Consider the following 57,671-nt stretch of genomic DNA (forward strand, 5'->3'; position numbering starts at 1 on the left):
CCGAGAGAAAGCCCCTGGGCTTATCCGGAGACGCTTTTGGAGTTTGAGTACGGGCCGGACGATTTAAAGGCCAAGGTTTATCACAGTCGATTTAAGTTTCAGAAGCGCTACTTCAGGATCGCCAAAGGCCTGGCTGGACATCACGTTGCACTACGTCCGAACACTGAAAGTGACGGGCTGTTTGATGTCTATTTCTGCCATCACTTTTTGCGAACGATCGACGTGAAGCAGCCTGATTACGGTTCATAATGTGTCAACCATGTCCCCGTACATGTGTCCACCATGTGTCCGGTCCGTACAGGATGGGTTAAGGTAGTGAGTATTGCGGTGGTTGTGAGGGCCCCATCGCGGGCAAGCCCGGCTCCCACAGTTGACCGAGTGGTCTTGGGCAACAGTGTCCAAATGTGGGAGCCGGGCTTGCCCGCGATAGCGATGGTTCAGCCACTACAAAAGCCAAAGGCAGTCAGCGCCCCCGGTCCCGCCGCAACACCTTCTTCACCCGCGCCACCAACGCCCGGGCTTCAAACGGCTTGAGCAAATAATCATCCTCGTGCAATTCCAGCCCACGCAGCCGATCTTCAATCCCGTCGGGCGTGGTCAGAAACAACATCGGCGTCTCGCCTTTCAACCGAATCGCCTGTTGCAGCTTCCAGGCATTCAGCCCCGGCAGCATCACATCCAGGATCACCAGATCGTATTCAGTGCTTTCCACAAAGCGCAGGGCCGCCATGCCATTGGCCGCCACCTCCACCGTGTAGCTGGCCTCCTCAAGACTGCGGCCCATCGCCTCGGCCGCCTCTGACTCGTGTTCCACTAGCAGGACGCGCATAACACACCTCGAATAATCGTGAACGCAGGCTAACACCCTCAGGCGTGCGCCGCCTCGCGCAAACGTTGCGGGTCGAGGATTTCGATCTCGCCATAGCCCAGGCGCACAATGCCCTGGCCTTGCAGGTCCTTGAGCAACGCATTGGTGGTCTGGCGTGAAAGGCTCAGCATCGCGGCCAGGTCTTCCTGGGGCAGTTGCAACACCTGTCGCGCCTGTTCGATGTCGCCGTAGCCTTCGGCGATCATCAGCAGGCGGTGCGCCACCCGCACCGAAGCCGGCATCAGGCTCAGTTGCTCGATGTTGATAAAGGTCAGGCGCAACTTCTGGCTCATCAACAGGGCCATGTCGCGCCAATAACGCGGTGCCTCTTCAAGTATCTGCAGCAACGCCGGCTGCGGCACCTGCAACAGCGTGCAAGGCCCGACGGCGCAGGCGTCATGGGTGCGGGGCAGCCCGTCGAACAGGGAAATCTCGCCGAACCAGTACGGCAATTCCGCCAGGCTCAACACGGCTTCCTTGCCCTGCTCATTTACCGCGCTGATGCGCAGGGAGCCTTCCAGCACCGCGTACAACCCGCACGGTGGGTCGCCGCGCTTGAACAGGTACTGCCCCGCTGTCAGCTGCCGCAGCCGGGCGCTGGCCAGCAAGCTATTCTGTAAATCAGCAGGCAGATGGCTGTACCAGTGACCGGTGGCCAGCCGCGGGTGCCATTTCTCTGCATCCATGAGAACTCCGAAGATTGTCGGCCAGCTGACAGTGTGTCGCAGGCCTACAGGGCATGATCAAACATCCTACAGGAGGAACAACAATGAAAAGCCTCGTCGACCATCTCAGTCAATACGCTGCCTACCACCGTGACCCGCGCAATATCGCCAGCCACTTTATCGGCATCCCGCTGATTGTGGTGGCGGTGGCCGTGCTGCTGTCACGCCCCGAATGGACGGTGGCCGGGCTCTGGCTCTCGCCGGCCGTGGTGGTGGCGCTGCTCTCGGCGTGGTTCTACCTGCGCCTGGAACTGGCCCTCGGTGTGCTGATGACGGTGCTGATGGGCCTGTCGGTGTGGGCCGGGCATGTACTGGCAGCGCAAAGCACGCTGGTGTGGCTGAGCAGCGGCATCGGCATGTTCGTGGTGGGCTGGGTGATCCAGTTTGTCGGGCATTACTACGAGGGCAAAAAACCGGCGTTTGTCGATGACGTGTCCGGGCTGATCGTAGGGCCGTTGTTTGTGGTGGCGGAGTTGGCGTTTCTGGTGGGGCTGCGGCATGACCTGAAGCAGCAGATTGAAGAGCGCTCGGGGCCGGTGGCCGTGCGGCACAAGAACGCCACGGCCTGAGCAACACTGGAGATCCAAATGTGGGAGCGGGCTTGCTGTGGTGAGGGGGCTTGTCCCCCGCCGAGTTCACCGCAGATTGATGGGGCTGCTCCGCAGCCCAGCGCGGGGCAAGCCCGCTCACTACATAGCCTCACATTGGGTTTTGCGGCGCTTTCAGGCTTTTTGCCAGACCTTGGGCTTGAAGAACAGCGTCTCGCCCCGCGCCAAACCGGTCAGGCTGTCATGGTCTTTCACCACTTCAGCTTCGATCAGTTCGCTCTGGCCTTCGACCTTCAGGGTTACCCGGGTGGTCGCGCCAAGCGGGCGAATATCACGCACTTCAGCCGCGTGGTGATCTTCCAGCTCATGGCGCGACAGCGACACTTCATGCGGGCGGAACAGCACGTGCTTGTCTTCACCCAAGTGCAGGCGGTTGGAGTCACCGAGGAAGTGATAAACGAAATCGCTGGCCGGGTTTTCGTAGACTTCGCCCGGTGAGCCGATCTGCTCGATCACGCCCTTGTTCATCACCACGATGCGGTCCGCCACTTCCATGGCTTCTTCCTGGTCGTGGGTCACGAACACCGAGGTCAGGTTGATGTCTTCGTGCAGGCGCGCCAGCCAGCGGCGCAGCTCTTTACGGACCTTGGCATCCAGGGCGCCGAACGGTTCATCCAGCAGCAGCACTTTAGGTTCTACCGCCAACGCGCGAGCCAGGGCGATACGCTGGCGCTGGCCGCCGGAGAGTTGTTCCGGGTAGCGATCGGACAACCAGTCGAGTTGCACCATGTTCAGCAGCTCGTGGACTTTTACCGCGATCTGGCTTTCGGTCGGGCGCTGGTTTTTCGGTTTCATGCGCAGGCCGAACGCGACGTTGTCGAACACGGTCATGTGGCGGAACAGCGCGTAGTGCTGGAACACGAAGCCGACATTGCGATCACGCACGTCGTGGCCGGAAACGTCTTCACCGTGGAACACGATGCTGCCGTTATCCGGGGTTTCCAGGCCGGCGATGATGCGCAGCAAGGTGGTCTTGCCGCAGCCGGACGGGCCCAGCAACGCCACCAGCTCGCCACTCTGGATGTCCAGATTGATGCTGTTCAGGGCCTTGAAGGCGTTGAAGTTCTTGCTGACATTACGGACTTCGATCGACATGACTTATTCCTCACCAGCGCTTTTGCGCAGGCGGTTGATACGGTTCTCGCTCCACTGCTTGAGCAGCAGGATGAAGAGCGCCAGGATCAGCAACAGGCTCGCGACGGCAAACGCGGCGACGTGGTTGTATTCGTTGTAGAGGATCTCGACGTGCAGCGGCAAGGTGTTGGTCACGCCGCGAATGTGGCCGGACACCACCGACACCGCGCCGAACTCACCCATCGCCCGCGCCGTACACAGCACCACGCCGTAGATCAGGCCCCACTTGATGTTCGGCACGGTGACATGCCAGAACATCTGCCAGCCGTTGGCGCCCAGCAGGCGCGCGGCCTCTTCTTCCTGGGTGCCTTGTTCCTGCATCAACGGGATCAGCTCACGGGCCACGAACGGCACAGTGACGAAGATCGTCGCCAGCACGATGCCCGGCAAGGCGAACACGATCTGGATGTCATGGTCTTGCAGCCAGGGGCCAAAGAAGCCCTGGGCGCCGAACATCAACACGTAAACCAGACCGGCGATCACCGGCGATACCGAGAACGGCAGGTCGATCAGCGTCACCAGGATACTTTTGCCACGGAACGAGTACTTGCTCACGCACCAGGCGGCGCTGACGCCGAACACCACGTTGAGCGGCACCGAGATCACCACGGCGATCACCGTGAGTTTCAACGCCGACAGCGCGTCCGGCTCGAGAATCGCGGTGAAGAACGCCCCCAGGCCATTTTTCAGGCCCTGGGACACCACGATAAACAGCGGCAGCAGCAGAAACAGCGCGAAGATCAACCAGCCGAGGCTGATCAGGATGCGTCGGGACACCGCGCTGCCGCGACGGGCAGCGTTGGCCGAGGACGCGGCGGAAATAGACGATTGGGACATGTTCCGCGCCTCCTTATGGGTGTTCGATGCGCCGCTGCAGCAAGTTGATCAGCAGCAGCAGGACAAAGGAAACCACCAGCATCATCACGCCGATGGCCGTGGCGCCGGTGTAGTCGTATTGGTCGAGCTTGACCATGATCAGCAACGGCAGAATCTCGGTTTTCATCGGCATGTTGCCGGCGATGAAGATCACCGAACCGTACTCACCCACGCCTCGGGCGAACGCCAATGCGAAGCCGGTCAACCAGGCAGGCAACAGCGCCGGCACCAGGATGTAGCGGAACACTTGCAGTGGCTTGGCACCCAGGCAGGCGGCGGCTTCTTCGATTTCCCGAGGGATATCGGCCAGCACCGGCTGCACGGTACGCACCACGAATGGCAGCGTGACGAAGGTCAGCGCCAGGGTAATACCCAAGGGGGTGTAGGCGATCTTGAAACCCAGGTCGGCGGCGAACTGACCGACCAGACCTGTCGGCGTGTACAGCGCAGTGAGCGCAATACCGGCGACGGCGGTGGGCAAGGCAAACGGCAGGTCGATCATCGCATCGATGATCTTGCGACCCGGGAAGGTATAACGCACCAGTACCCAGGCCAGCAGGGTGCCGATAACGCCGTTGATGATCGCTGCGCAAAACGCGGTGCCGAAGCTCAGTTTCAACGCCGCCAGCACGCGTGGTGCGGTGATGATGTTCCAGAACTGATCCCAGGTGAGTTGAGCGGCATGTACAAACATCGCCGCCAGCGGGATGAGTACGATCAGGCTGAGGTACACCACGGTGTAGCCCAGCGTCAGCCCGAAGCCGGGTATGACGGGGGAGATACGACGCGACATAAGAGTCCTTGGTTAGCGGGTAGATACCACTGTAGGAGCGAGCGTCTGTGGGAGCTGGCTTGCCTGCGATGCCGGCACCTCGGTGTATCAGTTACACCGAGGTGATGCTATCGCGGGCAAGCCCGGCTCCCACAGAAAGCTGGCTCCTACAGTTTGATTTTGCTTACTGCGCCGAGTAAATCTGGTCGAACACGCCACCGTCATTGAAGAATTTCGGTTGGGCAGTTTTCCAGCCGCCGAAGTCTTTGTCGATAGTCACCAGGTCCAGTTTCGGGAACTGCTGGGCGTATTTGGCGGCGACTTTCTCATCGCGTGGGCGGTAGAAGTTCTTCGCCGCAATCTCCTGGCCAGCCGGGCTGTACAGGTGCTTGAGGTAGGCGGTAGCGATTTCGGTGTTGCCCTTTTTCTCGGCGTTCTTGTCGACCACGGCCACGGGAGGCTCGGCGAGGATCGACAGCGAAGGCACAACGATGTCGAACTTGTCGGCGCCGCCGTCTTCTTTCAGGGCCAGGAAGGCTTCGTTTTCCCAGGCCAGCAACACGTCACCCTGACCGTTGTTGACGAAGGTAATGGTCGAACCGCGAGCGCCGGTGTCGAGGATCGGCACGTGCTTGAACAGCTCTTTCACGTATTCCTGGGCCTTGGCTTCGCTGCCACCGGCTTTCAGGCCGTAGGCCCACGCGGCGAGGAAGTTCCAGCGGGCGCCGCCGGAGGTTTTCGGGTTCGGGGTAATCACGGAAACGTCTTTCTTGATCAGGTCGCCCCAATCCTTGATGCCTTTAGGGTTGCCCTTGCGCACCAGGAACACGATGGTCGAGGTGTACGGGGTGCTGGCGTCCGGCAGGCGGGTTTGCCAGTTTTCCGGCAGGGTCTTGCCCAGTTTTGCGATTTCGTCGATGTCGCCGGCCAGGGCCAGGGTCACGACGTCGGCACGCAGGCCGTCGATCACCGCGCGGCCTTGCTTGCCCGAGCCACCGTGGGACTGCTGGATCTTGACGTTGTCGCCCGGGTGCTCTTTCTTCCAGAAGCTGGTGAATTCAGCGTTGTAGTCCTGGTAGAGCTCGCGGGTCGGGTCGTAAGACACGTTGAGCAGTTCGTAATCCTTGGCAACAGCGGAACCGGCAAACACGGCACTGGCCAGTGCTGCCAGGGCATAACGGCGAATCGACGACATAGAAGGCTCCTGAAATTCTTGGGTGTTGGCTTTTTTCTTATAGTTGCGGGTCTTGCAATCGAATCGCCGATCTTGCTCAGCTCGGTTTGTTGCCCGGGTTCTGCAAACGGAATTTCTCTTTGCGTTCGATTTGTACTACCTGGGCGTTGTGCACAGTGATTTCCACCGCACCAAACCGCAGGTCGCGCAGGGCGCTCTGGATCTCGCGCAAAATGGCTGCTTCGTCCTGGCCGTCAACGCTACGTAGAGATGCGCTCATGGTCGTGCTCCTGAAATGAGAAGTGCCTCGCAGTGGCGGCACTGCTTGCGGCGTGAGGGCGATAGTAGATAAGCGCGGATATTCTTAAAAATACTATTTAAGAATGTTTATATAACCAGAAAGAATTTTCTGATGGGACGTGGGGTTGCGCGGGGTTTGGGGGCTGAAAATACCGAAGCAAGAACGAGTGCTGTATTTGTGGCGAGGGAGCTTGCTCCCGCTGGACTGCGTAGCAGTCCCATTTTTGGGGGGCGCTGCGCACCCCAGCGGGAGCAAGCTCCCTCGCCACAAAACCCACATGATGTTCAGCGAATGATCGGCGCCCTCGCCCAATCCAGCTCACTGGCCGGCATCGGCCGACCAAACCAGTACCCCTGGCCCAGGTCACACCGCTGCTCCAACAGAAACCGCGCCTGCTCGACCTGCTCGATACCCTCGGCGTGCACCTGCATGCCCATGCTCTGCGCCAACGCGATCACCACCCGCACGATCGCCGCGTCGTCTTCATCCCACGGCAACCCGGCGACAAAGCCCTGATCAATCTTGAGCTTCTGCACCGGCAACCGCTTGAGCCGCAGCAGCGATGAGTAACCGGTGCCAAAGTCGTCAATGGCCAGGCGCAAGCCCAACTCCCGCAGGCGGTGCATTTGTTCAAGGGCGACTTCCGGGTCTTCCATTACCGCGCTTTCGGTGACTTCCAATTCCAGGAATGCCGGATCCAGCCCCGTATCGTGCAGCACCTTGGCCACTTGCTCATACAGCTCGCGCCGGGCAAACAGGCGGCTGGACACGTTCACCGCGAGAAACGTAAGCGGTGCGCCGCCGGCCAGCCACTGGCACATCTGGCGGCAGGCCTGGTCCATGACCCAGGCGTCGATATCGGCAATCAGCCCGGTACGCTCGGCAATCGGGATGAATTCCCCCGGCGGCACCAGCCCGCGCTCCGGGTGCTGCCAGCGCACCAGGGCTTCGACGCCGATCAGGCGGCTGTTCTCCAGGTCGTGCACCGGTTGGTAGTAAACCCGCAGCTCTTGCTGGTCCAGGGCGCGGCGCAGTTCGCCGGCCATTTCGACACGGTGCTGGGCGTGGGCGGTGAGTTCTTCGGTGTACAAGGCGTAGCCTTCGCGGCCGGCGCTCTTGGCCTTGAACAGCGCCGAATCGGCGTTGCGCAGCAGTTGCTCGGCGCTCAGGGCATCGCTGGGGAACAGGCTGATGCCAATGCTGGCGCTGATAAACAGCTGATGGCCGTCGAAGATGAACGGTTCTTTCATCCCATCGAGAATACGTTGCGCCAGGGCGGCCGCCTGGACCACCTGTGGACAACTTTCCGCCAGCACCGCGAACTCGTCGCCCCCCAGGCGCGCCAGGGTCACGCCGGGGCCGAACAGGCCTTGCAGGCGCTCGCCGACGGCCTTGAGCAACTGGTCGCCGACGTTGTGGCCAAGGCTGTCGTTGATGATCTTGAAGTGGTCCAGGTCCAGCAACAGCAAGGCGCAACCGCGTTTATGGATCTGCGCCGAGGCCAGGGCCTGTTCGGCGCGGTCGGTGAACAGCAGGCGGTTGGGCAGGTCGGTCAGCGGGTCGTGGTGGGCGAGGTGCGCCAGTTCGTGCTCGGAGTGCTTGATGGCACTGATGTCGGAGAACACCGCGACGTAGTGGCTGATGTTGCCCTGCTCATCGCGGATGACGCGGATGGTCTGCCACTGTGGATAAATTTCGCCGCTTTTACGGCGGTTCCAGATTTCGCCGCTCCATTCGCCGTCACGCTCCAGGGTCTGGAACATCTGTTGATAGAAGCTCGCGGAGTGGCGCCCGGACTTGAACAGGCTCGGCTGGCGGCCCAACACGTCTTCGCCCTGGTAGCCGGTGATTTCAATGAAGGCACGGTTGACGTGCACGATCAGCCCCTGCGCATCGGTAACCAGCACGCCTTCGCGGGTGCAATCGAACACAGCGGCGGCCTGGCGCAGCCGCTCGCGGTTTTCCTTGAGGGGCTGCTGGATCAGGTTTGCCCGGGCAAAACGGGCGCAAAGCAGATAAATCACCAGGGCGCTGAGGCCAATCCAGATATAGCCCCGCAGCGCCAGCCAATGGATCACTTGCGCCGGTTCGTCGGAAAGTTTGATCAACAGATGCTGGCTGAGCTGTATCCACACAATGGAAACCAGCAGGTACAACAGCCCCGCACGCAGGGCACCTCGGTATGAAAACAGCATATGGTCAGTAATCCTTACTAAAAAACCAGAATCGCCCTACAAAGGGTCAGGATTATAGAATAGGAAACACCTTGTAAGTCTTATCTGAAACGGTGACTGGTTTTATCCGCAAAGGGAGTGATAATGCGGATGCTGTTTTTTTCTTTATCTGAGGGCCATACAGCCTATGTGGTACAACGGTTTTCTTGACTTGTCGGCCTGGCAACTGGTGGCAGTCACTCTGTTGATGACCCACGTGACCATTGTCGGGGTCACGGTCTATCTGCACCGCTATTCAGCCCACCGCTCCCTGGAGCTCAATGCTGGCCTGAAACACTTCTTCCGCTTCTGGCTGTGGCTCACCACGGCGCAGAACACCCGCGAGTGGACCGCTATCCACCGTAAACACCACGCCAAGTGCGAAACCGTCGACGATCCCCACAGCCCGGTGATCAAAGGCCTGTCCACCGTCCTGCGCAAAGGTGCCGAGCTGTACCGCGCCGAGGCCGAAAACCCCGAGACCCTGCGTATCTACGGCAAGAACTGCCCGGAAGACTGGATCGAACGCAAGCTCTACACCCCGTACCCGCTGCTGGGCGTGGCAATCATGGGCGTGATCGACCTGCTGCTGTTCGGCACCATCGGCATCACCATCTGGGCCATCCAGATGATGTGGATTCCGTTCTGGGCCGCCGGCGTGATCAACGGCCTGGGCCATGCCATCGGCTACCGCAATTTCGAATGCCGCGACGCGGCGACCAACCTGATTCCCTGGGGCATCATCGTTGGCGGCGAAGAGCTGCATAACAACCACCACACCTACCCCAACTCCGCCAAGCTGTCGGTGAAGAAGTGGGAATTCGATCTGGGCTGGGCCTGGATCAAAGTGTTCAGCTTCCTGCGCCTGGCCAAGGTGCAACGGGTCGCGCCGATCGCCCACCGGGTCGAAGGCAAGGGCCACCTGGACATGGACACCGCCATGGCGATCCTCAACAACCGTTTCCAGATCATGGCCCAGTACCGCAAGTTGGTGATTGGCCCGCTGGTCAAGCAGGAACTGGAGAAGGTCGATCACTCGGTGCGCCACCAGTTCCATCGCGCCAAGCGCCTGCTGTCGCGGGAAACCAGCCTGCTGGATGACCGTCACCACGTGCGCATCCAAAGCATGCTGGAACACAGCCAGGCCCTGAAAGTGATCTACGAAAAGCGCCTGGCGCTGCAACAGATCTGGCTGAAAACCAGCACCAACGGGCATGACATGCTGGCGGCGATCAAGGAATGGGTACACGAGGCCGAGGCCAGCGGGATTCAATCCCTGCGAGACTTTGCCCACCAGTTGAAAACCTATTCGCTGCGGCCTGCCGCGGTCTGACACGGCTGTAGCGAGCCGATTTTTTGTGGCGAGGGAGCTCCCTCGCCACAGCAGCTCCCTCGCCACAGCAAGCCACTCACCCCAACAGGCTCGCTCCTACAGGTTTCTGGCGCCATTTCTTGGTCGCCTCAAATCGACGCTGATAACGGAACTTCGCTGCAAATTCCCCCTCTCAAACAACACTTCGCCATCCCGGCGGCCCTTGTTGTGACCGCTGCCCAACCCCGCGGCATGCCCAGAGAGAGTTGTGCCGATGGTCCCCGAACAGACCTTCACCGACCCACCCGTCCTCGACCAGCCACGACCGGCCGCTGCCGCTACGTTGCTGGCGCTGATGCATGCCCAGGGCGAAGTGGAGCGCTTGAGTGAACGCGAGCAACTGCTGAGTTCGCTGCTGGTCAGCGTGAACGCCGTGCTCTGGGCCATCGAGTGGGACACCCGCCGCGTGCTGTATGTCAGCCCGGCCTATGAGCGGGTTTTCGGACGTACGGCAGGCATGTTGCTCGCCGACTATCAGGAATGGCGCAACAGCATTCACCCCGAAGACCTCGACTACGCCGAATACAGCCTGGCCCAGGTGCTGCACAGCGGCGCCGTGGAAGACCGCGAGTACCGCATCATCACCGCTGACGGGCAGATCCGCTGGCTCAGCGACAAGTGCTACATCAACCAGCAGGCCGAACCCGGCCAGCCGGTGATCGTAGTGGGCATGGCCGAAGACATCACTGACAAGAAGCACCTGGAACTGGAGCTGCACCGCCTGGCCACCACCGACGTGCTGACCCGCAGCAGCAACCGCCGGCACTTCTTCGAGTGCGCCCACCACGAGTTCGAACGCGCCTGCCTGCAGGGCACGCCCCTGGCGTTCCTGCTGCTGGACATCGATGACTTCAAGGTGGTCAACGACACCTACGGCCACCTGGAGGGCGATCAGGTGCTGCAGCGTATCGCCGAGAGCGGTCGGGGGGTTCTGCGCCGTGGCGACCTGTTCGGGCGCATTGGCGGCGAAGAATTCGCCGCCGTGCTGCCCGGCTGTGCCCCGGAGATGGCAATGCAGGTGGCCGAACGCCTGGGGCACGAGATTGCGCAACTGAGTTTCAGCCATGACGGTGAGAGCTTCGCGGTCACGGTCAGCCAGGGCCTGGCCAGCCTGACCGCCGAGGACGCCAACGTAGACAGCCTGTTCGCCCGTGCCGACGCCGCGATGTATGAGGCCAAGCGCCAGGGCAAAAACCGCGTGCTCACGGGCTGACGCTACACGATTCCCTGTGGAAGCTGGCTTGCCTGCGATAGCATCACCTCGGTGCAACTGACACACCGAGGTGCCTGCATCGCGGGCAAGCCCGGCTCCTACAAAAGCCAGCTCCCACACTGGCCCGCATCGCCTGCTAGGTTTTGCGCATACGCGCCAATTCCGGCAAACCCACCTTGAGCAAGCGTGCGGTCTTGCCTTTGGCCAGCGCCTCGACGCCTTCATGCTCGGTCAGCCGTGCGAGTTGCGCCGCCAGGTTCATCACCAGCGCTTCCCGGGAATACACCCCGCCTTCCAGCGAATAAATCGCCGCGATCAACTGGCGCAACTCCAGCGGCAAGCGCCAACGGGTGCGCAACGCCGAGCCGTAGGCCGCACCGAAGGTGTAAAGGGACTCGCCTATCGCTTCGTCATCCAGTTCGCCGCCGCCCTGCAACCAGTCTTGCAGGCACCGCAGCAAGGCCAGGTCGCCGAGGCGATGGAGGATGCCGGCGCTGTAGCAGCGCTCGTGATCCAGGTCGAGCATGCGCGCCAGGCTGCGGGCGTAGTCGGCGGTGCGTTGGGACAGTTGCCAGTGACGCTCGGCGTAATCCACAAGGCTTGGGTCGCTCAGCACCACGTTGTGCTTGAGGGCGAGCCCCAGGATCAGGTTCATGCTCTGCCCGGCCGCCAGCTTGTGCAGGGCCATGGACAGGGTTTGCACCGGCGAACCGTGATGGCCGGCGCTGTTGGCGGCAGCGATCAGCACGGCAGTGATCTGCGGGTCCATGCGCACCTGCTCTTCCAGGCGCTTGAGGTCCAGGCCTTCCGGCTCCAGGCTGTGCTGCACTGCGGCCTGCACGTCGACCCGCAGCGGCGCGCCATCGGAGGCTTCGCGGCGCCGTTCCAGAAACACCGGCAAGGTCATGCCCGGCGCCAGGGCCGGGACTTCGCAGTACACCGTCTCGCCTTCATTCAGCAGCAGGTCTTGCAGGCGCTGGGTCAGGCCTTCCATGTTCAGGGGTTTGGTCAGGTACGCCGTCGGCGCCAGGGGCAAGGCTTCGCGCACGCTGGCGCTGTCGTTGCGGGTGCTCAGCAGGATAAACGGCAGCAGCGGCGAACGCCGTTGCTGGCGCACGCTGCGCAACAGGCTCAGGCCATCGACGCCGGGCAGTTCCCAGTCGGCGATGATCAGGTCATAGGGTTTCTCTCGCAGCAGCTCGGCGGCCCGCTGGCCATCGGCACACACATCCAGCCGTGCGTCACAGCGCACATTCAGCAACACCTGCTTGAGCAAATCCCGGGACCAGGGTTCGGCCTCGGCAATCAACACACGGGGTACAGCCGGTAAATCAACAGCAGTCATCCAGCACGCTCCATCGGCAATACCAGCACCTTAGACAAAGGAGCCGCCTGCGTACAATGAACAACGGCTGAATACCGTTCATCGGGCAAAAAAAACCCGCCTAAGCGGGTTTTTTTGTCGATCAGGTCAACTTTTGATCACAGCTCGGAGAAGCACTCTTCGATGATCGCCAAGCCTTTGTCCAGTTGCTCGTCCGGCGAGGTCAGTGGAACCAGCACGCGCAACACGTTGCCGTAGGTGCCGCAGGACAGCAGGATCAAGCCCTTGTCGCGAGCCTTGGCCACCACGGAAGCAACGGCAGCGGCGTTCGGCTTGTGGCTGTCGCCACCTTCAAACAGCTCGACCGCAATCATCGCGCCCAGGGCACGCACTTCGCCGATCACCGGGTACTTGGCCTGGATAGCTTTCAGGCCGGTGACCAGGCGCTCGCCGACAGCCTTGCAGCGGTCCAGCAGGTGCTCTTCTTCGAACACTTCCATCACGGCCAGGGCCGCGGCGCAAGCAATCGGGCTACCGGCGTAGGTGCCGCCCAGGCCGCCTGGAGCAATGGCGTCCATGTATTCAGCCTTGCCGCACACACCGGCCAGCGGGAAGCCGCCTGCGATGGATTTGGCGAAGGTGGTCAGGTCGGCAGCAACGCCCATCTGTTCCATGGCGAAGAAGGTACCGGTGCGGCCGGCGCCGGTTTGCACTTCGTCGGCGATCAGCAGGATGCCGTGCTTGTCGCACAGTTCACGCAGGCGCTTCATGAAGGATTTAGGCGCGACGTAGAAACCGCCTTCGCCCTGCACCGGCTCGATGATGATGGCAGCGATATCACGCGGCTCGGCATCGTTCTTGAAGATGCGTTCGATGCTGGCGATGGAGTCGTCGTCGCTCACACCGTGCAGTTCGTTCGGGAACAGCGCGCGGAACACACCGCCTGGCATCAGGCCCATGCCGGCCGAGTACGGCACGACTTTGCCGGTCAGGCCCAGGGTCATCATGGTGCGACCGTGGTACGCGCCAGTGAACGCGATCACGCCGGCACGGCCAGTGGCGGCACGCGCAATTTTCACGGCGTTTTCTACCGCTTCGGAACCGGTGGTGACCAGCAGGGTTTTCTTGGCGAAATCACCCGGGACCTTGGCGTTAACTTTTTCGCACAGCTCAACGTACGGCTCGTAGGCCAGTACCTGGAAGCAGGTGTGAGTCAGCTTGTTCAGTTGCTCGGTCACGGCCGCGATGATTTTCGGGTGCACGTGGCCGGTGTTCAGCACGGCGATACCGCCGGCGAAGTCGATGAACTCACGACCTTCAACGTCGGTCACGGTGGCGTTCTTCGCCGACTCGGCGAAGATCGGGTGAATCTGGCCAACACCGCGGGGTACAGCGGCTTCGCGGCGTTTCATCAGGGATGCGTTGGTCTTGCTCATAAAGTCCTCATTCGCCACTCATCGGGTGGCGTGGTCCAAGGAATACGTGGCGGGGAGGCAACTACGGCAGCATGCGATGATCGACTGCCACAGCTTTCCCGGCCACTACGAATAACGGGGTGAAACACGCAAAGGGACAGCGCTCTCGTGCCCTTTGCGTTTGTAGCAATGCCTTGCCGGGCTTAGATGCCCAGGCAGAGGTATTTGATTTCCAGGTAATCCTCGATCCCGTACTTGGAGCCTTCACGGCCCAGGCCCGAAGCCTTGATGCCGCCGAACGGCGCCACTTCGTTGGAGATCAACCCGGTGTTGACGCCGACCATGCCGTATTCCAGGGCTTCCGCCACACGGAACACACGGCCCAGGTCACGGGCATAGAAGTAGGAAGCCAGGCCGAACTCGGTGTCGTTGGACATCGCGATCACTTCGGCTTCGTCTTTGAAGCGGAACAGCGGCGCCAATGGGCCGAAGGTTTCTTCCTTGGCCACGGCGGCGTCTTTCGGCACGTTGACCAGGATAGTCGGCTCGAAGAAGTTGCCATCGATGACCTTACCGCCGGCCAGCAGGGTGGCGCCTTTGCTCAGGGCATCAGCAATGTGCTCCTGAACCTTGGCCACGGCCTTCTCGTCGATCAGCGGGCCAGTGGTGGTGCCTTCTTCCAGACCGTTGCCGATCTTCAGCTTGGCCACGGCCACTTTCAGTTTCTCGGCGAACGCGTCGTACACCGAATCCTGAATGTACAGGCGGTTGGCGCAGACGCAGGTCTGGCCGTTGTTGCGGTACTTGGAAATGATCGCGCCTTCGACGGCCTTATCCAGGTCCGCGTCGTCGAACACGATAAACGGCGCGTTGCCGCCCAGTTCCAGGGAGACTTTCTTGATGTCCTTGGCGCATTCGGCCATCAGCTGGCGACCGATTTCAGTGGAGCCGGTGAAGGACAATTTACGCACGATCGGGTTGCTGGTCAGCTCGCTGCCGATATCGCCGGCGCTGCCGGAGACCACGCTGAACACGCCTTTCGGAATGCCGGCACGCTGGGCCAGCTCAGCCAGGGCGAACGCGGAGAACGGGGTTTGCGACGCAGGCTTGAGCACCATGGTGCAACCGGCGGCCAGGGCCGGGCCGGCTTTACGGGTGATCATCGCGGCCGGGAAGTTCCACGGCGTGATGGCGGCGGTAACGCCGATCGGCTGCTTGATCACGATCAGGCGCTTGTCCGGCTGGTGGCCGGGGATGACGTCACCGTAGACGCGCTTGGCTTCTTCGGCGAACCACTCGATGAACGAGGCAGCGTAGACGATTTCGCCCTTGGCTTCGGCCAGTGGCTTGCCCTGTTCCAGGGTCATCAGGCGGGCCAGGTCGTCCTGGTTCTCGATGATCAGTTCGAACCAGCGACGCAGCTTGTTGGCGCGGTCCTTGGCGGTGAGTGCACGCCAGGCCGGCAGGGCCTTGTCAGCGGCTTCAATGGCGCGACGGGTTTCGGCGGCGCCCATTTTTGGCACGGTACCGAGGATTTCGCCGGTAGCGGGGTTGTTGACCTTGATCGTTTGACCGTTGTCCGCATCGACCCAAGCGCCATCAATGAAGGCTTGCTGGCGGAACAACTGGGTGTCTTTGAGCTGCATGTCGGCTTTCCTTAACAGCACCGCGCACGCGCGGAGCGAATTAGAGTTGTTGAAAGGCGCCTTGAGGGCTGCCGTCAGGGAAATCATTCACTGGGCTGAAGCACGTAAATAGCGCACGAAAGGACAAATGTGCGGTTCAGCACCCAGACAAGAGCGTTTGAAATCTCAAACGAATCCTAGGATCAATGGGGGTACAGGGCAATAGTCTGTTCGAAAAAAAGAACGAAAACGGCGCATTTGCTCCATTTTTCTGATCAGCGTATTTCAGGCGAGTTCCACCTCAATCCGTCGAAACGCCCGGCACAGGGCATCAGCGACGCGTAATCCTACGGTAGGGCGGCCAAAAAGCGGCATGGACGCCCAAGGTCGACATGGGTATGATGTCGCCCGCACAAGCATCCGTAGCTCAGCTGGATAGAGTACTGCCCTCCGAAGGCAGGGGTCGTGGGTTCGAATCCCGCCGGGTGCACCAGCTACAGACGAAAAAGCCCCAGGTCGAAAGACCTGGGGCTTTTTTTGTGGGCGCCGATTCAGGGTTTCTGCAACGCCTCCAACCGCGCCGGCAAATCCTCCTTGGGAAAGCGCTTATGCAACTCCAGCAGTTTCTCATCCGCCGCCTTGGCCTCTCCCGCCTGCCGCAACCGCAGGATTTCCTGCAGCCCTTGCTCCAGCGGCGGCAGCACAACAGCCGCGCGTTTGCTCATCTTCGCCACCGACTCATCCGCCAGCACACCGGCGACTTCGGCCTGCACCTGCGGCGCACTGTCGGCCTGCGGAGCCACTGAGAATCGAGCCATCGGCGCCGCTGCCGGGGCCGGACGGGCCAGCTCTTGCGGGGCGGCCGCGTAAGTCCCTGTGGATAACTCCGGCGGCGGCACCGGCGAACGCATCACCACACCAATCATCAGTGCCACACCGGCCACGGTGGCAAACGCCATCTGCCAGCGCGGCCGTTGGCAGGCCTGTAACCAGCGCTGCCAAAGATTGGGCTGGCGCACCGGGGCTTCGCGGTGGGCGGTGGCCAGGATGAAGGCGTCCAGGGAAGCCGGCGGCTCGCCGCGGGTGTGTTGACGGAAATGCTCGATCAGCACGTCGTCGTTTGAATCCGGGGTCTGTCGGGAGTCAGTCATGCGGGTACCTCCTCGGCCAGCAGTCGGCGCAGTTTCTGCTGGGCGTAACGCAAGCGGCTTTTTACCGTTTCCAGTGGGGCGCCGGTGAGCGCGGCAATTTGTGGCACTTCCAGGTCGCCGTGCAGGCGCAGCAGGAACACTTCGCGCTGGTCTTCGGGCAAGCCTTGCAGTGCGGTGTCCAGGCGGGCCTGATCGCGGCTCAGGCTCAGCAGTTGCTCGGGCCCGGCGCTGTCGTCGGGCTGGCCGTGCAGCTGCTCATCGTAGCTGTCGTGCAGCGGGTTGTGGACGCCGTGCTTGCGCCAGTGGTCGATCAGGCGGTTGCGGGCAATCTGGAACAGCCAGGTACGAAAACTCGCCCGGCCCTGTGGCTCGCTGGTGCTGCGGATCAGGCTGAGCCAGGTGTCCTGGAACACTTCCTCGGCCAGCTCGGCCTTGTTGCTCAAGGACACGAGGAAACGGTAAAGGCCCTGTCGATGCCGCGCATACAGGGCCTCGAACGCCGCACCATCACCGCTGCGGTAGCGGGACAGCAGGGCTTCGTCGCTGGGTGAATCCATCAGGTGGCGCACTCCTTTGAGGTGGATCAGTGTTTGGCCGGGGCCTGGAGGCTCTGGGCCAATTTAACCAGTTGCACAAACTCGCCGCGCAACCCGAAGGGGTCGTCACCCCGGGCGGAGCGGGCCAGTGCGGCCGTGTCCTTGAAGCTCATGCTGCCAGTGTAGCGGCCATCACCCTTGAGTTGCTGGGCGAAGGCGGCCACGGCGGCAGAGAAGCGCAGGTCGTCGCTGGGTTTGGCGTTCTGCTCGTTGCTGATCGGGTGTTCGATCAGTCGGCTACTGCCACCTTCAGCCGGCTTGTAGCGTACTCGCAGCATGGCCAATTCGGAGGTTTTACCGTCAGCGTTGGGTGGCGATGCGTAGCGCAGTGGCTCCAGCCAGCCCTGTGCGCCCTTCGGGACAATTTCATACAACGCGGTCACCGTGTGCCCTGCACCGATCTCTCCGGCATCGACCTTGTCGTTGTTGAAATCCTCTCGCTTCAAAGCGCGGTTTTCATAGCCCAGCAGTCGGTATTCGCTGACCTGTGCCGGGTTGAATTCCACTTGCAGTTTCACATCCCGGGCCACCACCGCGAGGGTCGAGCTGAGTTGGTCCACCAGCACCTTGCGGGCTTCGCGCAGGTTGTCGATGTAGGCGTAGTTACCGTCACCGGCGTCGGCCAGTTGTTCCATCAGCTGTTCGTTGTAGTTATCCACACCAAAGCCGAGGGTGGTCAGGGACACGCCGCTTTTGCGCTGGTCCACGGCCATTTGCTTCAGGCTGTCGAAGTCACTGACACCCACATTGAAGTCGCCGTCGGTGGCCAGCAGGATGCGGTTGATGCCTTTGTCGATAAACCCTTCGCGGGCCATTTGGTAGGCCATTGCGATACCCGAGGCGCCGGCGGTGGAGCCGCCGGCGGTCAACTGGTCGATGGCGTTGCGGATCGTGGTTTTGTCCCGACCCGACGTAGGCTTGAGCACCACCCGCGATTCACCGGCGTAGACCACCAGCGACACGCGGTCCTGGTCACGCAGTTGGTCCACCAGCAATTTCAGGGTGCTCTTGACCAGCGGCAGGCCTTCGCGCCGGTTCATCGAGCCGGACACGTCCACCAGGAACACCAGGTTGGCCGGTGCCAGGTCCGCCACGGCGCGGTCCGAGGCCTTGATGCCGATGCGCAGCAATCGGGTGTGGGGGTTCCACGGGGACGGTGCCACTTCGGTGGTCACGCCAAAGGGCGTGCCGTCGGTGGGCAGCGCGTAGTCGTAGGGGAAGTAATTGACCATCTCCTCCAGTCGCACGGCACCTTCGGGCGGCAGACTGCCTTGATTGAGGAAACGTCGCACGTTGGCATAGCTGCCGGTATCGACGTCGACGCTGAAGGTGGAGACCGGCGTTTCGGCAACGCTGCGGATCGGGTTGTCCGGGAGGTTCTGATATTGCTCCCGCGGCTCGGCCTGGTATTGCATGGCGATCGAGTCGTTCATGACCAACCGCGCGGCCATCGGTGCAGGCGCAACCATCCGTTTGACCATGGCCCCCTGAGCTTGGGCGGGTTCGCTTTGCAGTTCCGCAACAGGCGCCGACTCCACCGGCTTGGCCACATCACGGGATGAAGAAAGCCCACACCCGGCAAGCGCCACCAGCAGGGTCACGGTGAAGCCTTGGGCGGCAGGGCGCAACAGCAGAAGAGGACGGGACATGGGCTGAACCTCGTGAATGAATGATCCGTTCACAAGGTCAGACGCAAGGGACTGGCGATTCGGGTTAACGCACTTTAGCGCGAAGGGATATCGCGCAAGTCATCGACGATAAAGCGGCTCAGCACGCCCGTATAAAACGGCTCGACGCTGGAGTTGCCGGTATTGCTGACGATCCCGCCGATCGTCTTGTATTGCTGCCATTGGCCAAACAAGCCCGCTGGAACCAGGCCGTCACGGTCCTTGGCAAAGTGCAATACCTCACCACCGGCCTTCTTGACCTTGACCAGGTAGTTGAAATCCACACTGGTCAGGACCGTGTTGTCGTCAACGAGCACGGTAGCGATCCCGCCCTTCGAATCCTGGAAATGACGGGCATAGACGACCTTCACATCCAACAGATAGTCAGCGCTTTCCTTACTGGTGGCGTAGCGCTTGGCCTTGAGCAGGCGGTTGACCAGGTCGACGCCCAGTTGCTCGCGGACTTTTTCATCCGGCAGGAAGCGCTCGTTCTTGCCCACTACGTCAACGTCGAAGGTGTCGAGCCAATAGGTGGCGGTCTTGGGGATCTGAACCGGGGCGGGGGAAATGTAGTAAGCCGGCTTGGAGGCGCAGCCCGCCAGAACGGTGAGGGCCAGGAGTAAAGCAAAAGCGCGCATGTCTGAGTTCTTCCCTGAGTGATGTCATATTGCCATTTTCGCAGCATTTTACGGGGTTTAGAGCGGTACTCAAGTTGTTTTGCTACACGTCACGCTGCGCCTCTAACGGCTTGGGCAGGGCTGGCTTGAGGGCTGCGTCGAGGCCAGCGGGATCGGTATCGAATGACCTGAAGCGTGCAGCTCATACACCAGGAAGGGACATCTGCGCTGCACACTGCCGTCCTCGGCCGTGCGGTACAGCATGCCGGTAAACGCCTCGTAGCTCTTGCCCTTTTCAAAGGTGTAGACCTGCGATACAGCCGGGCACTTGAAGTAGCGTCGACCGTCGATACCGATGGTCATCTCCTCGCTTACCAACAAAAACGGCGTACCGGCCGGTACCGGGTATTCGGCGACGATCTCGGTGTATGCGCCTTCGGCCATGCTGATCACACCCAGGTATTGAGGCAAGGTCGGCATCGTGCGTGCAGGCATGCTTATCTGGCGCGGCACCTGAGGTGATTGCGGGTAGTTGATGGCCGGCTCGCCGTCACTGCTGAAGCGTCCCGCTTTGGCCAGGCCTTGCTCATTGCCCACACAACCGACATAGCTGCCCCCACGCACCTCGCCGTTGGTGATCACCCGCAGCTTGGCGGTGTCGGTGCCCGGCGCCGGCTCCACGTAGGGAACCCAAGGCTGCCGGTTGCAGGCGGTGAGCAGCAGGAGGGTGCCGAACAAGGCGAGTTTCTTCAGGTCCATTGAACAGTTTCCGTGGTGTTGAATGCTTGTGCGGGGGCGCGACTTTACTACCCCGTTCGATTGAATGTATTTACCTCGTGCCCGATTCGCGCAGGCGCTGCGCTTCACAAATCTCTTCCCAACCCTTTTGAATGCGGCCGGTGTACTTGCCACACGAGGCACCTTCCAGCTGTGCGTCGATAAAGTCGCGCTCGGGATCAACCCAAATAATGCCGACAAGAAAAGCGGCGCCCGTCGCAAGGATGAGCACCGCCATTAAGCGAGTCGCCGTGAAGCGCAAGATTGCCCTGGATGACCGGGATTGCTCGAATACATAAGCGATCACCAGCCCGATGCAGCTCCACACAAACCCGCCGATCACAATCCCGAAGGGCACTGAGTCAAGATAACCCAAGTACCCCACCATGAAGGCGGTCGCAAAGCCGAACATCACTAACAGGCAAACCCACTTCAACATCAGCCAGCCGGCCTTGAACGTCCTGGCAATCCGCCCATCGTATCGGCCGATCATGCTGGATCTGCAGTCGTCACCGGAATACGTTCGCTGGGCGCAGTCACGTCATACACATGCTGCTCGCACCCCGCGCCGATAATCACGAACTCCACCAGGTAAACCTTTTGCTTTTCCGGCTTGAAGGTCGAACTCTTGGGGCCGCAGGCATAGACGATTTTTTCGGCGTAGCGATAGTAGTTGGAGTCGTAGACCCGTGACTCTCCGATCACTTCAAAAGCCTGCCCCGGGTCAGCCTGGACTTCCAGCTGAGGGAAACGTTTGACCGCAGCGCTATTGGCGACCTCGTTCATTTTGGCGATCCAGCCGAACACCTTGCCGCGACCGGAATCCACTACCGTCCCGAGGATTTCCGGGCGTTGGTCCACATCGGCACTGCGGCGTACGGAGAACTGCACCGGGTAGGTGAAACCGGTGGCCTTCATGATGACTTTGGCGTGCTCGGGATCTACCTCGACCTTGTTCTGCTGCAACTGGACGCCGTCCTTGAGCAAGCTCGGGGACGAGTCACGCGCATTGGAATGGCACCCGGCGATAGCTACGGCAAGGATCAACAGCGGGACTTTGACTCTGTTCATGTTCAACCGAAAAAACTCCTGTAAGCGGTTTCAACCCTGACGACCACCTCGTCAGGTGAGAAATCCAAGTGGTTCAATACTGACGTTCCCATTGAAAACAGCGGGTTTGTCACAGTAGGTGATGACAGCCCAAGCTGTTGGCGCACTCGGTAAATCGCGCCGACTTCCACCAACAACACATCAAACGGCGGGCTTTTGAATTCGGGTTTCCAGGCGCCGCCATTGTCCTCGGCATTAGCCAAGTGATACCGACCAAGCTCCTCCAGCACCACCGCCAACTGCTGCTCGTCAGCCCAGTTGTCGATCACCGACTGATAAACCCCCAGGTTCATCGAACCGATCTGCGCGACGGCTTCCTCCTGCGAATAAACGGAGTAAAGCCACAACATGAACGGCTCGAAGTGCCGCCCTTTCAAAAAGCGCGCATCAACGGCGCCCGGCACAGACAGCATCCCGGCCAACACATCGGCCGTCGATGACGCCAGGTCACGCCGGTCCGCAGCCATGAAGGCCGCGAGCAAACACGCGGCATGGCTCAGATGATTGCTCAGGTCAGGCACCGTCTTGATGCCTTGGAGAAAACGCGTGTTGGAGAAGGACTTGGCTCTCAACATCAGTGCCCAGTAGCGGTACATCATCGAACGGGCGACGTCCTTCCAGCCGGTTTCGTCGCCGTCGAAAATGGCCACTTCGCCTCGAATGCCGTAATGGACCGCAAGCATCCCCAGGGAGTCCGAAACGTTGTCAAATCCCAGCAACGAGTCACTGGCCAGGTCCTCGTCCAGGAACTCAAGCTCTTGAGCAACCATGACAGGCGAGCGGGTCAGCCAATGCCGATGTTTTTCAAGAATGCTGTTTACTTTTTTCAATCTCGTTTTCCTCTTGAATCCCAGCCAATCATTACCGCGCCCAAGGCGACACGCGTAAGACTTGCCCCTTTAAATCGACACCGATCAAGTTGCCACTGACACTTTCAGGCGATTTCCTGAACTCCCTGAGCATCAGACGAGCGCGTTGCTGATCCAGAATATCAATGTTCTTGTAACGCCCTTCGCCGGCAGCGGCCTGCCCCAGCACATCCTCGATGAACATCGTCATATTTTGCTGACGGTCGGAAAGATCGCCAATATTGCCTGTGCGCGAGGTTTTCACTTCGGTAAATGCAAGACGACCGTCCGGTGTACGGCTCACGATATCAATACCGTTGCCACTGCTGTTCTGCACGGAAAAGATGTCGGTATGCTTATTGTCACGCAGGAAAGTTTTGGAAATGTCCTCGCCCAAGTCACCCACCTGCAAGTTGCTCAGCGCTGTCAGATCCTTGCCCCGGGATGCAGCAAACAGGTCCAATGCACCTGTCGGACTACTTGGCAACAAGCTGCTGAAGTCCCAGGTTTTTTCTACGACTTTCCCGTTGAACGTGGTCGCGGCAGGTGGGTAATCGCCGGGCAGTTTGCCGCTGAAAATACCTTCCGTGCTGGTCCAGGCGGGTACGCTGGCGGCACCTTCTTTTGCGACAACAACGGCTTCGGCTTCCAGGCCACCCAAGGCTTTTCGGGCGGCCATCCGTTCCAGAAGCGCCTCAACCACGGTCTTCGCAACTTTTGCACCTGGCATCAGCAGCGCCGCGGCATCCAGTTCCGGCGAGACGTTCAAAAGCCCTTTCCCGGCAACATGGGACAACCGCTCAGCCGCTGATTCTACCGTGGGCTGATAGCTCGACAACTGGGAAATCTCATTCGAATGCTCGGCTGTCTGCTGCTGACCGTACTGGCGCCATTGCGAATAAACCGCTCCGGGGCCATACACGCCGGCTGCGTTGAACAGCGTTAAATCATTGAATTGTTTTTCGGTAGCGCCGAATGCATAGACCTTATCGCCATTCGCGACAATCTGGCTTCCGTTGCTCCACGTCAGCGGGATTTTCTGTGCGGCCAGTTCAGCAACGATGCTTTTAGCGAGACTCAAGTCCTCGGCAAAATGCTGAGACTGCGGGTCATTGCCTGAAGACTGCAGGACCAATTTGTTCAATCGCACTTCGTCAGCCGCATCAACGGCGCCACCGGCTGCGATCATCAACAAATCTATCCAACGTGTACTGGACTCCGGTTTGCCCCGGGTCTTCTCCAGCTCCTCGGCTTTTTTCTCCAAGACCGGGATTTCTTGCTGCAAATGCAGTTGGCGGTTAAATGCCTCAACCCCATTGGCCGTGCCACCGGCAACCACCGCGCCCGTTATCCCGTTGCCCGACCCTACCGCGCTCCCGACACCGGCCGCAATCAGCGAAGCAACCGCATTCTGATCCGCTTCCGTCATCCCGCTGCCCTTGAGGGCGTTGGCAATGGAAGGCATCACGGCGGCAGAAGCACCGGCACCCAATGCCCCACTCTGCGCACTGCCACTGGACAAGCCTATCGCCGCCCCCGCCAACGCATGCAACAGGATCCGTGCGGCACCACCCTCTGCCCACGCAGCTTTAGTCGCGCTATCAATGCCTTCGCGATTTTTCTGAGCGTCGGCAAACGACCCGATTTTATTGAAAATGTCACTGGATGTCGTATTGGCAACAATCCCGACCGCCGTGCCGCCGGTTGCGCCACCCAGACCTGCCGCAATCAGACCCGAGGCAATGTCCGCCATCAGTTTCTTGTCACCACCGACCTTCCAGCGCTGAGCTTCGGCATAGGCGGTGCTTGCCGCGAGAAGTGTCTCGCCAGCCTCCGGTGAGCCCGCAGCTGCCTGTGCTTTCGCCTGGTCGCCGAGCTTCTTGGCCTCATCCGACTTGGCCTTCGCTACCGTGCTGATAACGCCGCTGGCCAACTGGGCCGAGCCCTGAATCAGGTCGATACGTTCCTGCATGGCCTTTTCGTCTGGCCGGTCAAGGCGCTGGTTAGCGTTGGCCGTGTCGCGATTGAGCCCCACCAGGTCGTTGGCGCCCTCAGGGTTACGCACGATGATCGTGCCATCGCTGACCGCACTGCGCGTGTGACTGCGATCGTCCTCCTTGAGCGCCACCGGAATGCTGCCGCCTAATGAGGTACCGCCACCGCTGCTGAACGACACACCGATGCCGGCCGACTGGCTCTGGATCTCACTGGTGTTCTTGATGTCGCTGACCACCAAACGATCGGTGTTGAGACGGTTTTTGTCGGCCGACGCGTCGCTGGCAATCACGGCGCCCTGCAAGTTCGTGGTCTTGCCGACATTGATGTCGTAGCCTCCCGCGCCGGCAAACAACCCGCTCTGGTCGGTCACGGCCTGATAGTCGCTGTTCATCTTGGCGGCGGCAATATTGGCCGAGCCCGCGACGGTGGAGCCATAGCAGAACGGCGGAATACAGATACTGGCGCCGAACCCGGCACTGCTCTGCTTGCTCTTCGACGACTCAGTGTCCTGACGGGAAACAATATTCAGGTCACGGCCAATCGAGGCCTTGATGGTGTCTGCCCGCACCTGCGCCCCGGCGAGGGTGGCGTCGCGGCCGGTTTGCAACAACAGCGAGCCGGTGTCCAGTGTCGTGTTGACCTGAGTGACAGAGTTGCCGTTACCCATGTTTTTGGCGCCCTGTGCGCCCAGATCAAGGGTGAAGCCGTTCTGCTCGCCGATGTTGAAGCTGGCGCCAATCGCCGTTCGATTGTTCGAGCCGTCATTCTTGCGGTCGACGGTGTCTTGCGCGCTTTGCAACAGCACGTCATTTTTTGCCAGCAACGAGGTGCTGCCAGCCTTCATGCTGCTACCGGTGATCTGGATATCACCCAGCGTATCTGCCGCCTCGCCCGTGGCAACAATCGCCAGTTCCTGCCCGGCATTCAGGGTGCTTTGCCTGGCTGTCTGGCTGTTGTACTCGCTGCTGCTTTTACTGCGATTGTTGGCCAGTTCGGTGCCGATCTTGATCAGCGAGCCGTTGCTCGGGCTACCGCCTTGTTTGTCTTTGAAGCCGGTACTCTGGCCGTTGGCGTCCGAGGCCTGGCCACCCATGTTGTAAAACGCCAGGGCAGCCTGGGCTATTTTCACCGCTTTGAGGCGTGGGTCATCGGCATTTTTGGCGGCCTTGGACGCGTCGCGAATAGTGCGGGCCGAGTCGACGACAGCCCCGCCTATCACCCGGCCCACCGCCAGGCTTCTGGCGCTGTCTTCGCTGGTTTGCCTGGCGGTCTCGGCACCGGCGGTAATGCTCACGTTAGAGCCGGTAAGCGCCATGTTTTGGGTACTCACCAAATCACTGGCCACCACGCTCAACTCACGCCCGGCGGTCAACGTCACGTTGCCGGCGCTGGAGCCCACGGTGCTGCCGGTCAGGGTGGTTTCATTCGCCGTGCCGTTGTGTTTCTGGCTGTTGATATACAGGTGCTGGTTGCCGGTCAGGTCGTCCAGGCCCAGCTTGTTGCCGGTCAGGACACCGGTCAGGTCGCGATTTTTTTCCTTGTGCATGTCGGTGCGCGAGAAAGTGTTCTGCGCCGCATCGATGGTCAGGTCACGCCCGGCTTGCACCACCAGGTCGCCCGTACTGACCAGAGCCGAGCCGGTGACCTGAGCATCACGCTTGGCCGTCACCGTCACGGTGTCGCCAGAGACCATACTGCCCACTGCGGTGGTACGATTTTCGTCGACCTTGTCCTGAACCTTGCTCGACTTGAGGCCACCCCAGCTGCTTTTGCTTTCCTTGCGCTCATGGCGGGCGCTGTCGGAATCGCTGACAGCGAGAATGCTCACATCCTGCCCCGCCGCCAATCGTGCGGCACCCTTTTCTGCCGTGATGGCACTGCCGGCCAGCAACAGGTTTTCACCGGCCACCAGAGTGCTGTTGCCGCCCGCGCTGACCAGACTACCGACATTGTTAACGGTGCCTGTTTCATCAAGACGAAATTTCTTGCCCTGGGACGTCTTCTTGGTCTTGCTGAAGAAGCTGTAGTCCTGATCCTGCGCGGTTTGCAGCGTGAGGTTTTTTCCAGCGACCAGGTAGGCCTCATTTGCGGCATTCACCTGGCTGCCCACCAGTTGCAGATCCTGCCCCGCACTCAAGGTCGCATCCCCCCCGGCCTTCAGTACGGTGGAGACCTGGCTCACATGGTCTTCAACGCTCTTGACCTTCTTGGAGTTGAACGCCGAATGCTGCTCATTGGCAGCCGCCACCAGGTTCAGATTGCCCGTAGCGCCCACCCCGATATCGCGCTTGGCCTCGATCTGGCTGCCAGCCGCGCTGACGTCACGCCCGGCGACCACATGGAAGTCGCGCCCGGCATCCACCACAGAGCCCTGCTGGGTGATGGTCTCAACGTGTGAGGTGTTGCCGATGGCGCCATTGCTCAGCGTCTGCGCGGAGACCAGGTTGACGTCGCGAACCGCCTGAACCGTCGTATCGCCACCGCTTTTCAGCGCCCCGCCGACGTTATTGATATCACCACCGGCGTTCAGCAACAGGCTACCGGCGGACTCGATCCGCGCCGCGCTGTCGATGAAATCAGTGCGCTCCACACGGTAATCACTGGCGCTCTCATGCGTGGTGACACTGCGTGCATTCAGCAAATCGCCGCCCGCCGACAGTTCGACATCACGCCCGGCAATAATGCCGCCGGCACGGTTGCTCAGGTTGTTGCTGGTGAGCAAATCAAGGCGGTTACCGGCTTCCATCAGGCCGCTGTTGCTCAGGTTGCCAGCGCTGGCCAGCAGGTTGTTGGTGGCGCGCAGGGTGCCGACGTTGTTCAGGTCCGCGCCGGCCATCAAGTTCAGGTCACTGCCTGAAATCAACGCACCGTTGGGTGCCAGGCGGTTGCTGGCCTGGGCCAGGTACAGCACCGGCACCAGGACTTTTTCGCCGGCGACGGTGGCGTTTTCCAGCCAGACAATATCGTGGGTCAGCGCCGCCACTTGCTCGGCGGTGAGGCTCACGCCCACGGCGAGGTTGAGGGCTTGCTTGCTGCTGACGGCGTTGTCCATCAGGTACTTGAATACGCCGGCATCGCTGGTCTGGCCGTCGATGAAACGCTGGCCGGTGCGGGCGATCACGGCTTGCTGGATCAACCGCTGTTCGTAGAACCCGTCACCGAGGCGACGCTGGGCGGTATCCGGGTCGTAGCCCAGTTTGGACAGCATGTAATCCGAGCTCATGAACTGACGCATATCGGTGAGCAGCGGATTAGTCTCGATCAGGTACTTCTGCGGGTTGGTCGCGAATTGGCTGTTGGGCAGCCCCTTCACGCCGCTGCCGTCGTTGAGGTGAAACAGGCCGTTCTGCCCGGTAGGCAAATCGAAGCCCGGCAGGCCGAGGGGATTGACCTGTTGCTGGGCGATGTCCGGCGGCAGTTGCGGGTTGAGAGAGACCTGGGTGGAGTAGCCTGGCACGTGGGTATTCGCGCCGCTGCCAACGTAGGTGTAGCCGCCACGGACTACGTTGTTGTCGATACCGGCCTGGGCCTTGATGTCCACGACTCCGCCCGCCTGGATCACGGCCGAATAGCGTTGGTCCGAGGGCGCCAGTTCGGTGGTTTTGACGGGCACCCATTCTTTTTCCATGGTGCCGATGAAGGCCGCCATGGCCGCTTCAAGCCCACCCAGGTCTTTCGGGTTGTACTTGGCGCCGCCTTGCGAATAGCGCTCGGTGAATTCGGCGGCAGGCCGGCTCCAGATTCCCTGGTTGCGATCACGCTCGGAGGCGAATATCCGCTCACTCAACGTGTCATGGGTCACGACGCCGACGTTGGTCAATTGGGTGACACGGGCGGTCAGGTTGCCGCCGGCGGCGATGCTACTGCTGCTGTTGAGCAACTCCCCGCCGGTCAGCAGCATGGAGCCGCCGGAAGTGATGCTCGACGCCGCACTGGCGCCGGTGACGATCAAGCGTTCGCGCTGGGAGATGAGGAACGGCCAGTTTTCCTTGCCGCCATCACAGTCACCACCGGTCACGTTGAAGATGCACGCAGTCGGTGTGATCGAAGCGCTGTAGATCCCCGACTCAGTGGTCAGCAGCGTACGGATATTCTGGATCGTGCTGGCCGCCAGGCTCAGGGCCCCGTCGCTCTGGACCGTGGCGGAGCTGTTGATGATGCTGCTGGCGAGGCCACCCTGGCCGTCACGGTCGATGCGCAAATCGCCCATCGAATAGACCGTCGCATCGAGGTTTTTCAGGGTGTTGACCTGCAGGCCCATGTTGGCGCCGCTGAAGATCAAGCCGTGGTCGTTGACCAGGTTGTCAACGACCAGGTCGACGCTGCCGGGGCTGGCGAGAGTGCCCTGGACCAGCCAGTCCTGCCCTTTGCCGACCAACGACGACGTGCCCAGCAATCGGCCGGTGGACGTTTGAGTCAGGTTGCCGACATTCACCGTCAGGCGCCCGGCCTGGATTACGCTGTTGTTGGTCCAGGCCGCCTTGTCGAGGGTCAGGTCGCCATGGGTGACAAAGCTGCCGCCGACGTTGTCAAGATTGAGACCGGCGATGTCGAACACGCCATTGCCCACGTGCAGCACGCTGCCGCCCTGGTTCTGGAAGCTGCCGGCGCCCAGGGTCAGGTTGGTGTTGGCGGCCTCCAGGGTGCCGCCGTGGTTGTCCAGCAGGCCGCCGATGGCGAAGCGGGTTTTGCCGGTAGTGCCCAGGGCTCGCAGTTGGCCACTATTGCTCACACTGGCCGTGGCGACATCGAGGATCGTCGCACTCTCGATCAGGCCACGGTTGTTGAGGGCGCCGCTGAGGCTGAGGTCAATCTGCTCACCGGCAATCTGCCCGCCGTTATCCACATTCCCACCGTTCAGGCGGATGCGATTACGGGCGAACAGGTTGCCGTCGCCGTTATTGAAATCCTGCGCGGTGATCACCGCGTCGCCGGCTTTTGCGGCAATCCGCCCGCCGCCGTTTTCCAGGGTGCCGGCGGTGATCGTCAGGCCGGCATTTTCACTGTGGACCAGGCCACCGCCGCTGTTTTGCAGCAGGCCTGTGGCGTTGATGTTCAATACATCGTTGCCGGCCACAGTGCCTTGATTGCGGTTATCAAGGCTGTTGGCGAACAGCGTCAGCAAGGTCTGGCTGGTGAGCTTGCCGCCCTGGTTATCGAGGTGACCGGCACGCTGGATCAGCACCGGCCCGGCGCTGGCGAGCCTGCCGCTGCGGTTGATCAGGTCGCCGAGCAGGTCGACGGTCAACGCACCGGTGCTGGTCAAATTACCGGCGCTGTTGTCCAGGGTCTTGCCGTGCAGGTCGAGCGCCGCGCCACTGTCGATGGAGCCGTCCTGGCTGTTGTCCAGCAACTCGCTGACGTTGAGGGTTTGCGCGCCGGTGCTGGAGATCACGCCCTTGTGACGGTTATCAACGTGGGTGCTGGTGATGTCCAGGGTATTACCGCTGAGCACGCGACCGTTGTTCTGGTTGTCGAGGGTACCCGCGGTGACTTTCAGCGCTTGCCGGGCGCTCAACCCGCCACCCTGGTTGTTCAGGGTTTGCGTAGCCTTGGCGGTGACATTGCGGCTGGCGATCACGTTGCCGGTGTTGGTGATGTTCTGGCTCTCGAGGCTGACATCACCGGTTTTGTTGCGGGTGTTATCGTCGTTGACGCCGGCTTCGATGATGCCGTTGTTGGTCAATTGGCCGTTGCTGGCCAGGGTGACGGTATCCCGCGCAGCGAGGGACTTGCGATTCTTCAGTTCACCCGTGGTGTTCAACTTGAGGGTAGTACCGGCATACACCGGACCCTGGGCATCGAGGCTCGCCGCCTTGACGTCTACTGCACCGCTGGCAGCGGCCTGGGCCATGCTCAAATGGCCATTGGCATCGAGCTGGATATCGCCGCCGCTGGCCGCCAGTGTGCCGTCGAGCTTCACGCCCACACCGGCTTCGGTGCCCACCAGTTTGATCGCACCGGCGTACATGCCGCCCAACGCCGAAGAGTCGATCGCCAATTCCGGCTTGGCGCTGCCATCGTCGGCACGCGCGGTGGCTTTCAGGGTTTGGGCATCGACGTCGTTGCGACCGGCGATCACCGTCAGTTGTCGCGCATTGATCTGCGCGTTGATCTTCGCTGAACGGGTGATAATTTCGAAGCGGTCGACATTGCTCGCATTCAAACCCTTGCCGTCGATGGTCACGGCGCCGCCATCCACCTGGTAACGGTCCACACGGCCGTCATTGATGATCGGTTTGCCGGTGGTCAGGGTAACGTTGGGGGTGTTGATAAAACCGCAACCGCTGCAACTGATGCCGTAGGGGTTGGCGACGATGACCTTGGCCGACTGGCCCGCCACTTCGGTGTAGCCGCGCAGCTGGCTGGGGCTGCCACCGTTGACTTCGTTGAGGATGACATTGGCCGCGCCGCCCCGCAGGTTCGGGTTGCCGACAATGATGCCGCCCAGTTGGGTGCTCTGCAGCGCGCTGTTGGCGTTGTTGAGGATCACGCCGTTGGGGCCGACGTTATAGTCCTTGAATTGGTTGTGGGACAAGCCACTGCCGTTGGGCGTGGCGATGTTCACCACAGGCACGCCATTGCCCGCCTGGCCCACCGTGGTGCCCGGCCCGCTGACCACGATGCCATCGGCATTGGCCAGCAGCGGCTGCCAGAACAGCAGGTTGGCCAGGATCAGCACCAGCCCGCGCTTGGGCAAGCCGAGAAACGAGTCTTGCGCCTTCATGGCAGAGGAAGGCTGGCGGGCATATTGGCGAACATCCATTTCAAACTCTCGATGCAACTAGGCGGTGAATTACAGGAAGAAGTCCATACGGAAGTAGATCGGCGCTTCGCGCTCGCTGAGCGCGGCCGGTCGTTCCAGGGAGTGGGCGAACGTCACGCTGGTGCTCACGTACTTGCCACGGGCAAACAGCTCCAGGGAGTTGCTCGACACCCGGCCATGATTGGTTCCGTTGTAGCGGTCGTTGCGGATCACACCCTGGTCGTAGCCGACACTGGCGCCGTATTCGGCAAACGCCGGGCGCATCCAGTTCCAGGTCACCGGCCGCGCCCAGCGCAGGTCGTTGCGCCAGTAACCGCCGCTGTCACCCGTCAGTTGCTGATCCTTGATGCCGCGTATCGACGATGAACCACCGAGGCTGATGCGCTGGGGGGCGTACAGCACGTCTTCACTGCGCTGCCCGGTGGCCAGGCTGGTGAAACTGAATGACTCGCCCCACCACGTGAACGGCTGCAGGTAGCTGACGGTGGCGGTGTATTTGCGATAGTCCGGGGTGGGCGTGAGATTGCCGTAGGGGTCGCGGTACTGCTGGTTACTTTGGGCATCGAAAGCGCCGATGCCGTTTTGCATGCCGAGGTCGACGTTGATGAAGGCACTGCCGATCCGCCGCCCGTGGTTGATGCCCAGTTGCAACTCGCTGAGGCGGTTGCTGCTGACACCCAGGCGTTCACCGAGGGCGTAGTTGTTGGTGCGCAAATGCGATACGCCGACGTTGACCGAGGTCTTGCTCAAGTCGTCGCGGTGGATGACGCGTTCGGCGCGCAACTGGTGGTTCTGGCTGTCGCCCGACTGCTTGAACTTATACCCGTCGGAATCACCCAAAGCGCGGTAATCACTCTGGTTGTAGGTATACGTGAAGTTCCACCAGCCCCAGGGTACGTTGTAATACAGCATGCTGTTTTTCGAGGTTTTCTGGTGATCGCTGATGGCATCATGGCCGCCGCGCAGCACCAGCTGATCGGCCAGGCCCAGCGGGCTGTCCCACTCAAGGCCGGCGCCCCACTGCTGTTCGCCAGTGCTTTTCTGCCCGTCGTTGTTGCGTGAAAGCATCGCGCGCCAGGGCTTTTGCGGGACGTTCTTCACCAGCACTTCGCTGCCGCCTACCTCGGTGCCAGGGGCCAGTTCCATCTGCGACTGTTTCGACGGCAGGCGGCTCAACTGGTCCACCAACTGCTCGATTTCCCGCAGGTTGAGTTGCTCGCCGACCTTGCCGGGAAACGCCATGGCCAGCTCGCGTTGGGACAGGTTGCTGCCGTCGGCGCCCTTCAGGCCTTCGAGTTTGCCCTCCACCACCAGCACGCTCAGGTGGCCGCTGGACAGGTCCTGTTGTGGCAGGTAGGCGCGACTGGTGACCATGCCTTTGTCGATGTAGTAATCGGTGATTGCCTTGAGCAATTCATTGAGCTGGGAAACCCCCAGGCACTGGCCGTTGTAAGGCTTGAGCAAGCGCGCACGGTCAGTGTCGGAGAGGCTGTCGGCGCCCTTGATCTGAATGTCTTTGATCGGGAAGCAACGGGTGTCGGCCGGGGTGGCAGGCGCCTGGGGTTTGGCTTCTTTGCCGGGCAGGTCCTTGAGTTCTTCAAGGCGCCGCTGCTGTTCTTCCAACAGGCGGTTTTGACGGTCGCGAATCAGGTCCTGATCACCAGGCGTGGGTGCTGCGGCCGCGCTGTTTAGAAAAAAACAGGCAAGCGAGGCAATACACAGCAAATACCGAGTCCGTGGCAATAACATGTTCGATCCGTCGATAAACAAGGGGCGGCAAACTAACATCGAACTCCGCAACGGCCAAAACCGCGGCTTAGTTGGAAATTCAAAATAATTAGTTCGTAAGCTGCTGATTAACAACAACTAAAAAATTTATCAGTGAATGCAGTTATATGTCCTGAACAATTATTCCGACAAACGGCAATTCTTTTGATACTCACCCGACACAGACTTCAACAAATGCCACTAATTAGCCATCAAGCTTGTGCCGAGTTAAGTTAGTAACTGTAATACGAGAAAAGTTCGGGTTAATTTTGTGAATTGGATCCCATTTATCGGCCTGAAGCCTCTTTGACCCGCTCATGCCCCGGCACCAGCTTCAATCCTGCCCGCTCGACATGCCGCGACACGTGCGCGGTCACCTCCTGCACCCCGCCTTCGTGGTCGTTATGAATCACCAGCACACCCGGGCGACGCAGTTGCTCCAGGTCGCCTTCGCCCAGGCTGAAGCTATGGCTCAGGCGTTGGTCGCTCAAGGCTTTGGCCGCCGAGCGCCGCTGGGCAAACCGTTTGCCGCGTCGCTGCTGGTAACGTGCCCAACTGATCAGCACCACCGCGTTGAATACGGCGATCCACAGGTAGATCTGCAAGGTTTCCATCGCCGCAAAAATCGGTGCTTCGACCCGGGGGCCGCCGTGGCTGTCGAGCATCGGTAGCAGCCCGCGCACCAGCAGGATGATCAGGCCGGCCCAGGCCAGCAGGGTCAGAAATACGTCGATTGCCCACATCACCGGGCGCTGTTGGGTACGGATCAGGTTCATGGTTGCAGTTCCTTGGTGGGGGCTTTGATACCGCGATCCGGGCTGACCCAGCGCGCGCGTTTCTGGTGTTGGCGGAACAGCACTTTGGGGAAGCTGACCAGCGTGGTGAACAGGCTCACCAGCCAGAACACCAGCGGGTACCAGACGGTCCAGAACAGGGTTTTCCACAGGCCCTTTTCATAGCGCCGGTCGATCATGATGCTCACCGCGAACTGCACCAGGCACACCACCGCCAGGAGCAGGCCGGTAAAGGCCGGCGGCATCAGCGAGTCGACGGCAATGGCGGCGGGCAGCGTCACGACTTTGCCCACGGCCCAGAAAATCACCGAGAGCAAAAAGGTGAAGGCCCAGCCGGTGGACAGGCAGTACTCGAACAGCAGTGGCCACAGGTAGCGATGGCGCCATTGCCAGATGCCCCGGATGTTCTTGAACAGCACTTCGGCGCCGCCCTGGGCCCAGCGCAGGCGCTGCTTCCACAGGCCGCCGAGGGTTTCCGGCATCAGGATCCAGCACAAAGCGCGGGGCTCGTAGAAGATGCTCCAGTGGTCCAGCTGCAGCTTCCAGCTCACGTCGATGTCTTCGGTGATCATGTCGGTGCTCCAGTAATCGACCCGGTCCAGGGCCGCCCGCCGAAACGCCACCACCACGCCGGAGACGGTGAAGATCCGCCCGAATACCCGTTGGGTGCGCTTGATCAAACCGATGATCGAAGAGAACTCGCCCACCTGCACCCGGCCGATCAAGGTCGAACGCGTACGAATCCGCGGGTTGCCGGTGACGGCCCCCAGGCGCGGGTTGTCGAGCATCGGCGCCACCAGGTACGCCGCCGTGTTCGGCGCGAGCAACGCGTCGCCGTCGATGCACACCAGATATTCACTGCGCGCCGCCACCGCGCCCATGCGCAGGGCCACGGCCTTACCCTGGTTCTGCGCCAGGTGCAGCACCCGCAGGCGCGGTTCTTTCAGGGCCAATGCATCGAGCACGGCGGCGGTGTTGTCGCTGGAGCCGTCGTTGATCGCGATCACTTCGATGTTGCGGTACTGCTGGGCCAACGCGGCGCCGATGGTCTCGGCGGCGTTGTCGCCTTCGTTGTAGCAAGGGATCAGGATCGAGATCAGCGGTTCGCCGGCCAATACCGGCGCCGGGGTATCGTCAGCCCACGGCCAATGGCGCTCCCAGTGCAGCCAGAAGTACAGGCCGCCGGCGATCCACAAGCCGGACATGAACAGTGGATAGAAGAACACGAAGTCCATCAGGAACTGCCCGGTGACCAGAAAGATCAGGCCCAGGGGCACACCCAATACCAACGACAAGACAATAAGCGCGAGGATTCTGTCGAACATGAGTCAAGGATTCCACTGGTTGGAAAGGGCCGGACGCACGGTTTTCAGATCCGGCGAATTCTCCAGGAAGTTGTCGGGGTAGTAGCCAAAACTGGTCACGCCCTGACGCTTGAGTACGCCCATCCACTCGGCCATTTGTGCGCCGGAAAGGTCCGGGGCGGCCGGGGTGCGCCAGTCCTTGGCTTGCAACTCGAAGACGGTGCGGTGCAGTGCACCGGGGCGGGCCTTGACGGTGGCCACAAGCTTTTCCAGCCAGGCGTTGGAGCCCTTCAGGTCCTGGCCTTCCATCAACGGCATGGCCATCGGCGCGGTCCAGTCGTAGCTGGTGAGGAAGTCGTCGAGGTTCTGCGCGAACCAGGCCTCGCTGCCGGGGTTGAGCATCGGCTCGGCGAAGATATTGCGTGCGGTCTGGACTTGCGGGCCGCGCAGCGTGCGGACCTTGGCCGTCAGCTCATGGGTGAAGTCGATGAGGTAGCGGCTCTTGAACCGGGTCCAGCGCTGCATCACCGCAGGGTCGGCGCGCAGGGCTTCGATGGTGTCGGGCAGGCCGTTGGCGGCGTAGGCCTTGAGCGCCAGCGGGCTGGCATCTTCAAAGTCCGACAGCACCGCGTCGTCGTGGAACAGCACGCCGTCGATGGCACTGGTGCGGGCCAGGTCTTCGTAGATCTCACCGATGACCTGCCGCACTTTCGGATCAAACGGCGACAGGCGCTGGTACTGGTCCGGGTCGATGGCGACCTTGCCGGTTTCCGGGTCCCAGCGGGTGACGCGGGGCAGCTTCGAATCGAGGGCGAAACTGAGCACCGGCATCCAGGCAAACACATTCACATGAGCCCGGGTGCGCAGTTGCCAGGTGACGCGGTTGAACAGGTCGGCGCGCACCGGCAAATGGCGGTTGGGGAAGTACAGCGAATGCACCAGGCCATCGCCCTTGGGGTCGGCGAAGGCTTGGAGGAACACGGTGCTGGCGCCCATGTCGACCACGCGCTGGATCAGCTTGTCGAGGTTGCGCACCTGTTGTTCCGGGTCCGGGTCATAGACGTTGTCCAGGTCCACATGCAGCACCCGCAGCGGCGCTTCGGCCTGGGTCGCGACGATGGCGTTGGCATAGTGCTCGCCGTCCGGGTCGGAGGCCACGAGGAAACGCGGGCTGCTCATCAGGTTGCCGAGGCTGTCGAGGCCGTCTTCCAGGGTCAGGGCCATCTGGTAGCCCTGCTCGCCCACCACGGCCAATGAGGTACCGTCGGCAGCGCCATACGGCCACACCCAGACACGCGGGGCCTTGCCGGTGACGGCGCGGATCTTGTTGGAGATCGCCGTGACGTCGGTGCGCATCCGCGCCTGGAACTGGGCTTCGGTTTCGTAGCGGTTGGTCTTTGGATCAAAGCGTCGCGTAGTGGCGGCCGGTTGCAGGTTGCCCTGGGGGTTAGCGAGCACGCCCTTGTGATTGGCGTCGGTGTGGGCGGCGATTTCCACCAGGCCGGACTGGGCGATTTCGCGCACCTGCTGCCAGGTCAGGAAGTCCGAACGCGGCCGTGGCGTGCCGGCGAAATCCACCGGTTGGTTCAGCGGCGTATCCACCCACGAACCCACCGGCGCCAGCAGCGCGTGCCAGTTGTAGCTGCGCAGGATCGGCATCACACGGGTGTAGAAGCTCGCGTAGCCGTCATCGAAGCTGAGCATGATCGCCTTCGCCGGCAGCTCCGGGCCGCCGCTGCGGGCCGCCAGGATTTGGTCAACGGTGACCGGCTGGTAGCCGTTCTCCCGCAACCACGCCAACTGCTCGATCAAGCGTTCGGTGCGCACCGCCACCACTGCCTGATCGGGGTCGCGGTCCTCGATGTCGTGGTAGGCAATACCGAGAAAATGATTCTTCGGCCACGGCGCTTCGCTGGCAGGCTTGAGCCGCTCGGCGGGTGGAGTGAAAGGCGCGGGTTGCTGGGCGCAGGCGCTGCTCAGCATTAACCCCAGGGCCAACAGGCAACGGGACAAGACAGGCATGATCGGACTCTTCTAGAAGCGGTAGGTGAGGTCGACGATCAGGCGCAGGTCGCTTTCGCGCTCACCGTCATAAGGTCGGCTGATCCAGCTGAGGTTGGCGCCGGTTTCGAGCACGTCGTTCCAGCGAAAACGCTGGCCGTAGCCCACCAATGCAACGCCGCCGGTGCCGTAATCGCGCTGACTGTAAGTGCCCGCACCCACCTGGAACTGCTGGCTCCATTGGGTCTCGTAGCGGTGGTAGAGCACGTGGTTGACGGTGGCCGTGGGCAGCACGCTGAAGTCCGAGCGCGGGTTGAAGTACGGCGTGTCTTCCTTGGTGTTGCGGCTGGCGCCGACTTCCAGGCCGAGGTCAACTTGCACCCCCGGCGAGCTGTACACGCCCTGACGACCGGTGAGCAGCGCTTCGAGGCGGTTGTTGCCGTCGCTGAAATGGGACGGGCTCAGGGCCAGTTTCCATTCGCGGCTTTCATTGGCGCGCCAGCGGATAAAACCGCTGCCGCCATTGGCGGTGATGTCGGCGTTCAGCGCCCGCAACGGGGTGCTGGCGGAGAGGTAGTCGAGGCTGCCGCCGTACTGCCATTGGTCATTGATGTCCCGGGCAATCGCGACCCGCGCGCCCTGCTTGGAGCCAAAGCCGTAGGAGTGATTGGACACCTCGGCTTCCAGGGTCATGTCGCGGGTGCGCCGCTCTACGCCGAGGCGCTGCCAGCGGTGCTGGCCGGTGCCTTCTTCGAAATCGGCGGTGGCGTAGCCGGCACCGCCGAACACCCGCCAGTCTTCATCGATGGGCGGGCTGTAGAGCAAGGTTTCGATACCGAAGTCGCGGCTGCCGGATACCGCGCCCGCGCCGTTATCACCGCCACCGTTGCTTTTGCCGGTGTAGGCCTCGACGCGCAATTCGGCCATGTCGTGCACATCCCGCAGGCGGCTGAGGCGCTGCACCTGGCGGTTGTCCGGGGCGCGGTCGACCACGTCGTCGGTGAGTGCGTCGAGCTGGCGCCACTCCTGCAAATCGAGGGCAGTGTGGCCTTGGGAAACCTCCAGGCCGATGTCGCGCGGGGCCTGCGCTTCGGTTTCCTTGAGGGTGTTTTCGGCGCGCCGAGGCCAGTCGCGGGCACGGTACATGTCGGCCTGGGCCAGGCGCAGACCGATATTGCCGGGGGCCTGTTGCACCAGGGCTTCCAGGCCTTTTTCGCTGGCGGGCAAGTCGGCGCCATAGGTACCGGCCTGCGCCGCTAATTGTTGGGCGTCCATCCACGCGTCGTTGGGGTTGCCGATGGGCAAGCCCTTGAGTTCGACCCGGGGTTTCTGGGTGCTCGCCAGGTTGTCGGCGACTTCGCGGGCTTGCGCCACTTGATCGTTTTCGAGCAAGGCGTAGAACAGCGCGGTGCTGTCTTCGACGTGATCGCCGGCGTCCGCGTCGCTCGCCGCCAGGGCCTGGCGATACAGAGGCGCGGCCTTTTCCGGCTGGCGCTGGTCGAGGTAGGCGGCAGCGACCCAGCGCAGGGCGTAGGTCGGCAGTTGTACGCCTTCGCTCTTGAGCACTTCGTAATCGCGGATCACCTCGGCGGTGCGCGCCCGGGCTTTCAACGCGCCCAGGCGGTCGATGCGCCAGCGCACCACGTCGTCATGGGCGCTGGCCTGCGGCGTCCAGGTGGCGAGCAGTTGGTCGTAATCCTTGAGGGCGCGGTCAGCAATCACGTAGCGCTCTTTTTCACTGCGGGTCGCGAACTCGGCCATGCGCACGCGTTCGGCCGCCAGGTCGCCTTCGAGGCGGCGCTGGGTGACCGGGTCCAGCAGGCCCGGGCGTTTGGCAGCCAGGCGCAGGGCCGGCTCCGGCAGGCGTGCGCGTTGCAGGGCGACGATGTATTCGCGGGCGACTCCGGGTGTGTTGCCGGCACGGATGAAGGCCTGGTCGAATTCGAACAGTGCGTCGTAGGTAAAACCTGCGCGGGTCAGTGCGTAGCCCAATGCCATGCGGCGGTCGGCGTCGTCGGGCTTGGCGGCCACCAGGGCGCGGGTGCGCTGCACGGCTTCGGCGGTCTGGCCGGCATCCGCCTGGGTCAGGGCCAGGCCCAGTTGCAGGTCCGGGTTATTCGGTTCGCGTTGCAGTGCCTGGCGGTACACGGCAAGCGCCGGTTCCCAACGCTGCTGGTTGCGATAGGTGCGGGCAACGGTGGCCAGCGCTTGAGTGGTGAGGGTGCGAGTGCGGCCCTGGGCCTCGTAGACCGTCAGCACCTCGGCGTCCTGGCGCGCCCAGCTGGCGATCAGCAGATGATCGCTGACCTGCCCGGGCGTCTGGCGCTCGGCAGGCAATTGGCGCAACAGGTTGAGGGCCGGACCGTAGTTGCCGCTGCGGGCCTGGTTGATCAGCGAATCATAGGCCGCATCGGCCGAGGCCACGACGGGCCACAGCAACTGGCCGCACAGGGCCAGGCGGATAAAGGGATGAACATTACGCGACATGTCGTCAGCTTCCTCACCAGGGAAAGCTGTAGCGATAAGTTCACCTGCACGACACTCCAGGCGGCCGGCATCTGATGACGCGGCCAAGCTTTCCCGGGGCGCAATATCCTTGAGGGGGATACAAAAAAGGCCAATCCAGAACAATTGTTCAGAATTGGCCTACATCACTTTGAGCCGAGTCTTATTGAGCGCCGCTGACCGCGCCGAACTTGCCCAGTACAAAACCAATGAATTGCTCGACGGTCATTTTCTGGCCGTTGAAAGTCACTTCATTGTTGGCGTAGTGCAGCTTGGAAACGATATCGGTGCCCACCAGGGTCGCCAGTTGAGTGCCCACGGCCATGCCGCTGATCATCTCGCTGGCCGCCTGGGATTGCTGCTCGATGGCTTTCGGGTCGGTCACACCACCGATCTGCGCTTGCAGGCCGGCAACGTCCTGGATCATCGGTTTGGACAGGGTCAGGTTGGCGTCCAGCAGGGCAACGATTTGCTTGCCCAGTTCAACCGGCGGCAAGTCCATGCTCGACGGCTTGGCCAGGTCTACCACCAGGTTGAAGCGGCTTTCGCCATTGGTGGTTTTCAGCGACAGGTTTTCTACCGCCACTTGCGGCTTGGCAGCCAACAGTTGGTCGACGTTGGACTGGGCCAGGGCTTGCTCGGCGTCAGTCAGTTGCAACTCAGGCACGGGCTGGCCGGCAGCGGCAGCGGCTTGGGCCGGTTGGACCTTTTCCTGGTAGAGCTTGGTCAGTACCAGCATCGACGGGATGTCGACGTTCTTCATGCTGACCGCCATGGCCGCCGAACCCACTGGCTTGCCCTGGTAACCGATCTCGTCGATCTTGTAGTCGACACGGCCGGCCAGGTTGTTGTCCTTGGTTTCGCTGCTGTCTTTCTGCTCAAAGTTCTTGAGGGTCAGCACCGCTTGTTGCGGGCCGAAGGTGACCTTGGTGTTGGTCAGTTCGACGGTGTTTTGCCCGGTGTAGAAACCAAAGGTGGTTTTTTCCAGGTTGCTGGCAATGGTCAGGCCGCTCAACTCGGCATCCAGCTTGGCGTTGTTGGCGTCGGTGACCGAGACCTTGAGGCTGTCCATGTAGCCGCTGGCCTTGACCTTCTTGCCTTCGGCGGTGGAGTCGAAGTCCAGGTTGGCACCGGAGAAGCTCACGGCCGACTTGTCGTCCTTGAGTTCCAGGGGCAGCAGTTCAACGTTGCCGCTCACCGAGCGGTTGTAGCCGATATTGGCCACGCCTTTGAGTGGCGACACGTCTTTGCTGGCGGCAAACCATTTTTCGGTGGTCGGGTTTTTCTCAAGCTCATAGTGACTGGTGGCCATGACGGGCAGCCACTTCAGCGACACCAGGCGCGAGAACGGCAGCGGGCCGTGTTCGATATGGTCGACGAACAGCAGTTCGGTGTCCTGGTGGTTTTCGCCGAACACCGCGCCCTGGGCCTTGAGGCGATAGTGGGCGGTGCTGCTGAACAGCTGGCGGTCGAGGGAGACCAGTTCGAGGGTCACCGTGCCGTCGACGCCGGCCATGGAGGTCTGCAGTTCCTTGTTGGCGTCCTGGATGGCGGTTTGCAGCACCGGCTCCAGTTGCTTGCCGGTGTACCAGGCACCGCCTGCGCTGATTGCACCAATGGCGACGACGATACCCAAGAGAACGACTGCTGGCTTATTCATGTAGTGACCTGATCAAATCCTGTGAAGTGGGCTGTCTTCCCTGAACCCCGAAGGGTGTCGGCTCAAGCCCGCCGAAATCCGGGGAAGATTAGCATAGGCACCCAATCACAGTGGAAGGTCCCTCAGGAATACTCGGTTTCGATCTCATCGAGTTGATGATCGAAACTCTTCAGCCGCGCCGTCCACGTATACACCAGCACTTCAAACTCACGGTGAATCACCGCATTGCCCGGCGTATCGGACTTGGGATCGTAAAAATCCAGCTGGTAACGCTCCCGCGCCATGGCGGTGGCCACGTCGGATAATTCCCGCGCGTTATTCAGCCAATGCCGTCCGTCGGCGACCTGCCGGTCGAGCATCACGCATTGTTTTTTCAGGGCTTCGAGGCTTTTTTCCAGCGGCGTGCCGGTCAGCTCACCCATGACTTCCTGGAACGTACGCCCCGGCTGCCAGTAACTGCCCCAGAAGTAGCGGTCGAACACGGTCTCGACCCGGCGCAGGGCAACCTTGGTGTCCCAGATCGCCACGCGGGTCTTGCCTTGTTCCAGAAGTCTTCGCTTGATGCGCTGGCCCTGGTAGGAGGCCCAGGCCACCACGCCAATGGACAACACCGCGATCAGCGCGCTGGCGCTGTCGAGGAACACCATGGCCTTGTCGATCTGATGGGCCAGCATGATGCCGTAGAAGTAAGTCGCCGATAGCAACACCAGTGCGAAGAACACGCACCAGAAAGCGGGAGCATAAGGGTTTTTCATTATTGGAATCCCCATGAGCAAACGCGAGCAGTGACCAGCAGGCCATCACGGCGGCCTGCTGTTCAAAGCATAGCAATCAGCTCAGGGTTTGCTGGCTTGTGTGGCTTGCGTTCGTCCACTTTCCCAACCGCCGCCCAGGGCCAGGAACAAATCGATCTGGCTCATGGCAACCTGGGTATTCGCCGCTGCCAGCTGCGCCCGCACGTCGGTGTAGGTGCGGGTGGCTTGCAGGTCGGCCAGGAACGAGGCGCGGCCGGCCTGGAAGAAGCGGTGCGTCTGCTCCGCCGCCTCTTTGGCCGACGCGCCGGCATCGGCCAGGGCATCACGGCGTTGCAGTTGGGCGGTGTACTGCGCGAGGCCCGTCTGGGTTTCGCGGATGGCATTGAGCACCACGCCGTCGAAGTGCGCCAGGGCGCCCTGGGTCGCGGCTTCGGCCTCGTGGATGCGCGCACGGGCGCCGTTGGTCGGCAGTGTCCAGCTGATCAGCGGGCCAAAGCCCCAGCGGTTGGTGGCTGGCGTGCCCAGGTCATCCAGGATACCGACGGTGCCCACGGTGGCGCCGATGCTGATATCCGGGTACAGCGCGCCGGTGGCCACACCGATTCGCGCGGTGGCCGCCGCCAGTTGGCGTTCAGCCTGGCGCACGTCAGGGCGACGCTTGAGCAGCGTGGCGCCATCACCTACCGGCAGCAATTGCGCGATATGCGGCAGCTCGGCGCATTGGGCGGTGCCGGCCGGCAGTTGATTCAGCGGCTTGGCCAGCAACATCGACAGGCGGAACAGCCCGGCCTGGCGCAGTGCTTCATAGCGCGGCATTTCGGCGCGCAAGGATTTGTATTGGGTTTGCGAACGGGTGACCTGGGTTTCATCACCGCGACCGGCGTCCCGCAGGCGCTGGGTCAGGTGTGTGCTCTGGGCTTGAAGGTCCAGGGACTCGTTGGCGATCGCCAGCTCTTCATTGGCCGCGCACACCTGGGTGTAGGAACGCACCACGTCCGCCACCAGGGTGATACGGGCGATATCGGCCGCCGCCTGGGCCGCATCGGCACTGGCCTGGGAGCTTTCAATGCCGCGCTGCAGGGTGCCGAACAAATCGAATTGGTAGGAGGTGCTGATGCTGGCACTGCCGATGTTGGCCACCGGGACTTTTTCCGTCAGCAGATAGGCTTCGCCGGACTCTTGCAGGCGCTGGGCTTCAGCCTTGGCGCCGGCACTCCAGCCGCCGGCAGACTCGGCTTGCTGCACCTGATAGCGCGAGCGCTGCAAGTTGGCCGCGGCCACCCGCAGGTCGGTGTTGGAGGCCATGGCCTGCTCCACCAGCTTATCCAGGCGCGGGTCCTGGTAGAGCTTCCACCAGTCCGCCGGCACCGGCGCCGACACCACATTGTTGCCCTCCCCGGCCAACTGGCCCTGAAGGTCACCGCGGTTCACGGCCGCCTTGTCCGGCAGCTTGTAATCGGGCCCCACCACTTGGCAGGCCGACAGCAACAACCCCAGCCCGGCGGTTGCTAAGAGCCGTTTCATGGTTTTTCCCCCGACTCGGGTTTGTCGCCGATGATCGACACGGTGGCGGTGCGCCCGGCGATCATGCGGAAGTCTGCCGGCACATCGTCAAACGCGATGCGCACGGGGATCCGCTGGGCCAGGCGCACCCAACTGAACGCCGGGTTGACGTTGGGCAGCAGGTTGGAGCCGCTGGTGCGGTCACGGTCTTCGATGCCGGCGACGATGCTCTGCACATGCCCGCGCAGGCGGGCGTTGTCGCCGATCACGCGGATGTCGACGCTCTGGCCAACGTGGATGCCGTCGAGCTTGGTCTCTTCAAAATAGCCGTCGATGTGGAAGGAATTGCTGTCCACCACCGACAACACCGGCCGCCCGGCGGTCACGAACTCCTGGTTACGCGGCGCACGGTCATTGATGTAGCCGTCCACCGGGCTGCGAATCACCGAGCGGTCCAGGTTGAGTTGCGCGGCATCCACCGCCACTTGCGACTCGGCCAGGGCCGATTGGGCACGGGCAACGCGGGACTGGCTTTCTTCCAGTTGTTCGCTGGCCACCAGGTTGCCCAGGCCACGGTTACGCTTGTTCTCGCGTACGGCCTGGGCCAGGGTTTCCTGGCGGTCGGCCACGGCGGCCTGGGCTTGGCGCAAGGCCAGCTTGAAGCGGTCCTGGTCGACGGAGAACAGCACTTGGCCGCGTACCACCAACTGGTTATCGCGCACGTCCACCTGCTGGATCAGCCCGGACACGTCCGGGGCGATCTGCACAATGTCGGCACGGATGTGGCCGTCACGGGTCCACGGCGCAAACATGTAGTACATCACCATGCGCCACACCACGACGCAGGCGAAGGTCACCACCAATAACGTCAGGACTACACGGCCGATGGTCAAAAAAGGTTTTTTCATGTCATGAGGTATCGACTGAGTGAATCCACTGCGCCCAGCAACAGAGCGTAGAGACCCACATTGAACAATGCCCGGTGCCAGACCAGGCGATAGAAGTGGACGCGGGTCAACAGCCCGTGCACCACCAGGTACAGCACATACGTAATGCCCATCAGCACCAGCAGCGTGGGCAGGAACACCCCGCTGATATCCAGATCACCGATCATAAAGGCGCTCCATCGGGTAACGGCGCTTCCATTTCTGTGCCGCCGAGAAACTCCACGCCCGGCAACAGCGACAGGCGCAAGCCGCTCAGGGCGTGCAACAAGTGCAGGCGGGTTTCGTCCTCGCCTTGCAGGCCCTGGCCGTTGAGGGCGCGGCGGGTACGGTCGAGGGTCATCAGCAGACCGCTGGGGGCCGGCAGACGTTCACCGGCTTTCAGGCAGGCCTTGAAGTAACCACCAACGCCTTCCACCACCTGGTTAAGCAGCACCCGCGGCACTCCGAGGATGCGCGGCGAGTACGCCAGCAGGTCCAGCAGGTTCAGCGCCACGCGCACTTCGCGCAGGGCGATGCCGGTGTCCTGGCCGGTCATGGCCAGGCGCGGCAGGTGTTGCATCAGGCGGTCGAGCATTTGCACGCCCATCTTGCGGTGTTCGGCCAGGGTCGCAGGCTCCGTGAGGGTGACGATGTCGCGCCAGCTGAAACGGGTCAGGCGCTTGGCCGCCAGCTCGGCGCCGAACGGCCGTGCGATCAATGTCCAGACGAACGCGAACAACAAGCCCACCGGGCCGGCCAGGTTGGAGTTGGCGAAGGCCAGGAAGTCCGCGTCGTAGGCGCCCTGGATGCTGATGAACGACGAGGTGTTGACCAGCGTCAGCAGCATGCCCAAGTAGAAGCGCGGCTGTACCGTGAGCGTGCCGATGCAGATAAAGGGCACCGAAAACGCCAGGACCAGCATCGGGAAATCGTGCAGGTTGGGCAGCACCAGAAACAGGTACAGGCTGGCGAACAGCACCGACATCGCCGTCCAGAAAAAGAACCGGTAGATCTGCGGCGCGGGGTCATCCATGGAGGCGAAGAAGCTGCACGCAACCGCCGCCAGGATCACTGCGCTGCCGCCGTCGGTCCAGCCCAGCAGGATCCACAGCACCGAGGCGACGATGATCGCGGTGACGGTGGAAAACGCCGAGTAAAACATCAGGCCCCGGTCGAGGAACGGCGTCAGCCGGCCCAACCGCCAGTGGCGGTACACCGCGCGCCAGTTGTCCTGGCTTTCGCACTGGATGGCGGCTTGCAGGCTGCGGCAGTCTTGCCATAAATCTACCCACTCGCCCAGGCGAAACAGGGCGTTGGAGAACAGCAACTGGTGGCGATCATCCAGGGCTTCGGCGTCGGGTTGCAGGGCTTCGATCTGGTCACGCAGCGCCCGCCAGCGTTCGAGGGGCGCGTCCTTTTGCGTGCTGTCCAGCCACTCGGTGGCGGCGCTCAGCAGCGGCGTGAAGCGGTCGAGCAACTCCGGGGCGCGGTGTTCCAGGGCATACACGGCGTCGTCGAGGGCGTCGATCACCGGCAGCAGGTGGATCATCCGCCCACGCAGCTCCTTGGTGTTACGCACCGTTTGCGGCCGGGACCCCTCGTGGGGCAGTTGGCCGATCATCAATTCCAGGGTGTTGAAGGTGGCGACCATGCCACCGCGCAAGGTGCTGATTTCTTCGGGTTGCACGTTGCGGCTGAGGAAGCGCTGGCTGTAGACCTGCGCGTCGGCAAACCACTTGCTCACCGAATCATCAAACACCGGCGCCAGCCGTCGCGGCCAGAACATCGCCCCCACGACTGCCGCCACGGCGATGCCGAGGAAAATTTCTTCGGTTCGCGCTTCCGCCACGTCCCACACCGCCAGCGGGTTATCCACCACTGGCAGGGCGATCAGCGGCAAGGTGTAGCCGGCCAGCATCAACGCATAGCTGTTGGCGGTGCGCAGGTGCAGGGACAGGAACAGCAGAATCCCGGTCCACAGCGCGATCACCACCACCAGCACGTAAGGCGTCTGCACAAACATCGGCACAAAAAACACCGCGGCGGCCGCGCCCATGAAGGTGCCGACCGCCCGGTACAGCGCCTTGGAGCTGGTAGGGCCGACAAACGGGCTGGAAACGATATACACCGTGGCCATCGCCCAATACGGACGCGGCATTTGCATCAGCATGGCGATGTACAACGCGATCATTGAAGCGGCGAATGTCCTGACGCCATAGAACCAATCCCTGGCCGGCGGCATGCCGGTAAAAAATCCGTTCAAGAACTCACAACCATGGGATGTTGATTGGCGCCTTCGAAGGCCCGCAGCACACGCAGGGCAGCTTCCAGGTCATCGGGGTCGATCGTCGCCAGCACCTCGCGGCGCAGGCGCACCAGTTGTTCCTCCACCGCCTGCACCAGCTCGCGGCCACGCTCGGTAAGGCTCAAGGCCTTGGCGCGGCGGTCGTGGATGTCTTCGGTGCGGCACACGTAGCCGGAGCTGCACAGCTGGTCCAACAGGCGCACCAGGGACGGGCTTTCCATCCCGGCGGCCTGGGCTACCTTCACCTGGTGCACACCGTCGCCGAGGCGGCCGATCATCAGCAGCGGCACGGCGCAGGCTTCGGAGATGCCATAGCTGACAAGCGTGGTCTGGCAGATTTTGCGCCAGGTCCTGGCACCTACCACCATGCTGCTGCTGATGTTCATCTGGAGTTGTTCGAGGGTCTGGGACACTGGACTATTCGCATACAGTTAGTTTGCTAACTATCAATATGGTCGATGGATCCAAAGCCGTCAAGTTTTGATACAAATTTTGGGATGGATGGTGGCGGCGCGAAGATGTGGGTCAGTAAAGCGGGTTTTAAACCCCGCGCCCCTCTCTCAACCGCAAATTCAACTCATCCACCACCTCCGCCCAATCCGCGTCCTCCAAAATCTCTTCACGCAAAAACGCGCGCTGGCCTGGCGTCCAGAAAAACGCATCCGCCAGATGCAGTTCGGGTTTGAGTGGGGAGTGGACAGCGATGAACCGCTCGATACTGACCGGGTCATCCGGCAAGCCGAGCTGTTTGAACAAGGATGGCAAGCTGTGTACCGGGGATTCCATGATGTGTTCCTGAAAAGAGGGTTCACCTGAGTCTAGCCCCCCAGGCGAACATAAACCTCTCAGGTGTTGCGCAGATTAGTCGCAGCCTTCGCGGTGCACACCCGCCGGCGTGTTACACAGCACGAAGAGCCGGGCGCGAGCGCCGCCGCCATCCTGCTGGCTGAGCTGGCGCCAGCCTGCCGGCAACGGGGCAAAATCATCCGGCCCGTCAGCGGCGCTGATCAGCCACACACGCTGGATGTCTGCCGGCAATGCCGACAAGCGATCGAGGTAGATGCGCCCGCCATCCTGGTCCACCAACGTGCCAAAACCATAGGCATTCGGCCGGGTCGACTTGCCGGCGGCGGTCGGTGGCGTGAAGAGCTGCAACTGGGCATCGGTCTCGTCGTAATAGACGTAGGGCAGGTACCAGAGCATGTCGCTGATGACGATGCGGTCATCTTCCTGATAGTTGCGGTTGACGAATTCCACCGCGACGTTGAATTGGTCATGTTCATCAACGGTGGCGTTGGTCTTCACGCCCACCAGCTCGATCCCGACAAACAGCACGAACAATGCGGCGCCCGCCAGCGTCAGGCGCGGCGACAGACGGTCGACAGCCAGCGCCACGATGATCGGCAAACTCATCGCGTACGCAGTGAGATATCGCTCGATAAACACCGGGGAGATAAACGAAACCCCATAGACCAGCAGCACCGGCAGCATCAAAAAAAGCCCCAGCAGCCAGCCGAAGCGATAGCGGCTTTGATCGCGCCAGGCGGTCACGCCGACCAGCGCCACCAGCAATAACGGAAACACGACAAAGAGTGGCCGCCACAGGTGGTCGCCCGGGTCCTGAATCAGGAACTGCCACACCATCGACGGCACCGAATACAGGTTGACCGGGTCTTCCCAGCCAATATCCCCGCCCACCTTGAGCTCTTCGGTGTGCTGCACCAGGCCCAGCAGATTCGGCAGCCAGGGCAAGTACAGCAACACAACGGCAACGTTGGCCAGCCACCAGCCCGGACGTGTGACAAGGCGCAGGCTGCCAGCGCGAGGCAGGCGCAGCAATACCAGCCATGACCAGTGCACCAGCACGCACAAGGCGGTGAAGTAGTGGGTATAGAACGCCGCCGTCATCAACAGCGCATAGGCCACCAGGTACCGCTTGCGCTCAGGCTGGCGAACCCAATACACCAATGCCAGGGTGGCAGCCAGCAGCCACACACCCAGCAGCGAGTACATTCGCACTTCCTGGCTGTAGCGCACCGCCGTGGGCAGCAACGCCAGCAGAATCCCCGCCAGCACCGCCGCGCGGCGGGTCGCGATCAGCCGCGTCAGCCAGATGCCCAGGCCGACCGCGACCACGCCGGGGATCGCACTCATGCTGCGCAGGGAGAAAATACTGTCGCCAAACACCTCGATCCAGCCACGCAGCATGACGAAATACAGCGGCGGGTGAACGTCATGGGCGGCGTGAAACCACAGGTCTTCCAGGGAATACTCGGCAAGCAGCAGGCTTGAACCTTCATCGCCCCAGATCGCGGAGGCGGTCAAACCGTAGAAGCGCACGGCCACGGCCAACGCCAAAAGCGGCACCCACCACAATCGAGCGAGCCAGCCGGCGTTCTCCCACAGGCCAGGATTGAGCACGGGAAATGCCCCGGCCTTGTTGTCTTGTTCCGCCACAGAGCGTCGCACCTCTACTTCCTCACCTACTACTGAACTACGCTTGCGCGAACACCCGCCACTCTAGGTCAAAAGGCCTCGATTCGCCTGCTGTTTTGCGCGCATTTGAACAGCGATCCGCCAATCGGACAAATCTGAATTTTGCGCAGGGCTTCTCCGACGCTTTGGTGGGTTCACGCTATGATTGCCACCTTCCATGGATTCAGGATCAAGGACACTTCATGCGTATCGGTCTTCTGTCACCCCTGGCACTGACAGTGCTCGCCACCCTTCCCCTCCAGGCCCACGCCAGTGGCGATGATTCCTGCTACCCGGATTGGCGGGTGTCGCGTAACAGCCTGGACGTGTGCAGCAACCTGCCCTTCCTGAGCCCGGGCAATGACAGCCGGGTCAACCTGCGCCTGTTGCTGGCAGACAAGAACGTCATGCCGCTGGCGCCGAATGCCCTGGGCGAGCAGGACTTTTCCGAAGGCTTTGGCCAGGTGCCATTCCCGGTGTATCGGCTTACACCCGCCGCGGATGAGCCCGACAACACGCCCGACGACTCGCGCACCGCCGAACTGGACCAACTGCTGAGCCCGCTGGGCATCAAGCGCGATGACTACAAGACTGCGGGCGAGGCCTTCCTTTCCGGCGAAGGCAGCCGTTGCCGCAGTAACGCCGATGACAGCGCCACGGCGTTTATCAGCCAAGTGGTGAAAGCCGATGTACCGCAGGCCGAACGCCTATTGCTGGCCAAACTGCGGTTGCAGATGCTCGGCAGTTGCTCCTCCGACGGCGTAGCGGCAGGCGAGGCCGATCAAATTAAATCGACAGACGGCCAGGCATTGCTCGCCTACCTGCAAGCCGCCGGCGATTTTTACAGCGGGCGCTTCAGCGACGCACAAAAAGGCTTCGCGGCGCTGACGAGCAGCGCGCTGCCCTGGCTCAAGGAAACGGCGCTGTACATGACCGCCCGCACCGCGCTGAACGACGCCCAGCAAAATGCCTTCGACGAATACGGCACGCCGTCGCTTGAGCATGTGGATAAGTCCGCGCTGCAACGGGCCGAGAGTGGCTTCGACGATTACCTGAAAACTTATCCACAGGGCGACTACGCCGCCTCCGCCCGTGGCTTGCTGCGCCGGGTGCACTGGCTGGCGCCCAACCCCGACAAGCTGGCCAATGACTTTGCCTGGCAACTGACCCAGGCCACCGATGCCCAGCGCAACGTGTCGCTGGATGAACTGGTGCAGGAAGCTGACACCAAGCTGCTGACCAGCACCACCGCACCGGTGGGCAACCCGTTGATCCTGGCCCTCAACGACCTGATGTGGATGCGCGCCGGCGAGCCGCCGAAACTCACTCGCGAAGCCCTTGACGGGCAAAAGTCGATATTTGCCCAGGAACCGGCGCTGTATGCCTATGTGCAGGCGGCGTTCGCGCTGTACGTCGAGCATCAACCCGACCGTGCCTTGAAGCTGTTGCCGCAAGACGTGCCGGCCAGTCTCGATTACTTCGCCTTCAGCCAACAGACCCTGCGCGGCCTGGCGCTGGAAGCCAAGGACGACTGGAAAGCCACCGAGGCGTTGTGGCTGCAACTGCTGCCGCTGGCCAAGCAACCGCTGCAACGGGACCAGCTTGAGCTGGCGTTGGCCATGAACTACGAACGCAGCGGCCAACTGGCCAAGGTGTTCGCGGCCGACTCACCGATCAGCGCCAAGCAGGTGCGTTATATCCTGCTGCGCAATGTCGCCGGCCCTGAGCTGCTGCGCCAGCAGCTTGCCAGTGCGGGCGACCCGGTAGAGCGCCAGACCGCGCAATTCACGCTGCTTTATAAAGACCTGTTGCGCGGCCAGTTCGAGACCTTTGCCGAGGACTTGAAACAGCTGCCCGCCTCGCCTCCCGACGACAAGCTCGGCACCAGCCTGGGCTACGTCTACAGCGGCGGCCAGTCGTTGAAACTGTTCCGCTGGAACGGCGACAAGGCCGAATCCGGCTACAGCTGCCCGAGCATCGCGCAAATCGCCAGCACCCTGCAGGCCGACCCGAAAAACCCCCAGGGCCTGAATTGCCTGGGTGAATTCGTCCTGCGTAACGGCCTGGACGGCATGCCCCTGGAACAAGCGCGCTCCGCCGGCAGCCTGGGCAGTACGGCCTCGCCTTTCAAAGGTGAAACCTTTTCGCGGCTCGAAGGCTACAAGCGGGTGATCGGCAATCCCAAGGCACCGCATAACGACAAGGCCTACGCGCTGTTTCGCGCCATCAACTGCTACGGGCCTTCGGGCTACAACAGCTGTGGTGGCGAAGACGTCGACAAGGCCGTACGCAAAGGCTGGTTCCGCCAGTTGAAAACCGGATTTGCCGATACCCAGTGGGGCAAGTCGCTGCAGTACTACTGGTAAGGCGTGAAGCACTTCTGGCTGGCCCTGCTCCTGCTGGCAAGCCCGGCCTTCGGCGCGGTGGACGCCCGCGACCATGATGCATTCTGGCTGTGGAGCGGCGTCGCCCCGCAGCCGGTGCTCAAGCAGGCGAAAACCCTGTACATCCTCCAGGGCCAGATCAACTCGACCCGCCGCGCACCCTCGCGTGGCGTGCAGTTCATCGCCCAGGGCATGAGTGTGCCGCGCATCACCCAGGGTGAAATCTGGGTGGTGTACCGCGCCCACACCCTGCACTGGCCCGAGTCGGTCTACCGCCAGATGCTCGGCCAGGTGCAACGCTGGCGGGACGCGGGCAATCCGGTGGTGGGTATCCAGATCGACTTCGACGCCCGCACGCAATACCTCAACGAATACGCCGACTTCCTGCGCGACCTGCGCCAGCGCCTGCCCAAGGACTTGCGCCTGAGCATCACCGGGCTGATGGACTGGAGCAGCAATGCCGACCCGGCGGCCATCGCGCAACTCAAGGGGGTGATTGATGAAGTGGTGGTGCAAACCTATCAGGGCCGCCACAGCATTCCGGATTACGCGGCGTATTTGCCACGGATGGATCGGCTGGGCGTGCCATTCAAGATTGGGTTGATTCAGGGTGGAGAGTGGGAGGAGCCGGGGTATTTGAAGGGCAGTGAGTGGTTTCGAGGGTATGTGGTGTTTTTGCAGAATCCCTGAGTGCCCACGGTCCGTGGGCACTGGTTTTGAATTCAGGAGACCACAGGCGGTCGCAGGGCTGAAACGATCGTAAACGCGTACATACACAACCCGATAACGATCCAGAGACCGTTGACCCAGGTCAGGCGCTTGTTTGCTTCACCTTGGGGGTCGTTTTCCAGAGCATTCACGGCCCCCTGCACCTGCGTCATCAGGTAAATGCTCACCAGCGTCAAACACATACTGATCTCGAATGAAGTCAGCGGCGTGAGTACCCACATATACCACCATGGCAAGCAGCCTATAACGATCAGCGCCAGAGCAACGCTGCGTGGCGACCACTGATACGTCGACCCGGCCAATTCAGCCTGCTGGCGGATTTTCATCACCATCTGGTACAGGAAAATCAGCGAAAAAAATGCCCGCGCCACTGGCCAGATCCGGGCGCCGGTTGCCTGTCGATAGCATGCCCATTGTTTGTAAACCCAATAGATCGAGTAAAACCCCTGGGTCAGAAACGTCATGATCACCAGTTTGCGGGGCGCAACCACAAAGAAGGTGGATGGGCGGGCGAGTGGTTCGCTCAGATTGGCCTGCGGCGGCGCGTAGGGGTTGTCTATCACTGACACGGGGAAGCTCCTGGAAGTTATTTGGCTGGAAAAGGTTAACGGCCAAATGCTCCAAAAGTTTACTGCCCGGCCGTTTGCAGCGGATACACCGACTCCCAACCCCCACCCAACGCCTTGTACAACCCGACCATGGCCAGGGAAACGCCGGTGGAGCTTTCCACCCACTGCTCCTGAGTCGCCAGCAACGCACTTTGCACCGTCAGCACGTTGACGAAATCCACCACGCCTTCGACGTACTGGTGTTGCGCTGTGGTGAGGGCAATCTGGTTCTGCCGTACCGCTTCGGCAAGGCTGTCGCGGCGCAGTTGGCTGGCGTTGTAGCGGGTCAACTGGTCGTCGATTTCATGCCAGGCCCGCAGTACCGTTTGCTGGTAGGCCAGGGCCGCTTCCTGTTGCTGGGCTTCGCGCAAATCGAGCATGCCTTGCAAGCGACCACCGTTGAAAATCGGCAAGCTGAGTTGCGGGCCGAACGCGAATGCACGCGAACTCCACGAGCCGAAATCCGCCAGCTGCAACGCCTGGGAACCCACGCTGCCAGACAGGGTGATACGCGGGTAGAAGTCGCCCTTGGCCACACCGATGGAGGCGGTGGCGGCATGCAAACGCGCTTCGGCCTGGCGAATGTCGGGGCGCCGCTCAGCCAGTTGCGACGGCAGGCCGATAGCGACCTGGCGTTGGGTTTGCGGTACGGCGGCGTCCCTGGACAGCTCGGCATACAAGGCTTGCGGCGGTTCACCCATCAGCAGGCTCAGGGCGTTGATCAACTGGTCCTGGCGTTGCTGCAAGTCTGGCAGGCGCGCCTCGATGGCGGCGACTTGAGCGGCGGCTTCGGCGACGTCCAGGTCAGTGGCCACCCCGTCGGCCAGACGCAGCTGCGACAGCTTCAAACTGTGGCGGGCCACGTCGAGGTTTTGCTCGGTGACGGCCCGGGTGTTCTGCACCCCGCGAAGCTGGATGTAGTCCTGGGCGGTTTCCGCCAGCACTGATAACAGCACCGCGCGCCGGTCGTTTTCGGCGACTTGCAGGGTGGCGTCGGCGGCTTCGGTTTCGCGTTTTACCCGGCCCCAGAAGTCCAGTTCCCAGGCAGCGGAGAAACCCATGTCCCACTGGTTGTAGGCCGCGCGGCCGTTCTTGCCCGAGGCGTCGCTCAAGCCATCGGCACTGTTGCGCTGGCGCAGGTAATCGCCGGTGGCGTTGACGGTCGGGTAGCGCTCGGCGGTGATCACCTGGCGCGCCGCGCGGCTTTGTTGCAGGCGGCTGCTGGCGAGTTTCAGGTCGAGGTTATCGGTCAGCGCGCGACGTGTCAGCGCAGTGAGTTGCGCATCGTGGAACACTTCCCACCAGCGCTCCTCCAGCGGGTCGTTGACCGCGTGGCTGGCGGCTTGCTGGCCATGAGGCTCAGTCCATTGGCCGACGGGATTTTGCGGGCGCTGAAAGTCCGGGCCGACGGTGCAGGCACTCAGGCTGAGCAGGCTTAAGGTAAACCAGGCGAGGTGTCTCATTGCTGCGCCACCTCACGTGGCTGGGCGGCGGCGTGGGTGTTGACGCTGGCTTCCACCGACATGCCGACCCGCAGGCGTTCGGTCAGTGCCTGGCCGGGTTCCAGGATGATTTTCACCGGAATGCGCTGCACCACCTTGGTGAAGTTGCCGGTGGCGTTGTCAGGCTTGACCGAGGCAAACGTCACCCCGGTGGCCGGCGCCAGGCTTTCGAGGTGCCCCTTGAGCACTTCGCCGTCGAGACTGTCGACCTTCACGTCCACCGTTTGGCCTGCGTGCATGTGGGACAGTTGGGTTTCCTGGAAATTGGCCACCACGTAGGCCTCGGCCAGGGGTACCACGGCGAGGATCTTGCTGCCCGGCGTCACATAGGCGCCGACCCGCACCGCCCGCTCGCCGACCATGCCGTCTACCGGCGCGACGATGCGGGTGTACGACAGTTGAAAGCTGGCCATTTCCAGCGCCGCCTGGGCGCGTTTCAGGCCACCTTCTGCCGCATCACGCTGGGCGCTGAGGATTTCCACTTGCTTGCGTTCGGCCGCCAGCACCGCCGTGGCGTTGGCCAGGCGCGCGGTGGCCTGTTCGATGCGGGTCTTGGCTTGCTGGGCGTTTTGTACGGTACCGGCGCCTACGCCCGCGAGGTGGTTGTAGCGGTTGAGTTCATGTTCGGCAAACGCCACTTCGGCGCGATCCGCCGCCACGGTGGCCTGGGCCTGGGCGATCACCGAGCTTTGCCGTTCCAGGGTCGCCGTGGCATTTTTCAGCTGCGCCTGGGCCACCAGCGTATCGGCATCGGCCGCCTGGGCAGCGGCGCGGAAGTCACGGTCATCGATCAGCGCCAGCAACTGCCCGGCCTTGACCCGCTGGTTGTCTTCCACCAGCACTTCCTTGATGAAGCCGGCCACACGCGGCGCCACCAGGGTGTAGTCAGCGGCGACGAAGGCATCGTTGGTGCTCTGGCGCTTGCTGCCGAACACGCCCGGCGCCAGCAGGTAAACCAGCACACCCACGGCAAACACAGTGATGACGGTTACAGCGATTTTGTCTTTGCGTTTCATAGCAATCCTTTTGGCTCAGTGAGCAATCAAGTCGGCGCGCGGGGCGGATAGATCCGCGTCGGCATCCAGAAAATCAGCAGGATCAACGCCGCCGCGACACCGGCCATGACGTAGTAGAGATCCGAAGAGGTGAGCACCACGGCCTGCTCGTGCAGCCGATGGGCGAGGCCGGCGGCATCGCTGTCGGCCAGGGGCGAGTTGCCCAGGCTGTCCACCAACATGGTCGAGTGGAAATGCAGGCGGTGGGTCGTCAGGGCGTCGAGCACGCCGGTGGCGACCACGGCAGCCAGGCCTTTGACGGTGTTGAACCAGGCCGAGGCGAACGGCCCGTCCTGGGGTGTGATGCTGCCGGTGGAGAGCATCAGCAGCGGCAGCACCGCCATCGGTTGCCCGAAGATTTGCAGCAGTTGCAGCACGTAGAAATCATCGCGAATCCAGGCCGACGTCAACTGCGCGCCGCCCACGCACGACAGGATCAACATGCTCAAGCCGATGCCCAACACCCAGCGGCAATCGACCCAGCGCAGGTTGCACAGCGCCGCCACCAACGGCAGCGCGATCAACTGCGGCAGCGCCATGATCAGCATCACCGGGGCGGTTTGCAGCGGGCGGTAGCCTTGCACCTGAGCCAGGTAGCTGGACGGAATGATGGTCACCGCCAGCAGCACAATCAGCACCCCGGCCAGTACGATCAGGGCGAATGACAGGTTACGAATGCCGAGCATCTGCAGCTTGAAAAACGGCATCGGGTGCGACCACTCGTTGATCATGAACAACACCAGCAGCACCAGGCCGCCGATCAACAATGAGGTAATCAACGGCGACTCGAACCAGTCCAGCCGATTGCCCTGCAACAGGCCGATCACCAGCATGCAGATCGCCGGAAAACCCAGCAGCAAGCCACGCCAGTTGAACTGCTTGAAGCGCTCAAGGCGCAGCGGGTCCTGAGGCAAGCCGTAGGCCACGGCCGCCATGGCCAGCAGGCACGGCCCGACAATCTGCCAGAACGCCCATTGCCAGCCGACGTATTCGGTCCACATTGCCGCCAACGGTGTACCGAGGCTGGGCCCGAAGGTCGCAGTCAGGGCGTAGCCCGCGAGGCCGTAGAGTTTGACGTGGGCCGGCAGGAACCGCAGGGCCACGGTCATCAGCATCGGCGGCAACGCGCCGCCGGCCAGGCCTTGCACGGTGCGCAACACCAACAGGCTTTCGTAGTTCGGTGCGAACGGGCACAGCACGCCGAGCACGGTGAACAGGCCGATGGCACAGAGGGTGAAGCGGCGCAGGGAAAAGGTCACCGAGCACCACGGCGCGAACGCCATGGCCGAGACGGAGGTGGCGGTGTAGGCGGCCACCAGCCAGGTGCCTTCGTCGAAGCCGATGTACATCGCACCGCGAATATCGGCGAGGGCGACTTTGGTCACCATCTCGTTGAGGCCGGACACCAGTACCGCGAGCAATACGCCCACCAGGCCGATGATGATGCGTGGACCGAAAACGGGCGGGGTGATGGCGGTCGGCTTGGCTGCGGCCAGAGGTGCGGGAGCAGCGAGGGACGTCATGAACTACAACTCGGAATAGGAAATACCCGAGCAGTTTAATAAGGCTTAGACATGACAAAAAGTGACTTATAGGAAGCTTATAAGTGCACCAGATGCAATGATCAAAAGCTATGCGATCTCTGTGGGAGCCGGGCTTGCCCGCGATGGGATCACCTCGCTATTCCTGAAAAACCGGGTCGCCCGCATCGCAGGCAAGCCAGCTCCCACATTGACCGAGCTCACTTCCGACTCACGTGGGTTGCGCTTCTTGCCACGTCGCCTCGCAGCATTCACGCATGGTCTCGCGCAGCCACTTATGGGCCGGGTCTTTGTCGAAGCGCGGGTGCCAGGCCTGGGTCAGCACCAGGGTCGGCAGGGAGATAGGCAGGGTAAACGCCCGCAGCGGCAGCTTCAGGCGATTGGCGCTGTAGAGCGCTTCCTTGGGTACCGGCAGGATCAGGTCCGAGTCGGGCAGCATGAACATCGCGCCGTGAAACCCCGGGGCGATCATCGCGACTCGGCGTTCCAGGCCCTGGGCATTCAAGGCGGTGTCGATCGGCCCGCGGGCGATGCCGCGCCGGGAGATGCTGATGTGGGAATAGCTGGCGAACCGTGCGGCGGTGATCTCTCCATCGAACAATGGGTGCCCTTCCCGCGCCAGCCCGACAAAGGTGGTGGTGAACAGGTTCTGTACCTTCACTTCCGGAGTGATCGGCATGGTGTTGCCCACCCGCAGGTCAAGCCGA

44 protein-coding genes, 1 tRNA gene and 1 pseudogene (1 of these 46 running past the window's edge) are annotated in these 57,671 nt (G+C 61.9%); 7 read left to right on the plus strand and 39 right to left on the minus strand.

Going from position 1 to position 57,671, the window contains the following annotated elements; translation table 11 throughout:
• A pseudogene (locus tag P3C29_RS27080) lies at positions 1 to 249 on the plus strand (IS481 family transposase); the annotation flags it as partial.
• A 214-nt stretch (positions 250 to 463) separates the two neighbouring features.
• Here P3C29_RS27080 and P3C29_RS27085 read toward each other — a convergent pair.
• Both P3C29_RS27085 and P3C29_RS27090 read right to left on the minus strand, forming a co-directional pair.
• Positions 464 to 829 (minus strand): response regulator, encoded by a 366-nt coding sequence (locus P3C29_RS27085; RefSeq protein WP_003218132.1) that lies wholly within the window; start codon positions 827 to 829, stop codon positions 464 to 466.
• A 38-nt stretch (positions 830 to 867) separates the two neighbouring features.
• Entirely contained in the window at positions 868 to 1,554 is a 687-nt protein-coding gene (locus P3C29_RS27090) for a Crp/Fnr family transcriptional regulator (RefSeq protein ID WP_010168842.1), read from the minus strand.
• An 83-nt stretch (positions 1,555 to 1,637) separates the two neighbouring features.
• Here P3C29_RS27090 and P3C29_RS27095 point away from each other — a divergent pair, with 83 nt between their 5' ends.
• Positions 1,638 to 2,162: an Mpo1-like protein gene (locus P3C29_RS27095; RefSeq protein ID WP_169386667.1), complete on the plus strand. Its 525-nt coding sequence runs from the start codon at positions 1,638 to 1,640 to the stop codon at positions 2,160 to 2,162.
• A 153-nt stretch (positions 2,163 to 2,315) separates the two neighbouring features.
• Here P3C29_RS27095 and P3C29_RS27100 read toward each other — a convergent pair whose 3' ends face one another.
• The 6 genes from P3C29_RS27100 to dibA form a co-directional block, all read right to left on the minus strand.
• A complete protein-coding gene (locus P3C29_RS27100; protein ID WP_010168838.1) occupies positions 2,316 to 3,296 on the minus strand; it encodes a sulfate ABC transporter ATP-binding protein in 981 nt (326 codons plus the stop codon).
• 3 nt (positions 3,297 to 3,299) lie between these two features.
• Positions 3,300 to 4,172, minus strand: coding sequence for a sulfate ABC transporter permease subunit CysW (cysW, locus tag P3C29_RS27105; protein ID WP_010168836.1), 873 nt, complete (start codon positions 4,170 to 4,172; stop codon positions 3,300 to 3,302).
• 13 nt (positions 4,173 to 4,185) lie between these two features.
• The gene (gene cysT / locus P3C29_RS27110; protein ID WP_010168834.1) at positions 4,186 to 5,004 is read right to left on the minus strand and encodes a sulfate ABC transporter permease subunit CysT; all 819 of its coding nucleotides are present in this window, start codon (positions 5,002 to 5,004) and stop codon (positions 4,186 to 4,188) included.
• Between the two features lie 163 nt (positions 5,005 to 5,167).
• Complete coding sequence (locus P3C29_RS27115; RefSeq protein WP_010168832.1) at positions 5,168 to 6,178, minus strand: sulfate ABC transporter substrate-binding protein; 1,011 nt, start codon at positions 6,176 to 6,178, stop codon at positions 5,168 to 5,170.
• Between the two features lie 76 nt (positions 6,179 to 6,254).
• On the minus strand, positions 6,255 to 6,437 hold the full coding sequence (oscA, locus tag P3C29_RS27120; protein ID WP_003170956.1) for a sulfur starvation response protein OscA: 183 nt from the start codon (positions 6,435 to 6,437) through the stop codon (positions 6,255 to 6,257).
• 305 nt (positions 6,438 to 6,742) lie between these two features.
• Entirely contained in the window at positions 6,743 to 8,653 is a 1,911-nt protein-coding gene (dibA, locus tag P3C29_RS27125) for a phosphodiesterase DibA (RefSeq protein ID WP_275965891.1), read from the minus strand.
• A gap of 166 nt (positions 8,654 to 8,819) precedes the next feature.
• Between dibA and desA the strand changes: the two genes are divergently transcribed.
• Positions 8,820 to 10,004, plus strand: a complete 1,185-nt coding sequence (gene desA / locus P3C29_RS27130; RefSeq protein ID WP_010168824.1) for a delta-9 fatty acid desaturase DesA — start codon at positions 8,820 to 8,822, stop codon at positions 10,002 to 10,004.
• A gap of 253 nt (positions 10,005 to 10,257) precedes the next feature.
• Positions 10,258 to 11,256 carry a sensor domain-containing diguanylate cyclase gene (locus P3C29_RS27135; RefSeq protein WP_275965892.1) on the plus strand — a complete coding sequence of 333 codons (999 nt, stop codon included), beginning with the start codon at positions 10,258 to 10,260 and terminating at the stop codon, positions 11,254 to 11,256.
• Between the two features lie 136 nt (positions 11,257 to 11,392).
• On the opposite strand, the gene P3C29_RS27140 is transcribed toward P3C29_RS27135, so the two are convergent.
• From P3C29_RS27140 to gabD, 3 genes are all read right to left on the minus strand, one after another.
• Positions 11,393 to 12,601, minus strand: coding sequence for an HDOD domain-containing protein (locus tag P3C29_RS27140; protein ID WP_010168820.1), 1,209 nt, complete (start codon positions 12,599 to 12,601; stop codon positions 11,393 to 11,395).
• 137 nt (positions 12,602 to 12,738) lie between these two features.
• A complete protein-coding gene (gene gabT, locus P3C29_RS27145) occupies positions 12,739 to 14,016 on the minus strand; it encodes a 4-aminobutyrate--2-oxoglutarate transaminase (RefSeq protein ID WP_010168817.1) in 1,278 nt (425 codons plus the stop codon).
• A gap of 182 nt (positions 14,017 to 14,198) precedes the next feature.
• On the minus strand, positions 14,199 to 15,641 hold the full coding sequence (gene gabD / locus P3C29_RS27150) for an NADP-dependent succinate-semialdehyde dehydrogenase (protein ID WP_010168815.1): 1,443 nt from the start codon (positions 15,639 to 15,641) through the stop codon (positions 14,199 to 14,201).
• A 395-nt stretch (positions 15,642 to 16,036) separates the two neighbouring features.
• Here gabD and P3C29_RS27155 point away from each other — a divergent pair.
• A tRNA-Arg gene (locus P3C29_RS27155) sits at positions 16,037 to 16,113 on the plus strand.
• A gap of 58 nt (positions 16,114 to 16,171) precedes the next feature.
• Here the strand turns inward: P3C29_RS27155 and P3C29_RS27160 are convergent.
• The 23 genes from P3C29_RS27160 to P3C29_RS27270 form a co-directional block, all read right to left on the minus strand.
• The gene (locus tag P3C29_RS27160) at positions 16,172 to 16,771 is read right to left on the minus strand and encodes a hypothetical protein (protein ID WP_275965893.1); all 600 of its coding nucleotides are present in this window, start codon (positions 16,769 to 16,771) and stop codon (positions 16,172 to 16,174) included.
• Positions 16,768 to 17,328: an RNA polymerase sigma factor gene (locus P3C29_RS27165; protein WP_275965894.1), complete on the minus strand. Its 561-nt coding sequence runs from the start codon at positions 17,326 to 17,328 to the stop codon at positions 16,768 to 16,770. Before P3C29_RS27165 ends, P3C29_RS27160 begins: the two co-directional genes overlap by 4 nt.
• A 26-nt stretch (positions 17,329 to 17,354) precedes the next feature.
• Positions 17,355 to 19,016, minus strand: coding sequence for a VWA domain-containing protein (locus P3C29_RS27170; protein WP_275965895.1), 1,662 nt, complete (start codon positions 19,014 to 19,016; stop codon positions 17,355 to 17,357).
• Positions 19,017 to 19,090: 74 nt separating this feature from the next.
• A complete protein-coding gene (locus tag P3C29_RS27175; protein WP_169386672.1) occupies positions 19,091 to 19,672 on the minus strand; it encodes a hypothetical protein in 582 nt (193 codons plus the stop codon).
• Positions 19,673 to 19,774: 102 nt separating this feature from the next.
• Complete coding sequence (locus P3C29_RS27180) at positions 19,775 to 20,410, minus strand: amidase (RefSeq protein ID WP_275965896.1); 636 nt, start codon at positions 20,408 to 20,410, stop codon at positions 19,775 to 19,777.
• Positions 20,411 to 20,480: 70 nt separating this feature from the next.
• Positions 20,481 to 20,921, minus strand: a complete 441-nt coding sequence (locus P3C29_RS27185) for a hypothetical protein (protein WP_242487122.1) — start codon at positions 20,919 to 20,921, stop codon at positions 20,481 to 20,483.
• On the minus strand, positions 20,918 to 21,499 hold the full coding sequence (locus P3C29_RS27190) for a hypothetical protein (protein ID WP_275965915.1): 582 nt from the start codon (positions 21,497 to 21,499) through the stop codon (positions 20,918 to 20,920). The genes P3C29_RS27185 and P3C29_RS27190 overlap by 4 nt, the downstream gene beginning before the upstream one ends.
• Before the next feature lie 2 nt (positions 21,500 to 21,501).
• A complete protein-coding gene (locus P3C29_RS27195; RefSeq protein WP_201125843.1) occupies positions 21,502 to 22,368 on the minus strand; it encodes a hypothetical protein in 867 nt (288 codons plus the stop codon).
• Positions 22,369 to 22,399: 31 nt separating this feature from the next.
• A complete protein-coding gene (locus P3C29_RS27200) occupies positions 22,400 to 31,150 on the minus strand; it encodes a hemagglutinin repeat-containing protein (RefSeq protein WP_275965897.1) in 8,751 nt (2,916 codons plus the stop codon).
• A gap of 30 nt (positions 31,151 to 31,180) precedes the next feature.
• Entirely contained in the window at positions 31,181 to 32,899 is a 1,719-nt protein-coding gene (locus tag P3C29_RS27205) for a ShlB/FhaC/HecB family hemolysin secretion/activation protein (RefSeq protein ID WP_275965898.1), read from the minus strand.
• 305 nt (positions 32,900 to 33,204) lie between these two features.
• A complete protein-coding gene (pgaD, locus tag P3C29_RS27210) occupies positions 33,205 to 33,693 on the minus strand; it encodes a poly-beta-1,6-N-acetyl-D-glucosamine biosynthesis protein PgaD (RefSeq protein WP_201125841.1) in 489 nt (162 codons plus the stop codon).
• Complete coding sequence (gene pgaC, locus P3C29_RS27215; protein WP_010168780.1) at positions 33,690 to 35,036, minus strand: poly-beta-1,6-N-acetyl-D-glucosamine synthase; 1,347 nt, start codon at positions 35,034 to 35,036, stop codon at positions 33,690 to 33,692. Before pgaC ends, pgaD begins: the two co-directional genes overlap by 4 nt.
• A gap of 3 nt (positions 35,037 to 35,039) precedes the next feature.
• Complete coding sequence (gene pgaB / locus P3C29_RS27220; protein ID WP_275965899.1) at positions 35,040 to 37,037, minus strand: poly-beta-1,6-N-acetyl-D-glucosamine N-deacetylase PgaB; 1,998 nt, start codon at positions 37,035 to 37,037, stop codon at positions 35,040 to 35,042.
• 12 nt (positions 37,038 to 37,049) lie between these two features.
• Complete coding sequence (gene pgaA, locus P3C29_RS27225) at positions 37,050 to 39,503, minus strand: poly-beta-1,6 N-acetyl-D-glucosamine export porin PgaA (protein WP_275965900.1); 2,454 nt, start codon at positions 39,501 to 39,503, stop codon at positions 37,050 to 37,052.
• Between the two features lie 181 nt (positions 39,504 to 39,684).
• Positions 39,685 to 41,181, minus strand: a complete 1,497-nt coding sequence (locus P3C29_RS27230; protein ID WP_275965901.1) for a YdgA family protein — start codon at positions 41,179 to 41,181, stop codon at positions 39,685 to 39,687.
• 122 nt (positions 41,182 to 41,303) lie between these two features.
• Positions 41,304 to 41,936, minus strand: coding sequence for a hypothetical protein (locus P3C29_RS27235; protein ID WP_003218188.1), 633 nt, complete (start codon positions 41,934 to 41,936; stop codon positions 41,304 to 41,306).
• An 81-nt stretch (positions 41,937 to 42,017) separates the two neighbouring features.
• Positions 42,018 to 43,460, minus strand: a complete 1,443-nt coding sequence (locus P3C29_RS27240; protein ID WP_169386682.1) for an efflux transporter outer membrane subunit — start codon at positions 43,458 to 43,460, stop codon at positions 42,018 to 42,020.
• Positions 43,457 to 44,347: an efflux RND transporter periplasmic adaptor subunit gene (locus tag P3C29_RS27245; RefSeq protein WP_010168764.1), complete on the minus strand. Its 891-nt coding sequence runs from the start codon at positions 44,345 to 44,347 to the stop codon at positions 43,457 to 43,459. Before P3C29_RS27245 ends, P3C29_RS27240 begins: the two co-directional genes overlap by 4 nt.
• Positions 44,344 to 44,553, minus strand: a complete 210-nt coding sequence (locus P3C29_RS27250) for a DUF1656 domain-containing protein (RefSeq protein ID WP_003218193.1) — start codon at positions 44,551 to 44,553, stop codon at positions 44,344 to 44,346. The genes P3C29_RS27245 and P3C29_RS27250 overlap by 4 nt, the downstream gene beginning before the upstream one ends.
• Positions 44,550 to 46,628: an FUSC family protein gene (locus tag P3C29_RS27255; RefSeq protein ID WP_010168760.1), complete on the minus strand. Its 2,079-nt coding sequence runs from the start codon at positions 46,626 to 46,628 to the stop codon at positions 44,550 to 44,552. The genes P3C29_RS27250 and P3C29_RS27255 overlap by 4 nt, the downstream gene beginning before the upstream one ends.
• Entirely contained in the window at positions 46,625 to 47,056 is a 432-nt protein-coding gene (locus P3C29_RS27260) for a MarR family transcriptional regulator (RefSeq protein WP_010168758.1), read from the minus strand. Before P3C29_RS27260 ends, P3C29_RS27255 begins: the two co-directional genes overlap by 4 nt.
• Positions 47,057 to 47,210: 154 nt before the next feature.
• Positions 47,211 to 47,456, minus strand: coding sequence for a DUF2789 domain-containing protein (locus P3C29_RS27265; protein ID WP_076015581.1), 246 nt, complete (start codon positions 47,454 to 47,456; stop codon positions 47,211 to 47,213).
• A 75-nt stretch (positions 47,457 to 47,531) separates the two neighbouring features.
• Positions 47,532 to 49,127 carry a glycosyltransferase family 39 protein gene (locus P3C29_RS27270; protein WP_275965916.1) on the minus strand — a complete coding sequence of 532 codons (1,596 nt, stop codon included), beginning with the start codon at positions 49,125 to 49,127 and terminating at the stop codon, positions 47,532 to 47,534.
• 221 nt (positions 49,128 to 49,348) lie between these two features.
• Here P3C29_RS27270 and P3C29_RS27275 point away from each other — a divergent pair, with 221 nt between their 5' ends.
• On the plus strand, positions 49,349 to 51,511 hold the full coding sequence (locus P3C29_RS27275; RefSeq protein ID WP_275965902.1) for an outer membrane assembly lipoprotein YfiO: 2,163 nt from the start codon (positions 49,349 to 49,351) through the stop codon (positions 51,509 to 51,511).
• Positions 51,512 to 51,514: 3 nt separating this feature from the next.
• Positions 51,515 to 52,219, plus strand: a complete 705-nt coding sequence (locus tag P3C29_RS27280; protein ID WP_275965903.1) for a DUF3142 domain-containing protein — start codon at positions 51,515 to 51,517, stop codon at positions 52,217 to 52,219.
• Between the two features lie 32 nt (positions 52,220 to 52,251).
• Here P3C29_RS27280 and P3C29_RS27285 read toward each other — a convergent pair whose 3' ends face one another.
• From P3C29_RS27285 to P3C29_RS27305, 5 genes are all read right to left on the minus strand, one after another.
• Entirely contained in the window at positions 52,252 to 52,827 is a 576-nt protein-coding gene (locus P3C29_RS27285; protein ID WP_275965904.1) for a hypothetical protein, read from the minus strand.
• A gap of 59 nt (positions 52,828 to 52,886) precedes the next feature.
• On the minus strand, positions 52,887 to 54,329 hold the full coding sequence (locus P3C29_RS27290; RefSeq protein WP_275965905.1) for an efflux transporter outer membrane subunit: 1,443 nt from the start codon (positions 54,327 to 54,329) through the stop codon (positions 52,887 to 52,889).
• Entirely contained in the window at positions 54,326 to 55,384 is a 1,059-nt protein-coding gene (locus P3C29_RS27295; RefSeq protein WP_275965906.1) for an HlyD family secretion protein, read from the minus strand. Before P3C29_RS27295 ends, P3C29_RS27290 begins: the two co-directional genes overlap by 4 nt.
• Positions 55,385 to 55,410: 26 nt before the next feature.
• The gene (locus P3C29_RS27300; RefSeq protein WP_275965907.1) at positions 55,411 to 56,946 is read right to left on the minus strand and encodes an MFS transporter; all 1,536 of its coding nucleotides are present in this window, start codon (positions 56,944 to 56,946) and stop codon (positions 55,411 to 55,413) included.
• A gap of 229 nt (positions 56,947 to 57,175) precedes the next feature.
• Positions 57,176 to 57,671 carry the 3' portion of a LysR family transcriptional regulator gene (locus tag P3C29_RS27305; RefSeq protein ID WP_010168740.1) on the minus strand. Its footprint extends 425 nt past the window's final position, so only the last 496 of its 921 coding nucleotides appear in the window; the start codon falls outside the window, past its right edge — the gene reads right to left on this strand; its stop codon occupies positions 57,176 to 57,178.

Source organism: Pseudomonas sp. 1912-s (genome assembly GCF_029269205.1).
Lineage (GTDB): Bacteria > Pseudomonadota > Gammaproteobacteria > Pseudomonadales > Pseudomonadaceae > Aquipseudomonas.

Coding starts and splice junctions, on each gene's coding strand:
- P3C29_RS27140 (WP_010168820.1), bottom strand. CDS start 12,601: ATGACTGCTGTTGATTTACCGGCTGTACCCCGTGTGTTGATTGCCGAG.
- P3C29_RS27250 (WP_003218193.1), bottom strand. CDS start 44,553: ATGATCGGTGATCTGGATATCAGCGGGGTGTTCCTGCCCACGCTGCTG.
- P3C29_RS27180 (WP_275965896.1), bottom strand. CDS start 20,410: ATGGACCTGAAGAAACTCGCCTTGTTCGGCACCCTCCTGCTGCTCACC.
- P3C29_RS27100 (WP_010168838.1), bottom strand. CDS start 3,296: ATGTCGATCGAAGTCCGTAATGTCAGCAAGAACTTCAACGCCTTCAAG.
- desA (WP_010168824.1), top strand. CDS start 8,820: ATGTGGTACAACGGTTTTCTTGACTTGTCGGCCTGGCAACTGGTGGCA.
- P3C29_RS27275 (WP_275965902.1), top strand. CDS start 49,349: ATGCGTATCGGTCTTCTGTCACCCCTGGCACTGACAGTGCTCGCCACC.
- P3C29_RS27290 (WP_275965905.1), bottom strand. CDS start 54,329: ATGAGACACCTCGCCTGGTTTACCTTAAGCCTGCTCAGCCTGAGTGCC.
- P3C29_RS27090 (WP_010168842.1), bottom strand. CDS start 1,554: ATGGATGCAGAGAAATGGCACCCGCGGCTGGCCACCGGTCACTGGTAC.
- P3C29_RS27115 (WP_010168832.1), bottom strand. CDS start 6,178: ATGTCGTCGATTCGCCGTTATGCCCTGGCAGCACTGGCCAGTGCCGTG.
- P3C29_RS27205 (WP_275965898.1), bottom strand. CDS start 32,899: ATGTTATTGCCACGGACTCGGTATTTGCTGTGTATTGCCTCGCTTGCC.
- gabT (WP_010168817.1), bottom strand. CDS start 14,016: ATGAGCAAGACCAACGCATCCCTGATGAAACGCCGCGAAGCCGCTGTA.
- pgaC (WP_010168780.1), bottom strand. CDS start 35,036: ATGTTCGACAGAATCCTCGCGCTTATTGTCTTGTCGTTGGTATTGGGT.
- P3C29_RS27170 (WP_275965895.1), bottom strand. CDS start 19,016: ATGTCCCGTCCTCTTCTGCTGTTGCGCCCTGCCGCCCAAGGCTTCACC.
- P3C29_RS27240 (WP_169386682.1), bottom strand. CDS start 43,460: ATGAAACGGCTCTTAGCAACCGCCGGGCTGGGGTTGTTGCTGTCGGCC.
- P3C29_RS27135 (WP_275965892.1), top strand. CDS start 10,258: ATGGTCCCCGAACAGACCTTCACCGACCCACCCGTCCTCGACCAGCCA.
- P3C29_RS27185 (WP_242487122.1), bottom strand. CDS start 20,921: ATGATCGGCCGATACGATGGGCGGATTGCCAGGACGTTCAAGGCCGGC.
- P3C29_RS27245 (WP_010168764.1), bottom strand. CDS start 44,347: ATGAAAAAACCTTTTTTGACCATCGGCCGTGTAGTCCTGACGTTATTG.
- P3C29_RS27260 (WP_010168758.1), bottom strand. CDS start 47,056: ATGAACATCAGCAGCAGCATGGTGGTAGGTGCCAGGACCTGGCGCAAA.
- P3C29_RS27160 (WP_275965893.1), bottom strand. CDS start 16,771: ATGACTGACTCCCGACAGACCCCGGATTCAAACGACGACGTGCTGATC.
- P3C29_RS27165 (WP_275965894.1), bottom strand. CDS start 17,328: ATGGATTCACCCAGCGACGAAGCCCTGCTGTCCCGCTACCGCAGCGGT.
- P3C29_RS27095 (WP_169386667.1), top strand. CDS start 1,638: ATGAAAAGCCTCGTCGACCATCTCAGTCAATACGCTGCCTACCACCGT.
- P3C29_RS27200 (WP_275965897.1), bottom strand. CDS start 31,150: ATGGATGTTCGCCAATATGCCCGCCAGCCTTCCTCTGCCATGAAGGCG.
- P3C29_RS27230 (WP_275965901.1), bottom strand. CDS start 41,181: ATGAATAAGCCAGCAGTCGTTCTCTTGGGTATCGTCGTCGCCATTGGT.
- cysT (WP_010168834.1), bottom strand. CDS start 5,004: ATGTCGCGTCGTATCTCCCCCGTCATACCCGGCTTCGGGCTGACGCTG.
- P3C29_RS27190 (WP_275965915.1), bottom strand. CDS start 21,499: ATGAACAGAGTCAAAGTCCCGCTGTTGATCCTTGCCGTAGCTATCGCC.
- cysW (WP_010168836.1), bottom strand. CDS start 4,172: ATGTCCCAATCGTCTATTTCCGCCGCGTCCTCGGCCAACGCTGCCCGT.
- pgaB (WP_275965899.1), bottom strand. CDS start 37,037: ATGCCTGTCTTGTCCCGTTGCCTGTTGGCCCTGGGGTTAATGCTGAGC.
- P3C29_RS27265 (WP_076015581.1), bottom strand. CDS start 47,456: ATGGAATCCCCGGTACACAGCTTGCCATCCTTGTTCAAACAGCTCGGC.
- pgaA (WP_275965900.1), bottom strand. CDS start 39,503: ATGTCGCGTAATGTTCATCCCTTTATCCGCCTGGCCCTGTGCGGCCAG.
- pgaD (WP_201125841.1), bottom strand. CDS start 33,693: ATGAACCTGATCCGTACCCAACAGCGCCCGGTGATGTGGGCAATCGAC.
- P3C29_RS27235 (WP_003218188.1), bottom strand. CDS start 41,936: ATGAAAAACCCTTATGCTCCCGCTTTCTGGTGCGTGTTCTTCGCACTG.
- oscA (WP_003170956.1), bottom strand. CDS start 6,437: ATGAGCGCATCTCTACGTAGCGTTGACGGCCAGGACGAAGCAGCCATT.
- P3C29_RS27085 (WP_003218132.1), bottom strand. CDS start 829: ATGCGCGTCCTGCTAGTGGAACACGAGTCAGAGGCGGCCGAGGCGATG.
- P3C29_RS27175 (WP_169386672.1), bottom strand. CDS start 19,672: ATGCGCGCTTTTGCTTTACTCCTGGCCCTCACCGTTCTGGCGGGCTGC.
- P3C29_RS27295 (WP_275965906.1), bottom strand. CDS start 55,384: ATGAAACGCAAAGACAAAATCGCTGTAACCGTCATCACTGTGTTTGCC.
- dibA (WP_275965891.1), bottom strand. CDS start 8,653: ATGCTGTTTTCATACCGAGGTGCCCTGCGTGCGGGGCTGTTGTACCTG.
- gabD (WP_010168815.1), bottom strand. CDS start 15,641: ATGCAGCTCAAAGACACCCAGTTGTTCCGCCAGCAAGCCTTCATTGAT.
- P3C29_RS27300 (WP_275965907.1), bottom strand. CDS start 56,946: ATGACGTCCCTCGCTGCTCCCGCACCTCTGGCCGCAGCCAAGCCGACC.